This is a genomic window from Methylobacterium aerolatum (genome assembly GCF_022179085.1).
Classification (GTDB): domain Bacteria; phylum Pseudomonadota; class Alphaproteobacteria; order Rhizobiales; family Beijerinckiaceae; genus Methylobacterium; species Methylobacterium aerolatum.
Genome location: NZ_BPQE01000008.1, coordinates 1 through 54,494 on the forward strand (window position 1 = coordinate 1; position 54,494 = coordinate 54,494).

General features: G+C 70.5%; 56 protein-coding genes, 2 tRNA genes and 1 pseudogene (1 of these 59 running past the window's edge). 21 read left to right on the forward strand and 38 right to left on the reverse strand.

From position 1 onward, the window contains the following. Nucleotides 1–134: 134 nt before the first annotated feature. Nucleotides 135–602, forward strand: a complete 468-nt coding sequence (locus MFF06_RS05485; protein ID WP_238202012.1) for a hypothetical protein — start codon at nucleotides 135–137, stop codon at nucleotides 600–602. Nucleotides 603–653: 51 nt separating this feature from the next. Here the strand turns inward: MFF06_RS05485 and MFF06_RS05490 are convergent, their stop codons facing one another. From MFF06_RS05490 to MFF06_RS05540, 11 genes are all read right to left on the reverse strand, one after another. Further along, complete coding sequence (locus tag MFF06_RS05490; RefSeq protein WP_238202013.1) at nucleotides 654–1,055, reverse strand: hypothetical protein; 402 nt, start codon at nucleotides 1,053–1,055, stop codon at nucleotides 654–656. A 242-nt stretch (nucleotides 1,056–1,297) separates the two neighbouring features. After that, a complete protein-coding gene (locus MFF06_RS05495) occupies nucleotides 1,298–1,717 on the reverse strand; it encodes a hypothetical protein (RefSeq protein WP_238202014.1) in 420 nt (139 codons plus the stop codon). 175 nt (nucleotides 1,718–1,892) lie between these two features. Next, complete coding sequence (locus tag MFF06_RS05500) at nucleotides 1,893–2,366, reverse strand: hypothetical protein (RefSeq protein WP_238202015.1); 474 nt, start codon at nucleotides 2,364–2,366, stop codon at nucleotides 1,893–1,895. Nucleotides 2,367–2,391: 25 nt separating this feature from the next. Further along, nucleotides 2,392–2,805 (reverse strand): 3TM-type holin, encoded by a 414-nt coding sequence (locus MFF06_RS05505; RefSeq protein WP_238202016.1) that lies wholly within the window; start codon nucleotides 2,803–2,805, stop codon nucleotides 2,392–2,394. 3 nt (nucleotides 2,806–2,808) lie between these two features. Then, on the reverse strand, nucleotides 2,809–3,504 hold the full coding sequence (locus MFF06_RS05510) for a hypothetical protein (protein ID WP_238202017.1): 696 nt from the start codon (nucleotides 3,502–3,504) through the stop codon (nucleotides 2,809–2,811). Between the two features lie 55 nt (nucleotides 3,505–3,559). Next, the gene (locus MFF06_RS05515) at nucleotides 3,560–5,068 is read right to left on the reverse strand and encodes a DUF2793 domain-containing protein (RefSeq protein WP_238202018.1); all 1,509 of its coding nucleotides are present in this window, start codon (nucleotides 5,066–5,068) and stop codon (nucleotides 3,560–3,562) included. Further along, nucleotides 5,061–8,960 carry a baseplate multidomain protein megatron gene (locus MFF06_RS05520; RefSeq protein ID WP_238202019.1) on the reverse strand — a complete coding sequence of 1,300 codons (3,900 nt, stop codon included), beginning with the start codon at nucleotides 8,958–8,960 and terminating at the stop codon, nucleotides 5,061–5,063. Before MFF06_RS05520 ends, MFF06_RS05515 begins: the two co-directional genes overlap by 8 nt. Further along, entirely contained in the window at nucleotides 8,948–9,460 is a 513-nt protein-coding gene (locus MFF06_RS05525; RefSeq protein WP_370876735.1) for an NlpC/P60 family protein, read from the reverse strand. The genes MFF06_RS05520 and MFF06_RS05525 overlap by 13 nt, the downstream gene beginning before the upstream one ends. Then, a complete protein-coding gene (locus MFF06_RS05530) occupies nucleotides 9,441–10,325 on the reverse strand; it encodes a phage/gene transfer agent baseplate hub protein (RefSeq protein ID WP_238202021.1) in 885 nt (294 codons plus the stop codon). Before MFF06_RS05530 ends, MFF06_RS05525 begins: the two co-directional genes overlap by 20 nt. Beyond that, on the reverse strand, nucleotides 10,322–10,957 hold the full coding sequence (locus MFF06_RS05535; RefSeq protein ID WP_238202022.1) for a DUF2460 domain-containing protein: 636 nt from the start codon (nucleotides 10,955–10,957) through the stop codon (nucleotides 10,322–10,324). Before MFF06_RS05535 ends, MFF06_RS05530 begins: the two co-directional genes overlap by 4 nt. A 4-nt stretch (nucleotides 10,958–10,961) precedes the next feature. Then, complete coding sequence (locus tag MFF06_RS05540) at nucleotides 10,962–13,262, reverse strand: hypothetical protein (RefSeq protein WP_238202023.1); 2,301 nt, start codon at nucleotides 13,260–13,262, stop codon at nucleotides 10,962–10,964. A gap of 125 nt (nucleotides 13,263–13,387) precedes the next feature. Between MFF06_RS05540 and MFF06_RS05545 the strand changes: the two genes are divergently transcribed. The 4 genes from MFF06_RS05545 (at nucleotide 13,388) to MFF06_RS05555 (ending at nucleotide 16,071) form a co-directional block, all read left to right on the forward strand. Then, complete coding sequence (locus MFF06_RS05545) at nucleotides 13,388–13,705, forward strand: BrnT family toxin (protein WP_238202024.1); 318 nt, start codon at nucleotides 13,388–13,390, stop codon at nucleotides 13,703–13,705. After that, the gene (locus tag MFF06_RS05550) at nucleotides 13,647–13,988 is read left to right on the forward strand and encodes a BrnA antitoxin family protein (protein ID WP_238202025.1); all 342 of its coding nucleotides are present in this window, start codon (nucleotides 13,647–13,649) and stop codon (nucleotides 13,986–13,988) included. Before MFF06_RS05545 ends, MFF06_RS05550 begins: the two co-directional genes overlap by 59 nt. Nucleotides 13,989–13,999: 11 nt before the next feature. Further along, nucleotides 14,000–14,287 carry a DUF2442 domain-containing protein gene (locus tag MFF06_RS22775; protein WP_370876736.1) on the forward strand — a complete coding sequence of 96 codons (288 nt, stop codon included), beginning with the start codon at nucleotides 14,000–14,002 and terminating at the stop codon, nucleotides 14,285–14,287. A gap of 293 nt (nucleotides 14,288–14,580) precedes the next feature. Then, nucleotides 14,581–16,071 (forward strand): anti-phage protein, encoded by a 1,491-nt coding sequence (locus MFF06_RS05555; RefSeq protein WP_238202026.1) that lies wholly within the window; start codon nucleotides 14,581–14,583, stop codon nucleotides 16,069–16,071. 148 nt (nucleotides 16,072–16,219) lie between these two features. Here the strand turns inward: MFF06_RS05555 and MFF06_RS05560 are convergent, their stop codons facing one another. From MFF06_RS05560 to MFF06_RS05595, 8 genes are read right to left on the reverse strand one after another with little or no spacing between them, the layout of a single operon-like run. Beyond that, a complete protein-coding gene (locus tag MFF06_RS05560) occupies nucleotides 16,220–16,660 on the reverse strand; it encodes a gene transfer agent family protein (protein WP_238202027.1) in 441 nt (146 codons plus the stop codon). Beyond that, entirely contained in the window at nucleotides 16,657–17,106 is a 450-nt protein-coding gene (locus MFF06_RS05565; RefSeq protein WP_238202028.1) for a phage tail tube protein, read from the reverse strand. Before MFF06_RS05565 ends, MFF06_RS05560 begins: the two co-directional genes overlap by 4 nt. Continuing rightward, the gene (locus MFF06_RS05570) at nucleotides 17,103–17,537 is read right to left on the reverse strand and encodes a DUF3168 domain-containing protein (protein ID WP_238202029.1); all 435 of its coding nucleotides are present in this window, start codon (nucleotides 17,535–17,537) and stop codon (nucleotides 17,103–17,105) included. Before MFF06_RS05570 ends, MFF06_RS05565 begins: the two co-directional genes overlap by 4 nt. Next, on the reverse strand, nucleotides 17,534–17,746 hold the full coding sequence (locus MFF06_RS05575; protein ID WP_238202030.1) for a hypothetical protein: 213 nt from the start codon (nucleotides 17,744–17,746) through the stop codon (nucleotides 17,534–17,536). The genes MFF06_RS05570 and MFF06_RS05575 overlap by 4 nt, the downstream gene beginning before the upstream one ends. Before the next feature lie 2 nt (nucleotides 17,747–17,748). Next, nucleotides 17,749–18,342, reverse strand: a complete 594-nt coding sequence (locus MFF06_RS05580) for an HK97 gp10 family phage protein (RefSeq protein ID WP_238202031.1) — start codon at nucleotides 18,340–18,342, stop codon at nucleotides 17,749–17,751. After that, nucleotides 18,339–18,662 (reverse strand): head-tail adaptor protein, encoded by a 324-nt coding sequence (locus tag MFF06_RS05585; protein WP_238202032.1) that lies wholly within the window; start codon nucleotides 18,660–18,662, stop codon nucleotides 18,339–18,341. The genes MFF06_RS05580 and MFF06_RS05585 overlap by 4 nt, the downstream gene beginning before the upstream one ends. Nucleotides 18,663–18,666: 4 nt before the next feature. After that, nucleotides 18,667–19,254 (reverse strand): head-tail connector protein, encoded by a 588-nt coding sequence (locus MFF06_RS05590; RefSeq protein WP_238202033.1) that lies wholly within the window; start codon nucleotides 19,252–19,254, stop codon nucleotides 18,667–18,669. 15 nt (nucleotides 19,255–19,269) lie between these two features. Then, entirely contained in the window at nucleotides 19,270–19,539 is a 270-nt protein-coding gene (locus tag MFF06_RS05595) for a hypothetical protein (protein ID WP_238202034.1), read from the reverse strand. 92 nt (nucleotides 19,540–19,631) lie between these two features. Here MFF06_RS05595 and MFF06_RS05600 point away from each other — a divergent pair, with 92 nt between their 5' ends. Together MFF06_RS05600 and MFF06_RS05605 are read left to right on the forward strand one after the other, a co-directional pair. Then, nucleotides 19,632–19,916: a BrnT family toxin gene (locus MFF06_RS05600; protein ID WP_238202035.1), complete on the forward strand. Its 285-nt coding sequence runs from the start codon at nucleotides 19,632–19,634 to the stop codon at nucleotides 19,914–19,916. Next, nucleotides 19,898–20,263, forward strand: coding sequence for a helix-turn-helix domain-containing protein (locus tag MFF06_RS05605; RefSeq protein ID WP_238202036.1), 366 nt, complete (start codon nucleotides 19,898–19,900; stop codon nucleotides 20,261–20,263). Before MFF06_RS05600 ends, MFF06_RS05605 begins: the two co-directional genes overlap by 19 nt. A gap of 30 nt (nucleotides 20,264–20,293) precedes the next feature. Here the strand turns inward: MFF06_RS05605 and MFF06_RS05610 are convergent, their stop codons facing one another. Continuing rightward, complete coding sequence (locus MFF06_RS05610; protein ID WP_306421652.1) at nucleotides 20,294–20,884, reverse strand: phage major capsid protein; 591 nt, start codon at nucleotides 20,882–20,884, stop codon at nucleotides 20,294–20,296. Between the two features lie 437 nt (nucleotides 20,885–21,321). Between MFF06_RS05610 and MFF06_RS05615 the strand changes: the two are divergent. Next, nucleotides 21,322–21,822: pseudogene (locus MFF06_RS05615) on the forward strand (tyrosine-type recombinase/integrase); the annotation flags it as partial. A 193-nt stretch (nucleotides 21,823–22,015) separates the two neighbouring features. Here MFF06_RS05615 and MFF06_RS05620 read toward each other — a convergent pair. From MFF06_RS05620 to rocF, 4 genes are all read right to left on the reverse strand, one after another. Next, nucleotides 22,016–22,091, reverse strand: a tRNA-Asn gene (locus MFF06_RS05620). Nucleotides 22,092–22,523: 432 nt separating this feature from the next. After that, nucleotides 22,524–22,597 (reverse strand) — tRNA-Cys (locus MFF06_RS05625). 166 nt (nucleotides 22,598–22,763) lie between these two features. Continuing rightward, entirely contained in the window at nucleotides 22,764–23,639 is an 876-nt protein-coding gene (locus tag MFF06_RS05630) for an urease accessory protein UreD (RefSeq protein ID WP_238202037.1), read from the reverse strand. 6 nt (nucleotides 23,640–23,645) lie between these two features. After that, nucleotides 23,646–24,614, reverse strand: coding sequence for an arginase (rocF, locus tag MFF06_RS05635; RefSeq protein ID WP_238202038.1), 969 nt, complete (start codon nucleotides 24,612–24,614; stop codon nucleotides 23,646–23,648). A 309-nt stretch (nucleotides 24,615–24,923) separates the two neighbouring features. Here rocF and urtA point away from each other — a divergent pair, with 309 nt between their 5' ends. The 5 genes from urtA to urtE all read left to right on the forward strand — a co-directional run bounded on the left by urtA (nucleotide 24,924) and on the right by urtE (nucleotide 30,842). Next, complete coding sequence (gene urtA, locus MFF06_RS05640; protein ID WP_238202039.1) at nucleotides 24,924–26,165, forward strand: urea ABC transporter substrate-binding protein; 1,242 nt, start codon at nucleotides 24,924–24,926, stop codon at nucleotides 26,163–26,165. 170 nt (nucleotides 26,166–26,335) lie between these two features. Beyond that, a complete protein-coding gene (urtB, locus tag MFF06_RS05645; RefSeq protein WP_238202040.1) occupies nucleotides 26,336–27,910 on the forward strand; it encodes an urea ABC transporter permease subunit UrtB in 1,575 nt (524 codons plus the stop codon). Between the two features lie 151 nt (nucleotides 27,911–28,061). Then, nucleotides 28,062–29,207: an urea ABC transporter permease subunit UrtC gene (gene urtC, locus MFF06_RS05650; protein ID WP_238202041.1), complete on the forward strand. Its 1,146-nt coding sequence runs from the start codon at nucleotides 28,062–28,064 to the stop codon at nucleotides 29,205–29,207. Then, the gene (urtD, locus tag MFF06_RS05655; RefSeq protein WP_238202042.1) at nucleotides 29,204–30,004 is read left to right on the forward strand and encodes an urea ABC transporter ATP-binding protein UrtD; all 801 of its coding nucleotides are present in this window, start codon (nucleotides 29,204–29,206) and stop codon (nucleotides 30,002–30,004) included. The genes urtC and urtD overlap by 4 nt, the downstream gene beginning before the upstream one ends. A 142-nt stretch (nucleotides 30,005–30,146) precedes the next feature. After that, nucleotides 30,147–30,842 carry an urea ABC transporter ATP-binding subunit UrtE gene (gene urtE / locus MFF06_RS05660; protein WP_238202043.1) on the forward strand — a complete coding sequence of 232 codons (696 nt, stop codon included), beginning with the start codon at nucleotides 30,147–30,149 and terminating at the stop codon, nucleotides 30,840–30,842. Nucleotides 30,843–30,917: 75 nt separating this feature from the next. Here urtE and MFF06_RS05665 read toward each other — a convergent pair whose 3' ends face one another. Both MFF06_RS05665 and MFF06_RS05670 read right to left on the reverse strand, forming a co-directional pair. Then, complete coding sequence (locus MFF06_RS05665) at nucleotides 30,918–32,309, reverse strand: ATP-binding protein (RefSeq protein ID WP_238202044.1); 1,392 nt, start codon at nucleotides 32,307–32,309, stop codon at nucleotides 30,918–30,920. Further along, the gene (locus MFF06_RS05670) at nucleotides 32,306–33,025 is read right to left on the reverse strand and encodes a response regulator (RefSeq protein WP_238202045.1); all 720 of its coding nucleotides are present in this window, start codon (nucleotides 33,023–33,025) and stop codon (nucleotides 32,306–32,308) included. The genes MFF06_RS05665 and MFF06_RS05670 overlap by 4 nt, the downstream gene beginning before the upstream one ends. A gap of 140 nt (nucleotides 33,026–33,165) precedes the next feature. Here MFF06_RS05670 and MFF06_RS05675 point away from each other — a divergent pair, with 140 nt between their 5' ends. After that, the gene (locus MFF06_RS05675; protein ID WP_238202046.1) at nucleotides 33,166–34,389 is read left to right on the forward strand and encodes an acyl-CoA dehydrogenase family protein; all 1,224 of its coding nucleotides are present in this window, start codon (nucleotides 33,166–33,168) and stop codon (nucleotides 34,387–34,389) included. Nucleotides 34,390–34,525: 136 nt separating this feature from the next. Continuing rightward, nucleotides 34,526–36,430: a glycoside hydrolase family 15 protein gene (locus MFF06_RS05680; RefSeq protein ID WP_238202047.1), complete on the forward strand. Its 1,905-nt coding sequence runs from the start codon at nucleotides 34,526–34,528 to the stop codon at nucleotides 36,428–36,430. A gap of 15 nt (nucleotides 36,431–36,445) precedes the next feature. On the opposite strand, the gene MFF06_RS05685 is transcribed toward MFF06_RS05680, so the two are convergent. Continuing rightward, the gene (locus tag MFF06_RS05685; protein ID WP_238202048.1) at nucleotides 36,446–36,604 is read right to left on the reverse strand and encodes a hypothetical protein; all 159 of its coding nucleotides are present in this window, start codon (nucleotides 36,602–36,604) and stop codon (nucleotides 36,446–36,448) included. 310 nt (nucleotides 36,605–36,914) lie between these two features. Between MFF06_RS05685 and MFF06_RS05690 the strand changes: the two genes are divergently transcribed. Then, nucleotides 36,915–37,124 carry a cold-shock protein gene (locus tag MFF06_RS05690; protein WP_238202049.1) on the forward strand — a complete coding sequence of 70 codons (210 nt, stop codon included), beginning with the start codon at nucleotides 36,915–36,917 and terminating at the stop codon, nucleotides 37,122–37,124. Between the two features lie 75 nt (nucleotides 37,125–37,199). Continuing rightward, nucleotides 37,200–37,577, forward strand: a complete 378-nt coding sequence (locus MFF06_RS05695) for a DUF6481 family protein (RefSeq protein ID WP_238202050.1) — start codon at nucleotides 37,200–37,202, stop codon at nucleotides 37,575–37,577. A gap of 52 nt (nucleotides 37,578–37,629) precedes the next feature. On the opposite strand, the gene MFF06_RS05700 is transcribed toward MFF06_RS05695, so the two are convergent. The 4 genes from MFF06_RS05700 to MFF06_RS05715 form a co-directional block, all read right to left on the reverse strand. After that, nucleotides 37,630–39,129: a DUF2336 domain-containing protein gene (locus MFF06_RS05700; protein WP_238202051.1), complete on the reverse strand. Its 1,500-nt coding sequence runs from the start codon at nucleotides 39,127–39,129 to the stop codon at nucleotides 37,630–37,632. Then, nucleotides 39,126–40,268 (reverse strand): lytic transglycosylase domain-containing protein, encoded by a 1,143-nt coding sequence (locus tag MFF06_RS05705; RefSeq protein ID WP_238202052.1) that lies wholly within the window; start codon nucleotides 40,266–40,268, stop codon nucleotides 39,126–39,128. The genes MFF06_RS05700 and MFF06_RS05705 overlap by 4 nt, the downstream gene beginning before the upstream one ends. Nucleotides 40,269–40,623: 355 nt before the next feature. Beyond that, nucleotides 40,624–41,253, reverse strand: a complete 630-nt coding sequence (locus MFF06_RS05710) for a flavin reductase family protein (protein ID WP_238202053.1) — start codon at nucleotides 41,251–41,253, stop codon at nucleotides 40,624–40,626. A gap of 8 nt (nucleotides 41,254–41,261) precedes the next feature. Continuing rightward, on the reverse strand, nucleotides 41,262–41,825 hold the full coding sequence (locus MFF06_RS05715; protein ID WP_238202054.1) for a nitroreductase family protein: 564 nt from the start codon (nucleotides 41,823–41,825) through the stop codon (nucleotides 41,262–41,264). Nucleotides 41,826–41,961: 136 nt separating this feature from the next. Here MFF06_RS05715 and MFF06_RS05720 point away from each other — a divergent pair, with 136 nt between their 5' ends. Together MFF06_RS05720 and MFF06_RS05725 are read left to right on the forward strand one after the other, a co-directional pair. Beyond that, on the forward strand, nucleotides 41,962–42,912 hold the full coding sequence (locus tag MFF06_RS05720; RefSeq protein ID WP_238202055.1) for an RgsD C-terminal domain-containing protein: 951 nt from the start codon (nucleotides 41,962–41,964) through the stop codon (nucleotides 42,910–42,912). 133 nt (nucleotides 42,913–43,045) lie between these two features. Next, the gene (locus MFF06_RS05725) at nucleotides 43,046–43,450 is read left to right on the forward strand and encodes a PRC-barrel domain-containing protein (RefSeq protein WP_238202056.1); all 405 of its coding nucleotides are present in this window, start codon (nucleotides 43,046–43,048) and stop codon (nucleotides 43,448–43,450) included. Nucleotides 43,451–43,582: 132 nt separating this feature from the next. On the opposite strand, the gene MFF06_RS05730 is transcribed toward MFF06_RS05725, so the two are convergent. From MFF06_RS05730 to MFF06_RS05760, 7 genes are all read right to left on the reverse strand, one after another. Further along, complete coding sequence (locus MFF06_RS05730) at nucleotides 43,583–44,605, reverse strand: YcjF family protein (protein ID WP_238202057.1); 1,023 nt, start codon at nucleotides 44,603–44,605, stop codon at nucleotides 43,583–43,585. A 133-nt stretch (nucleotides 44,606–44,738) separates the two neighbouring features. Then, complete coding sequence (locus MFF06_RS05735; protein ID WP_238202058.1) at nucleotides 44,739–46,187, reverse strand: YcjX family GTP-binding protein; 1,449 nt, start codon at nucleotides 46,185–46,187, stop codon at nucleotides 44,739–44,741. Between the two features lie 98 nt (nucleotides 46,188–46,285). Continuing rightward, entirely contained in the window at nucleotides 46,286–47,431 is a 1,146-nt protein-coding gene (locus tag MFF06_RS05740; RefSeq protein ID WP_238202059.1) for a hypothetical protein, read from the reverse strand. Between the two features lie 175 nt (nucleotides 47,432–47,606). Further along, nucleotides 47,607–48,395 (reverse strand): histidinol-phosphatase, encoded by a 789-nt coding sequence (hisN, locus tag MFF06_RS05745; RefSeq protein ID WP_238202060.1) that lies wholly within the window; start codon nucleotides 48,393–48,395, stop codon nucleotides 47,607–47,609. A gap of 108 nt (nucleotides 48,396–48,503) precedes the next feature. Then, the gene (locus tag MFF06_RS05750) at nucleotides 48,504–50,654 is read right to left on the reverse strand and encodes an AI-2E family transporter (RefSeq protein ID WP_238202061.1); all 2,151 of its coding nucleotides are present in this window, start codon (nucleotides 50,652–50,654) and stop codon (nucleotides 48,504–48,506) included. 104 nt (nucleotides 50,655–50,758) lie between these two features. Beyond that, nucleotides 50,759–52,054, reverse strand: a complete 1,296-nt coding sequence (locus MFF06_RS05755) for a nicotinate phosphoribosyltransferase (RefSeq protein ID WP_238202062.1) — start codon at nucleotides 52,052–52,054, stop codon at nucleotides 50,759–50,761. A gap of 256 nt (nucleotides 52,055–52,310) precedes the next feature. Then, on the reverse strand, nucleotides 52,311–52,811 hold the full coding sequence (locus tag MFF06_RS05760) for a pyridoxamine 5'-phosphate oxidase family protein (protein ID WP_238202063.1): 501 nt from the start codon (nucleotides 52,809–52,811) through the stop codon (nucleotides 52,311–52,313). Nucleotides 52,812–52,970: 159 nt separating this feature from the next. Here MFF06_RS05760 and apbC point away from each other — a divergent pair, with 159 nt between their 5' ends. Together apbC and mobA are read left to right on the forward strand one after the other, a co-directional pair. Further along, entirely contained in the window at nucleotides 52,971–54,119 is a 1,149-nt protein-coding gene (gene apbC, locus MFF06_RS05765) for an iron-sulfur cluster carrier protein ApbC (protein WP_238202064.1), read from the forward strand. Nucleotides 54,120–54,360: 241 nt separating this feature from the next. Then, nucleotides 54,361–54,494: the start of a molybdenum cofactor guanylyltransferase MobA gene (gene mobA / locus MFF06_RS05770; protein WP_238202065.1), read on the forward strand. It continues 475 nt past the right edge of the window; only the first 134 of its 609 coding nucleotides appear in the window; its start codon is at nucleotides 54,361–54,363; its stop codon lies off the right edge, out of view.

A 54,494-nucleotide genomic window follows, 5' to 3' on the forward strand; every position in this document is an offset into this window, starting at 1 on the left:
CCAGTCCGGTAGCGACCCAACCGAGCCGTTGAGACTGCTGTCAGCGCTCCCCAAAAGCGGCCGTTTGTCAGTCGTCCGGCAACTTCGGCCCAGGGTGGTTTGCAGACCCCATTGGCTCCGACATGATTGGCGGCATGAAGGACTGGATCGAGCACTTCCGAGCAGCAGCGAAAGGGTTGGTCGTCGCCCACGTCTGGCGAGGCTACGGCTCGGCCCTCTTCATCGAATTTGGTGTACTCACGCCCACAACCCGTATGCGCAAAAACGGTAGGCCCGCCGCGCCCTCAGGTGAGATCGGTCTGATGATCGAAGCCGACTGGCGTATCGAGGACGCGTGCACCATCGTGTGCGGCAGTGGCAACGATGAGGAAATCTGGGTGCCGACGTTCGCCAGTCTTATCGGCAAGCACGTCGTCAACGTGACGACGTTCGGGCGTTTGCCCGAGATATTGGTCTCACTCTCGGATGGCTTCCACGTTGTGTCGTTCTCGACCCTGAAGGGCGATCCCGAGTGGACATTGTTCGACCGGCGAAGCACCGCGCCGATCGCGGTCCATTGTCGATCTGGCGCGATCATCGAGGAGCAAGCAAGTCCTGCTTAGGGTGTCTTGCAGGTTCAAAGCGCGAATCCGCAATGGGTGGGAACCAGACCCTCACGGGTCCATCCGTATGTCCGCGAAGGTCTCATGGACGCGATCCAGAATGCCTACGTCGTCCGTCTCAACCTCACACCACGAACTGTCGATAGCCCGGAGGATCACCCAAGGCGTGCCCTCTCGGTCGTCGTAGGCAGAGAACTCGCCCCAGATGACCTGTTCCACCTGACCGAAAATCTGGCTCAGCAAGACGCCTGAAACAGGCTTCAGAGATTGGCAGAGCGCCTCAAGATGGGTTGCCCCTTCGCCCGTAGCGAAGAGGGGTTCCTTGAAGCGGGCGACCCCAGCGACCTGCCATGAAGCCCGGATCGCACGCTGGCCGAGGATCGGCAGCACGAGGCGAGGATCGACTACAGCCGCGTGCTGCGGCTCAAGATCATGGATTTGTAAGGTCGGCATCGTCCAGCCCCCGCGTGGGGCCATCCTGGCATGGTGCTGAGCGTCTGCAATGGGTCGTGAGCGGTTCCCGCAACTACGTCGCTTCGATGGACCCGCCGCCCCGAAGCGGCCCGGCAGAAATCCACCCGGAGCAGTCCTCCCACATCCGACCCTCCCGGTACCCAAGGCGCTTCCTGAGCGGGCACTTGCTTACTGCGTTGTCTCACTAATGAACCATGAGTCGGTCCACCCAAGAACCGCTCTTACATCGGCTCGCATTCTACCAAAATGAGCTCAACCTGTTCGATTACTAAGACAACCAATGGATCGTAATTGCACAAAATATGAGTGAGCGGCGTATCTTCGGAGTATTTTTGACCATCCCAACGAATGAATTTTATGAATTTGTGTTGTAGTCCAGACGTCAAATCTCTACATGCAATTTGATGCGTTGGCAGGATCTCGGGTAGCCATACTCTACAGCTAGTACCATTACAATCAGCGCCCTCGCCATAGTGCAATATATACTTTTCGGTACGCGCTTCGACCATTACCTCCCAGTTGGCTTGCAACCAATCATCTAATAAATAATCTTTGCCACCGTCAGCGGCAGCTTCCGCAATTGGTTTTGACGCATTCAGGAACTCTCTGAAGCGCAGCACTGAGGCGTGAATGTCCGACATGCGCTTCCTCTTGCTATGACTCCAGTTTATCGACCGGCGTTCTAAAAATACGTAATGGCAGCGTCTGCTTCTCCAAATTCTGCTTCAGGAGCGGACCGACCGCAAACCACCCTAAGCAGCCCTTCGGCTCCCCACCCCAAGCAGCCGACAGCGAAGCAAATCTACTGCCTCTCAATCACTCCACCACCTCGCGCCCCATGACTCGCCCCTCTCCCCGCCCAATCTCCCGCTCGATCATCCTCAGCCGCACCAGCAACTCCTCCCGTCCCATCGTCGTCCGCTTCAGCTCCTGAATGTCCGCCCGGTCGCGGGCGATGTCGGCCTCGATCGGCGCCTTCAGGGCCGTGGCGCCGGCGCCGACGATGGCGAGCAGGAAGCCGCCGGCGGCGATCAGCGTCTTGAAGGTGCTGGAGAGAGAGAACTGGCCCTTGCGCAGGGCTTCGGCCTGGGCGTGGGCGAAGTCGCGGCCCTGGGCCTCGATCTTGGCGAGGATCGCCTCCGTCTGGCGGCGGTTCTCGCTGCGCAGGTCCTTGAACTCGTCGGCCACGTCGCGGCGGAGCGTGTCGAGATTGGTTTCGAGCTTGGTGACGCGGCCGGGCAGCGCGGCGCGCTCCTCGTCGAGGGTGGCGTAGGGCGGGTTCGGCGACATCGGATCGGCTCCTGGCCTCGCTTCCTCAGCGCTTCGCGTCGGTGACTTTGGCCTCGATGAACTTGTCCGCCGTGCGCGCGGCCATGTAGGCGCCGATCCCGACGGTCAGCAGCGACCATAGAGAGTCCGGCACGCCCGCCAGCGCCCGCACCACCTCGGCCTGGAGGCCGAGCAGCGGCGCCAGCACGCCGACCCAGGTGATCATCGCCAGCGCCCAGAGCACCGTGATCGGCCGCGCGTTGCGGGTCAGCGCGCTCTCGGAGGCGGCGTCGGCCTTCATCACGTCGGCCATGGCGCGGGCGAGGTCGGATTGGCCGTCGAGCAACGCCTTCTGCAGCTCCGCTTGCGCCTGCATCCGCTGCCCCTCGTCGGGGATCGCCTTCTGCAGGATCGGGCCGAGGGCGCCGAGCAGCGCCGGGAGGATCGCGAGGAAGCCCATGGGTCAGGCACCTTTCCGGAGGTTGCCGCGGAGCGTCGCGAGGAGGCGGCCGAGGAGGCCGTCCCGCCCGGGAGGCGGCGAGGAGACAGAGGATGTCGGCGATGGCGCGGCGACCGGTGACGCCGCGGCCGGGGACGCTGCCCGGAGCGCCGCGAGGAAGACGCGGTGATGGGCGGCGACGCGCGGCCCGTTCGCCGTGACGTCGCCGTTGATGATGGCCCGGGCGCCGACCGGATCGTCGGTGGTGGCGTCGAAGTAGCGGGCGAGGGAGTGGCCCTTGCGGAACAGCCCGTCGCGGGCGCCCAGCACGAGGATCGCGGCGCTGGTCTCCGGCACCAGGGCGAGGTCCGGGTGGCCGACGAGGTCGAGGTTCAGGAGGCGGCCGAACCGGCTGTAATTGTCGTGCCAGGTCAGCTGCGCGGCGCCCCGGCCGTAATAGATCTGGCCGTTCACCGGCACGCCGTAGGGCAGGCCGCGGCCCCGGCCGGTCTCGCGGACGGTCAGGTCGAGGCGGCACTCGTGCCAGGCCGTCGCCAGGGTGTAGGCGATGGGGCGGAGATCCGGCGGCCAGCCGAGCCTGTCCCAGGCGTCGAGCAGACCGGTCATGCCGTCGACCTCGGTCTGCGAGAGCGTCGGGCCGCAGAGCCCGCTCGCGCGCATCCGGGCGAAGAAGGTCGCCCGCACGATGGTGGCGGTCATGGTGTCCTCGTGGGTTTGAGGGCAGCGCGGGGAGCCGGCGCCGCTCCGAGACCGATCAATCGCCCTCGGAGACCAAGCAGATCTGCAGGCCGGCGCCGATGATCTTCACGCCCTGGTCGGAGTAGCTGAACATCCGCAGCTGATCGCCGGCGGCCTGGGGGGTCAGGCGGCTGTAGACGTAGGTCGATCGCACGGACGGCGCCGGTCCGACGGAGTGCCAGAGGAACCAGGGGCCGTCCGTCTCGGTGGTGTGGACGGCGACGCCGTACTGCGTGCCGGCGCCGGTCGCGTCGGCGACGCGCAGGCTCCCGGTGATCTGGTACACGCCCCGGCGCGGGCAGGTGTAGAGGGACGAGGACGTGTCCCAGTTGCCGCCGGTGTCGTCGTTCTTCTGCGTCAGGGTGATGCGGGTGAAGGCCGAGCCGACGGTCTGGTTCGTGTTGAGGCCGCTCACGTCGACGAAGGTGCGCCGGTTCATCCCCGTGATGCGGTCCGTGATCGTCCACTTGGCGGCGCCGTTGCTCTGGAGCGAGACGGCGCCGTAGGGCGTGGCGAGCAGCAGCGCCGTGAGCCCGTTGATCGTGTCGGAGCCCGCGCGGGCGATGGTGAGGGCTTTCCCCGGCGAGCAGGCGCCGCTCTCGTCGAGGATCGTCAGCGTGGCGCCCGGCGGGAAGGCCGAGGCCGCCGGCAGCGTCAGGGTGCGCGCCGCCGTCAGGGCGGTCACCGCCACGGTCCGGTCCGTCGGCTGGATCGTATAGGCGGCGTCCGCAACGGGGCTGCGGGCGAAGGCGGCCGCGCCCGCCCGGTCGACATAGGCCGTCGTGGCCAGCCGCGTGGAGCCGTCCCGGTCGGCGGGCGTCGGCGCGGTGGGGCTCGCCGCGAAGGCGACGATGCCGGTCGCGGCGGCGGCGGTAAGCGCCGTCGTGAAGGCCGTGCCGTCCGCCGAGGTCTTCACGACGAAGTCGTCGCTGCCGAAGGTGCCGCACAGGGCCCTTGTCGAATAGCCCGTCTGGAACGCGAAGCCGGCATCGCGGGCGGCTGCCTTCTTGTTGAGGGTCACGCGCAGGTCGCCCGAGCCCGGCGTGACATCGTCCCAGGCGAGCAGCACCGCATCGGATTTCACCGCGAGGCGGTTCGTCGTGTCCGCCTGGGTGTTGATCCCGAACAAGGCCGCGCTGGTCTGCGATGGAGCCGCACCACCGGACCCCGAGGCGCCACTCGTCCCGCCGGTGGCCGCCCAGGCCTGGCCGTCGAAGGCATAGAGCTGCTTCTCGTCCGCGACGTAGGCGAGCCAGCCCGTCTTCGGGGCGAGCGACGTCCACTGGCCGTCCCGGAAGCGGGCGATGCGCCCGGCCCATCCCGCCCAGGCGCCGCTCGGGGAGGAGCCGGCGATCAGGTAGCGGTCGCCCTCCTTCGGGCTCGACGGCGGCGCGGTCAGATCCTTGTCGAGGCAGGCGAGCTGCACGAGGCTGTCGAGGATCAGCAGGGCCTCGTTGTGGGTCACATGCTTCTGCGCCTGGGCGGCCGCCAGGAGCGGCAGGGCGATGTTGGCGGTCTCAGACACGCAGGTCGATCCTCAGGGCGGTGCCCCGGCCGTAGGTCCGGGACTGCTGGGCGATCGCCACGGACAGGGTCTGGACCGCTTGGCCGAAATCCTCCGTCTGCATGGCGCGGGTGTAGGTGATGCGCGGCGCGGTGGCGGTGAGGGTCCGGCGCACGGCGCCCTGCGGGTCGAGGATGTCGATCCCGTAGAGTTCGATCTCCTCGCCGAGCGGCACCTCGGCTTGGTCCCAATCGTCGCCGCCGGTCCGCGTCCGGCGGATCCAGCTCAGCACGAGGTCGTCTCCGTCGCGGGCGAGGCGGGCCCCGGTCGGCGCGTAGGGCCGCAGGGCCGCGCCGGTCATGGACGCCACGATCCGGCGGCCGCTGGGATCGTCGGGGGGAAGCGCCGCGGGCGTGAACCGCCAGACCGACCCCGCGCCCGCCGCCGCCGGGACGAGGCTGTCGTCGAGGACGACGAACTCCGCGCCCGCCGGGGTTGGCGTCCCCATCACCGATTCCGTGCCGAGCTGGCCGCGCAGCAGGCGATCCAGCCGGTAATGCCGGTCGGCCACCAGCGTCGCGCTCTGCCACTGCACGATCTCCCACTGGCCGGAGGGCGTCCGGATCGCGGCGACATTCGCCCCGGCGAGCACCGCGTCCTCCGTCGCCGAGTCGAGCTGCGCGCCGCTGCCGATCTCGACGCACAGGCTGTTCGCCCCGTCCCAGCGCCAGGCCGGCCCCGCCGGGAAGTCCTGGGTCAGGCGTCCGATGATCGTCGGCGCGTCGAGGAGGCCGGCCGGCGCGAAGCTCGTCCCGTCGGCGGAGCGGGCGACCGCCACGGCGGACCACGGGCGGGTATAGGCCGCGAGGAAGGGCCGTCCGTCCGCGGCCTGCTGCCCGGGCAGCGTCGGCAGGTCGAGGACGGTCGCCAGCGCGATGCCGATCGCCGCCGGCGCCCCGCCGTCGCGGGAGGGGGCCGCGCCGTCGCGCCGGTCGTAGATTCCGGCATCGGCCCGCACCGCCTCGATCGGCCGTCCCAGCTCCAGTCCGATCCGGACGATGCGGACATCGACGCTCCGGCCGTCGAGATCGCAGGTGACGACGTCGCCGGGATCGAGGGCGAGGTGGGAGGGCGGCAGGGTGAAGGTGAGGTGTTCGCGCTCGACATAGGCCGCGTAGAGCAGCGACGCCGCGAGGCCCGCCGCCTCGCCCGCATCGAGGACGAGGGCGGCCTGGATGCGGGTGACCGCGTGCGCCGGGCCGTCCGGCCGCCGGACCTCCACCGAGCCCTGGCCGTAGGCGCGCAAGGCATCGACGAAGCCGAGGGAGACGACGCCCGGCAGTTCGAGGACGTCGCCGCGGCGGCGCGTGTAGTCCGCCGTCTCGCCCTGGACGAAGGTCTCCGCCGCGATCCGGGCGACGGGCGCGGCGGCGAGCGGCGCAAAGACGAGGGTGCCCTCGCTCTCGTGGCCCTCGAAGCCGTAGATCCGCGCCAGGGTGGCGATGGCGTCGCGCGGCGTCATCACGTCGTCGATGACGTAGCCCTCGACGAGCCCGTGCAGCCGGGACACGTCCACCGTCACGCCGAGGCCGGCGCAGAGATCCGCCACCACGTCGGCGAGCGGCGCGAGGCCGAGGCGGCCGTTGATCCAGTGCCCGAGGCGGTAATTCCCGGCATCGCGCCAGAGGGCGGTCGCCCGGGGGAAATCGGGATAGGGCCGGGCGTCCCAGGTCCAGACGGTGGAGCGCGCCCAGTCGATCATCGGGCGCCCGTCCCGTGGGGAGGCGGGGTTATGCCCGCTCTCCGGACGCCAGTAGGCGAGCTGCGCCTCCAGAAAGCTCCGCTGGGCCTGGAGGTCGCGGTTGCCCCGGGAATAATAGGGGAGTTCGCTCTCGCTGGATTTCGGGTCGACGAAGACGTTCGGCTGGTTCGCCCCCCGGTCCACCGCCGGGCAGCCGATCTCGGTGAAGCGGATCGGCTTCAGCCCCGGCTGCCACGCGGTGGGTGTCGCGGCGCGGACGCCGCCGGGGCGCGGGTAGTGCGCGTGGCCCCACCAGCCCCGCAGGTCCTTGGGGCGATGGATCCACGGCTCGCCGAGCCCATCGGTGATCGGCGCGCGGGCCTGCGCATCGCGGGCGGCTTGCGTTGGATAATACCAGTCGAAGAGTTCGCCGCCCTCGATGTTGGCCTGAAGAGAGGCGAGATCGTAGGGCGAGGTGGCCCCGGCGAGGGCGTCGCGGTGGGCGAAGCCGTCGCGCCAATCCGCCAGCGGCATGTAGTTGTCGATGCCGACGACATCGATGTTGGAATCCGCCCAGAGATCGTCGAGGGGAAACAGCACGTCGCCCGAGCCGTCGGCGGGCCGGTGGTTGGCATATTCGGTCCAGTCGGCGCCGTAGCTGATCTGGACGCCCGCGCCGAGGATCGCGCGCACGTCGGCGGCGAGCGCCTTGAGCTTCGCGACGGCCGGATAGGTCGTGGCGTCCGAGCGGACCGTCGTGAGGCCGACGAGTTCCGATCCGATCAGGAAGCCTTCGACGCCGCCGGCGGCTTCCGCGAGGCGGGCGCAATGCAGGATGAAGCGGCGGAAGCTCCATTCCGGTACGGTCGAGGTGACCGTGCTCCCGTCCCACCGGAGGGCGGAGGCGGAGATCGATCCGAAGAAGGCTGCGACCTGCGCGGCGGCGGCGGCCGACCGGTCGGGGGAGTTCGGCTGCCCGGGGGCGGGATGGCAGGTGATGCGGCCGCGCCAGGGGAAGGCCGGTTGCTCGCCGCCGCCCCGGGGATCGGGCAGGCCGTTGCCCGAGGGGATGTCCATCATCACCACGGGATAGACGGTCACCCCATAGCCGGAGAGCTTCAGAAGCCGGATCATCTGCACGACGGTGGCGTCCGCCGGCGCGCCGCCGAGGAGCGGCCGGCTCTCGGGATCGAGGCTCACGAGGGTCGCCGCCATCCGGGTCAACCCGCCGGCGAGCCACGGCATCGACGTGTCCTTGTCGTGGCTCTCGCAGCGCGGCTCGATGCGGCAGGAGGCGCAACGCAGATCCGTCCCGTGCCAGGCCACGACGAGGGAGACGTGCCGGCAGGACGGCGCCTGTTGCCTCAGCTGGGCCAGGGCCGAGGGGGCATCGGCCCCGCCGGAGATCCCGTTCTCCAGGGCGAGCATCCCGAAGATCTGTTTCGAGACGCTCTGCGAGGCGTAGACGAACTCGCCCATGCCGGGGATCATGGTCACGGCGGTGATGAGATTCTCGAGGGTGGGGCGCCCCGGCACCGCCGCGGGCGGGCGCCGCATGACCTCGGCGGTCAGGACCGGCACGCGGTTCCCGTACTCGGCGAGCGGCAGATCCTCGAAGACGATGTAGACGATGCCCCGGTAGGCGGGGGCGTGCCCGGTCCCCTCGACGGCCTCGATCTTGGGGTCGGGGGTCTGTGTCTCGGTGCCGAGGTAGATCCGGTGCGGGATGCGGCTGAGGGCCAGCGGCTTCCCGTCGGCGTAGACCGTCGGGATGCCATCCGCGACGCCCTCGCAGAACGCGACTGCGAGGCTCACCGAGTAGGTGTAGGTGACGGTGGTGGTCGAGGGCTGCGCGGGTTGCCCCTTGCCGCCCCTCGGCTTCACCTTCGCGACGCTCTGGCTCTCCTTGATCTTCGTGGCCCAGATGATCTGCCCGCCCATGCGGATGCGGCCGTAGCACCGGTTCACCGGCGCGCCCTCGGCCGAGCCGGTGACGTGCAGATCCGTGAGGCGCGGCCCCTGCGTGATGATGGATTTCGGCCGCCCCGCGATCGAGCGGTCGATGTAGCCGCCGGCCACGGAGCCGATCGCCGCGCCGATCTGGCCGCCGATCGGCCCGAACAGCGTCGTGCCGACGGCCTGGCCGACGATGGACAGCGCTACCGTGGCCACGGCGCGCTCCCCGCATCGCGGCCCGGAGCGCCCGCCGGGTCCTCCGGAAAGCGGAAGGCGTAGGCCGCGCGCCGCCGCCACGCGTCGGGGATCCAGCTCTCGGTCACCGCGTGGCCGTCATAGGCGTGGATCATCCGGCCCGGGCCCGAGAGGATGCCGCAATGCTTGGCCGGCAGGGTCGGCCGCCACCGGAACAGCCACACATCCCCCGGCCCGGATTCCGCCAGGGCGATCTCGGTGAGGTGCCGCCGGGCGGCCTCGCGCAGGGTTTCCTCGCCGCGGTCCTCGGCCCAGGTCGCGGTGTAGGGCGGCGGCGTCTCCGGCTCGGTGCCGTAGAGGAACCGCCAGACGCCCCGGAGCAGGCCGAGGCAGTCGCACCCGACCCCCCGCAGGGAGGCTTGGTGGTGGTAGGGCGTGCCGATCCAGGCCCGCGCCTCCGCCACCACGCGCCGCGCTGTTCGAGCGGCGTCCCGGCGCGGCTCAGTCAAGGCGGCCGCCATCGTTCTGGGCGCCGGGGCGGGCATAGGTCATCGCGTAGTCCGAGCCCGGCAGGTGCGGGAAGCCGCGGAAGTTCGCGGCGTTGCCGAACTTGCCGCGGCAGGATTCGAAGGTGCGGTCGCACCCGGCCACGATGGTGAAGGTGTCCCCCGGCGCCATCGCCAGCGCCGTGGGCTCCCAGAGGTCGAGGAGCGCGCTCTCCCGGCCGAGATGGGTCCGCACCTCCTGAACCGCTCCGGCATTGCGGCCGGTGAGCCAGGTGAGCGTGCCGGCGGAGAACCAGCCGGGGGCGTAGGCCGCGAGGCCCGAGGCCGCGAAGCTCCGGCCGGAGACGAGCCGCGTCACCGTCCCGCCGCTGCGATAGGCGGAAAGGCTCGCATCGACGCCGCAGCGGCCGTCGCCGAAGGCGGCCTCGCAGCTGCGGCCGTAGAGCCGCCCGCGCGGCTGGTTGAGGGCGTTGGTGAGGCTGCGGACCTCGGCCTGGAAGGCGGTGCGCCCGCGCGAGACCTCGCCGATCGTCCCGGCGAAGATCTGCACCCGGTCGGCGGGCGTCTGCCAGTCCACCCGCCAGGCCGAGAGGCGCGCGCCGTCGAAGAGTCCGCGGGCGAGATCGTCCTCGCCCAGCCGGTCGCCGGTGAGCGCGCCCATCAGCGTCATCCCGTCGACGGCGAGCCCGGCGGATTGCTCCAGGGCCGAGGCGGTGACGCCGCTCTCGGCGAGGCAGGCGACGCCCTCGACGACGAGATCCGCATCGTGGTCGGTGAAGCCGAGGACGGTGCCGTCCCGCCGCGTGACGATCCAGCAGGTGCAGAGGGTGGTGACGCCCGCCGCCAGGGAGGCGGAGAGGCCGGGGGACACGGTCTTCACCGGCGCAGCTCGATGATCGGAATGTCGGGGACGAGACCGGCCTCGATGGCGCGGTAGTCGATCTCGATCTTGTCCGTGGCGAAGCGCACGGGCACGTCGAAGAGGAAGCCGGCGCTCACCGCCGCCCCGGCCGCCGGCGCGGTGGCGAGGGTGACGAGGCCGGTGGTGGAATCGACCGTGAAGGCGCCACTCGCGAGTTCGGCGCCGTTCACCGCCACGCGCACGCTGCCGGCGACGGGCTTGCGGATCGGCCGGTCGTAGGGGGCGAAGGCCCCGCCGTAACGCTTGAGGAGCGGGAAGATGCGGGTTGTTCCGTCGCCCGTGCCGAGGCCCTGATCCAGGGGACCGGGCGCTTGACCGGGGGGCGCCGTCGAGTGGTCGAAGAGGTCGTACCAGCGGAAGCCGTAGAGCTGGCCGCGACGCTCCTCGAAGAACGCCAGGAACAGGGCGATGTCGGCCGCGCGGCGCAGGGCCGGGCCGGCATTGTAGCTGCGGCGGGAGTGGCGCCAGAGGGCGTTGCGCTCCTCGTCGCCGGAGCCCAGCGTCACGATGTCGGTCCGGCGCTCCGGACCGCCCCGGGAGCCGTAGGCGAGGGAAAGGGGGAAGCGGACCTCGTGGAACGGCGTCGCCACCGGACTAAAGGCCCCGCGTGCCGCGCTGGACCGCCCGGGCGAGGGCCGCCGTCATCTGCGCCTCCGAGCGGAGGAAGGAACGCGCGTCCGTCGCGTTGACGGCCACATGGATGGCGAGCGGCCGTCGCTCCGGCGAGGGCGCGAGCGACCCGGGCACCGCCCGCTCGATCGGCACCATCCGGCCGCTCTGGTTCGGGATGAACAGCTCCCGTCCCATCTCGCCGACCGTGTAGGCCTGGCCCGCCTCGACGGGGCCGCCATTGGCCCGGAACAGGGAACCGAGGGCGTCGCCGAGCGTGCCGGCGAGGCCGCCGACCGCGTTCGGCCCGGCGCTGGCCGACGGCGAGGTCCCGAGGAGCGAGGCCAGCGGCCCCTGCCCCGAGAAGACCGCCTGCAGGGCGGCGCGGCCGAGCTGGGCCTGGAGGCCGCGCAGGATGTCGGAGAACTTGCGGCCGTTGAAGATCGCGTCGGCGAAGCTGTTGGCGATGGTGTCGCCGAAGAAGCGCGCCGTCTCCGCCGCCTCCCGCTGCGCCTGCTCCAGATCTTGGATCTTGTCCCGGTAGGTCACGACCGCCGTCGCCGCCTTGGTGATGGCGGCGGTCTCCTCCTCGGTCAGCGCGCGCCCGTTCTGGCTGGCGATCTCCTGCGCCCGGGCCAGCTGGATGGCGACCTGCTTCTCGGCGTTGCTCTTGTTGAACGCCTCGGCCTCGGCCTTCGCGGCGGCGGCGGACTTCTCCAGGCCGTTGACGAAGGTGTTCACCGCATCGAGATCGGAGGGGCCGCCGCCGGACCGGCGCGGGGTGAGCGAGGGCAGCGCCTGCGACCGGTCGGGCGCCGTGCGGGGCCGGAAATCGAGGCGGTCGCTCGCCTCGACGGCGGAGGCGACGGCGCCGGGCCGCGTCAGCCCCTCCCGCAACCGGGCTTTGGCCGCGTCCTGGGCGGCGCGGGCGTCGGCCATGGCCTGCGTCTCGCCGGCGCGCGGCACCCCGACGAGATCGCCCGCGCCGACGGAGGTCGCCAGCGAGCCCAGCGCGGTCTTGATCTTCGGGCCGAGGCCGTCGATGCCGAGGGCCTTGCCGAGATCGGCCGCGCCGAGCAGCGTCGCGAGGCGCCCCGCGCTCGGGATCGCCGCGTCGATCGCCCCGGCCATCTGGGACAGCTCGGTGTAGAGATGGCTCGCCACGAGGGCGACGCGGGCCAGCGCCGCCTCGACATCGAGGAAGTGGCTGTAGAGGTCGATCGCCGCGTTCGACGCGTCCTTCTGGATCGGGATCAGCGCGGTGGCGAAGGTGGTGTGGATGTCGGTCAGCTTGGCATCGAGCTGGCGCGCCCGCTCGATCTCCTCCGGATCGACGATCCGCTGACCGCCCGCCGTGGCCGCCGTGCCGTTGAGGTTCTCCCGCAGGCGGCGGGTGAGATCGACGCCCTCGCGCAGCTTGGCCTCGAAATCCGGCCCGAAGACCTTGCCGGCGAGATCGAAGGCGGCGAGGTCGCGGCCCTCGTCGCGCAGCTTGTCGATCAGGTCGAGGATCGCCCGGATGCGGGCCTCCTGCGTCGTCGCCGCATCGTAGGCGGCCTTGTCCCCGGCGGTGAGGTTGCCCGCCCGGACATTCTGCGTCAGGCGGCGGTCGATCTCCGATCCCGACACGCCGTGCTCGCCCTCGCCGAGGCGCGCGGCGGCGGCCTCGCGGGCGCGCTCCAGGGCCGCCACGACCTGGCGGGTCTCCAGGCCGAGCGCCTTGGCGTCGAGGGTCGCCCGCTGGAAGAAGGTGGTGCCGACGCCGAGCCGGTCGGCCTCGCGCCCGATCCGCACGAAGGCCTCCACGTGCTCGCGGGCCTCGTCGATCGAGGCGGCGACGCTCTCGAAGACGAGCTTCACCGCCTCGAAGGCGATGAAGGCGCCGAGCAGCAGCTTGAGCGAGGGGATCTGCGCGACGATTCCCGAGACGGCGCCCTTCGCCGTGGAGAGCCCCGCGCTGGTCGCGGCGGCGGCGGTGTTCGAGGTGGCCGCCGCGCCGCTGAAGGCCCGCGCCACGCCCTCCAGGCTCGCCTTCTCCGCCGCCGCCGCGTTCGCCGTGGCGGTGATGACGTTGGCCACATCCGAGCCGACGGCCGCCGCCGCCCGGACGGCGCTGGCCTTCATGCCCTCCAGCGCGGCGCCGAACCCGTTGGTGTTGGCGGCCCCGCCCGACATGGCGACGCCGATCTGGGTCATGTTGCCGACGATCTGCGCCGCGAGATTGGACATGGCGGCCTGAGCGCGGGACGTATCGGCGACGAACTGGATGACGAGCGGTTCGGCCATCGGGCTGGGCTTCGGCTCCTGGCGAAGGGGCAATCAACCGGCGCGGGAACTCCGGCGCCGATGACACGTTTCGGTAGCTACAGAAAAGGCTTGCGCCGCAGGATTTCGGGAGTTACCGAAATGGCATGCGGATGGTCTGGGACGATCACAAGCGGGCGGCGAACATCCTGAAGCACGGGATGGACTTCGCCGACGCGGCGGATCGGTTCGAGTGGGAGGGGGCGATGATCGCGCCTGCCCATGCCGACCGTTTCGGCGCCCCGCGCTTCATGGCGGTGGGTTGGCTGGAGGGCCGGATGGTGTCTCTGACCTTCGCGCCGCTCGGCACCGAGGCCATCGCTGCGATCAGCTTGCGGACGGCGAGCAACCGGGAGAGGAGAGCCTATGCCGCGCAGTGCGAAGACGACGCGTCCGGCCCGCACGGTGCCGATGCTGACGGATGACGAGGAGGCCGCGCTCCAGGCGGCGATCGCGGACGATCCCGATGCGCGCGAGGCGACGGACGCGGAACTAGCCCAGATGCGCCCCGCCCGCGAGGCGCTGCCTCCTGCTCTCTACGCGGCGCTGACGAAGCGCGGCCGCCCGAAAGCCGAGGCCAAGGCGGTGCAGGTCACTCTGCGCGTGCCCCCGGACGTGCTCGACGCCTTCAAGGCCAGCGGGCCGGGCTGGCAGACGCGCATGAACGAGGCGTTGGCGAAGGCCGCGAAGAAGCTTCGGGCAGCGTGAGGGCGGGGGCTATGACTGAATTGTGGGCCGATTTACCCTGTATCCAAGCAATCCGGGTGGGCTCCGGTCGGAATCTAGTTGTAACGTGGGCGAATGGACTGGAGACGACGGTGGATGTTGGCGCGCATATCAATACATATGCAGTTTTCGTACCGTTGCGCCACGACCCCGATGTGTTTGGGGCGGTTTCGGTGGGAGAAGATGGATGGAACGCTCATTGGGGCGAAGATCTTGAGATTGCAGCCGACACGCTCTGGCGCTTAGCATGGGATCGGGACGCGGACCCTCATTTCACTTAACGGCTGCCTTATCCCGCAAAGAACGCCCAGAGACAGCTGATGCATTTCTGGATTTTCTATTTTAATCGCAATTGGCGCTAATCGAAACGGTGTTGGGGTGCACAGAAATGCTCCCTGGCTCTCCTCAACTATGCTGCAACGCACCAAAAAATTCTGCCTTAGACAGTGGGGAATTGCTTGTCGACGTGTATTGCTTCGCACAACCTAAGGTGATTACTAATTTGCTCGGGGAGTGCCGAGGCAGGACAAAAGCTGCAGATCGGCCGCGTCAGTTAGCTAAGTGAGAATTATTGATGTCCGTAAGCTTCGGAGATTTTTATAAAAGCTTTGGGTTCTCTGAATACCCCTTCTCGGTATATACATCGGAAAATGAACGCAGTCATGGGAAAGACTTATTCGTTGATTTTTCGATGTACAGCCCAATAATAGAAGGGTTCAATAACGGACGTACAATGCTGCTCGCAGGTGACAGGGGGACGGGCAAGACAGCGATAATATATGATTTTTGCAGGAAGGTGGATGAAAATTGTTTGGTTGTGAATATCAGTGATTATTCGGATCTAAAAGTCGGATTTAATTCAGAAGACTTTTATAACTATATTATCTGTCAGCTCAGTGAAAGACTTTTTGCAAAGATGGCGTCTGACAAAAAAACTGGCTCACAGTTGAATAAGTCGGATAAAGTTTTGTTATCTTATTTTTTAGCAAAGCACGTGAAGCAGGCTAGCAAAGATGATTTGCACCGGAAAATTGTCAATCTTCAGGTCGATTGGAAAACAAGATTAGGTGGAACAATTTATAGCATTTTGCGGATACCTTTAAATATCGGCGCTAATGCGACAGTGACATTTCTTTCGGATATCATTGCCCAAGCTGCGGGCGTGGCGAAACATCCGACAGAATTTAGAGAATATTTCCAAGATATGACTAGTGCTGTTGATGATGATTTTTCTGATACGGGGTCCAGCCTTTCCACGCTCAAAAAACTAACAGCACTTGCGAAAAAAGTAGGTTACTCGCGGATAGTAATTGTACTCGATAAAATCGACGAAGATGCTCGCCTGAACAACTCAGCGGAAGAAATAGCCGAATTTATCGAGCCCATTGTTACCGATGTTAGACTGCTTACAACAGAAGAATTTCAAGTCGTCGTTGCGCTTTGGATCATTCCTTATAATATGTTGAAAGATAAGGTCAGGACTCAAAAGATCTATTGCCCATCTGTGAGTTGGGATAATACGGATTTAGTTTCTGCTGCAAATCGAAGAGTCTCGGTTTTTTCGAGCAAAAATGTTAGGGAAGTGTCGTCGATATTCGAAGATGGATCTGATACGGTAGGATTTTTAGAAATATTGGAGCTGGCGAATAAAAATCCTCGAGATCTTTGGCATCTTCTTGATAAAAGCTTCAGGGCTCAATATAAGATAGATCCAAACTCATCTAAGATTTCTGCAAATGCACTTGCCCACGGTATCAATGACTTCGTGTGCCAGTTCAATTTTTATGAGTATTATCCTAGAAAGTCGAATGCGCGCGCAAATTCAATGGATATTTACGCGTATATTAAACATTTGGTAAAACTGCCTGGCCCCGACTTCACAAAAAATCAGCTTAATGACAAGGCTGGGACTGGCGGCTCAACTCATAATTATGTTGTTGCTATGGAAAGCATGGGACTTGTTGAGCGTAGCGGTCAATCAGGTGGTAGTACAACTTTTCGAATTCGCGATCCTAAGGTGGTTCATGCCCTTAAAAATAATCTGGATATCGCACGCAGCAACTGAACAAGAATGAGTGTTCACACCTAAGCCCGCCCCGCCGCCATCTCCTCCGCCAACACCCGAGCAAATTCCTCCGCGCTGACCCCCTCCCCCGCCTCCGCCCCCTGCGCTCGCAAGAACCCCTCGAAGGCCGCGTGGAAGGCCGGCAGCGTCATCCGGTCGATCTGCTCGGGTGTCCATCCCACGGCGCCCCCGGCGGCGTAGAAGGCGGAGAGGTCGCCGGGGGTGTGGGCGCGGTCCCCTCCGCCGCGGGTTTTCCCGCGGTGGCGTTCGTCGGCACGCCGTTCACCGCCGCCGCGACGATCGCGCCGGCCAGCGGCAGGAAGTCGATCAGCGGGGCGTCGCGGTAGCGCAGCACCAGGGCGCTCGCCTCGATGGCCGGGGTGCCGCCGCCCTCCAGGCCGAGGCGGATCGTCTCCCACACGTCCCGCACGGAAAACTGGTGGCTCGCGATCCGCATCAGGATCGCGCCGATGCCGGTGCCGGTCAGGCGCTCCAGCTCGCCGATCTCGCCGAGGCGGAGCTGGAAGCGGCGGCGCTGGCCGGCGAAATCGGCATCGACCACCGTCCGGCCCGTCGTCGCCGCGCTCATGCGGAGGCGGCCGCCCAGGTGAGGGCGTCGTCGCCCCGGAACTGCGCGGTGAAGTTCACGAGGCCGTTGTTCTGGCTCGTCAGCTCCAGGCTCTCGAAGAACACGGCGCCGGTGTAGGTGCCGCCGCCCTGGGCGGCGGTCTTGTCGATCAGGAACTGGTAGCGGCGGGGCGTCTCGGCGTTGGCGTCCGCCTGGAGGTCCTGAAACCGCTTGGCGTCGGCCACGCCCGCGAGGCGCCCGCTCCAGCCCCGCGAGGCCAGGATGCTCTTCCGGTGCGGGATCGCCGTCGGCGTGTCGCAATCGGGCACCGTCGCGTCCTCGAAGGTGTTCGTCTGCGTCAGCGTCTTCGATTGGGCGATGCAGACGAAGGTGAAGGTCTCCGGCGTGCCGCCGTTCGAGCGCAGCACCCGGAACCGGTTGCCGGCGAGGAGATCGGGGGAACTCATGGGGCCGCATCCTTCGCGATGGTGGTGGTGAGGTCGAGGAACAGGGCCTTGGGGGCGAGCGGGTCGATCACGTCGCCCGCCTGGGTCACGTCGAGGCGGCTCTGCAGGCTGAAGGGCGCGGGCAGCGTGAGCGCCGGGGCGTCCTTGCCGTCCAGCGCCTGGACGATCGCCTCGACGAGGCTCCAGCCCCGGGCTCGGCCGAAGGCCGTCGTCACCGCGTAGAGGCGGCAGCGGATCTGCCAGACTTGGGAGCAGTCGAGCGGCACGCGCTGGCGCTGGATCGGGCCGAGGTAGACGTAGGGCGTGCCCGTGCCGGGTTTGCGGTCGTTCGGCACCTCGTCGAAGATCCGCCCTGCCACCAGGGCGGCGACGCCGGGATCGGCCACGAGGATGTCGGTGATGGCGGCGATGAGCGCCGTCTCCGGCGTCACGGGGCCGCCTCGCCCGGGGGCCCGGCCGGGGGCACGGGGCCGGATTCGGGCGCGTCCTCCGCGATCCGCTCGCCCGCGCCGTTCGCGACGATGAGGGCGGCATGGGCCGTCGGCACCCGCTCGTAGGGCGCCTCCCGGGCGGCGTAGAGGATGGTGGCGACGTCGTTCGCCTTCACGACGATGTCGCGGGTGATCTTGACCTTCGGCATGGTCAGGCTCCTCCCTCGTCCCAGGCGCGGGCGGGTGCGTCCACCAGGCCCTCGCGCCATTGCGCCAAGCCCTCGCGGACGGAGTTCCAGAAGAAGGGTTCGGGGGCGGTCTCGCCCGACGATGCCCCGCCCCGCGCATGCAGGGCCGGGTGGGCGTCGTCCGCGAAGGCGTCCCCGGCAAAAAAACCGTCATCGGCGACGGCCGCATTCCGGTGGCCGAACTCGACGAAGCGGGCGTACTCGGCCGCGCCGTGGACGGCGCTCGCCTCCACGGTGAGGCGATGGCCCTCCTGGCTCCAGCCGATCCCGTGGAGCAGGCGCCCGCTATCCACCGGCACCCGGCCGCGCATCCGGTCGACCATCAGCGCCGCCGCCTCCACGGCCGAGCGGTCGCCGCGCAGGGCGAGCTTCACCGCGTATTTGGCGACCTGCCCGGTGAGGCGTTCGAGGCCGATGACCTCGGCGGCCGTGTCGATGAGCTTCAGGCCCGGCACGAGCCCCGGGGCGCGGGCGAAGGCCTGCGCGGCGGGTGTCAGGTCGAGGGTGGCCTGCGCCCGGCTCGCCCCGGCGGCGAGGCCGGTCCAATCGACGCTCATGCGCCACCCAGATGTGAGGACACGCGCAGGCGCAGCAGGCGGCTGCGCCGGTCGGGCAGGCCCACGCCCTCGATGGCGAAGTCGCGGCCCCGGATCACGCAGCGATCCGCGTTGGTGAGCGTGCGCGATTGCGCCGTGTCGCGCACGACGAGGGTGCCGCTCTCGACATCCTGCGCCCGCCCGCCCTCGACGGCCTCGCGGGAGGTCTCGGGGCGGTAATTCGCCCAGAGGGTGAAGGCCTCGGCATAGTCGCCGCGCTGGCGGCCCTCGCCGGGCCGCTGCAGGAAGGCGACGCGCAGATCGAGGCGGCCGGGATCCATCCGGTTAAACCCCTTCCGCCTCGCCCCAGCGCCGGAAGGGCGCGCACAGGGCGGCCACGGCGCGGTTGGCGCCGATGTCGATATCGCCGAGGCGGTTCTCGTAGAGCAGGGCGACGATGATCAGCAGCGCCTGGAGGAGCGGCGGCGGCACGGCATGGGTCGCGGTGGCGCCGGGCGGCGGCGGATGGCCCGCCCGGTAGCGCAGGCGCACCGCGTCGGGCCGGGGGGCGGTGGGCGGCAGGGCCACGCCCGGCGCGGCATACAGCCGGTCCCCGTCGAGGAGGAAGGCGGCGGGCGCGAGGCTCTGGGCCGATCCGTCGGGGGCGGTGAAGCTGAGTGAGACGAGGGCGATCACCGGCCCGCAGGGCAGCGCCAGCCCGTCGAGGGCCGCGAAATCCGCCACCCGCAGCTCCAGGGTCTGCGGGCCGAGCGACCGGCCGAGCCAGCCGCCCGGCCCATCGAGATGGGCCTGCGCCACGGCGATGAGGTCGCGCAGGGTGTCGTCGGCCTCGTCGGTATCGGGCCGGACATGGGCCTTCACCTGGGCCAGGGTGAGCAGCGCCGGGGACGGTTCGACGACGAGGGGCGTCACCGGCGCCGCCTCCGGTCAGGCTGTCTCGGCCGGGGCCGCGCGGCGGCGGCGGCGGTCGGCGTCGAGGTCGCGCTGGGACACCTGATGATGCGGCTCCAGCGGCGGAATCTCCACGCCATCGAGGGCGCCCTCGATCGCCTCGGCATGGCCGAGCCGCTGCAGGTCCCGGGCATGGGCGACGTCCGTCTCGAAGCGGTCGCCCTCCTCGACGAGGCCGTTCTTGTCGTTGCGCACGCGGGGATTGTGGAAGGTGGTCTTGGCGACCATGCGGATAGTGTCGGTCATGATCTCTCCCGGTGGATCGTAGAAGGGCCGGGCGGGCCGACAGGGTCGACCCGCGATCTTGTGGCATGTGCGCGCAAAGCGTACATTGTGGTATGGAGTTGGAGTGGGACGATGCGAAGGACGCGGATTGCCGGGCGCGCCGGGGCTTCGGCTTCGCGGACGCCGCCGGCATCTTCCTCGGCCGGACCGTCGAATGGGTGGATACCCGGCGGGACTATGGCGAGGTCCGCGTCAACGCGATCGGCGAGTGGGACGGCGATTTCTACACCGTGACCTACACGGACCGGCAGCAGGCGGACGGCCACTCCGTCCGCCGGATCATTTCGGCTCATCTCGCACACAGGAAGGAGCGCAGGGCATGGCACGCATCAGCTTGAACGATCTGCGGTCCCGGGCCTCGACGGTGGATCGGGCGCGGGTCGAGGCGGCGTCGGAGGCGGACATCCTCGCCGAGCGTGCCGCCGATCCGGATGCCCCGGGGGACCTGCCCGCCGATGCGCGGATCGTCGAGCCGCCGAGGGCCTTGCGGGTCCGGCTCGGCCTGACCCAGCCCGAAATGGCGGAAGCGCTCAGGATTCCCCTCGGGACATGGAGGAACTGGGAGCAGGGCCGGACGAGCCTCGAACCGGCCGCCCTGTCCCTGCTGCGGATCGTGGCGCGCGAGCCGGCGATGGCCTTCGCGAGCCTTGCCGACGTCCCCGGCAAGGCACCACCGTCGCGCTGACCTCCGTCCCGGATCGCGGCGTGCGAGGGGTCACGGGGTGACGAACGTGCCCTTGATGAGCGCCTGGGGCCGCCGCACGACGAGGGCGAGGCGTTCCTCGGCCAAGAGCGTCACCATGTTCTTCACGAAGTTGTCCCGGTCCTCCGTCGAGATCAGGACGGCGGCATCCTCCCGGTCGAAGATCTGCGCGGCGTAGCGCAGCGCCCCGGTCAGGAAGGTGTTCTGCGGCATCGCCAGGGACACGGCGACGGGCAGGCCCCAGAGCGTCGGGCCGATCAGGCCGGCCGGGTTCGCCCAGATGTAGCGGCCTTGGCCGTCCTTCGTGAGCTCGATCGCCGCCCAGTCGGCCGGGTTCAGGACGTGGCCCGTGGCCGGATACAGCGCCAGCGTCGCCTGGAGCATGGCGAGGCGCAGCCGATCGATCCGCGTTTCGCTCGCAACGGTGACGCCCGACGGCGCGGCGTAGGCGGTGGCCTGCGGCAACAGGCCGAGGAGGTTGGTGCCGGTGCCGTCGCCGAGCAGCAGCTGCTGTTCCTCGGTGAATTCCAGTTCCGCGACGACGGGATCAGCGTCGAGGCCGACGACACACGGCCAGCGGAGAGACGCGGCACGCTTGCGCAGCGCGAAAGGGTCGTCGTTCTATGACCGGCATGCCCCGCCCGCGCCCCAAGCACCTGCATCGCGAAACCACCCGCCACGGCGAGACCGTCTGGTACGTCCGCCGGGGATCCGGGCCGCGCACACGCCTGCGAGCGGCCTACGGCACGCAAGAATTCTGGGCTGCCTATGAAGCGGCTTTGCGCGGCCACCCGATCGCCGACGCGCCGAAGGGCAGCACGGTCGGCACGCTCGGCTGGCTCGTCGCCCGCTACATGACGAGCGCGCACTGGACCGAGGCGCTGTCGGCGGCGACGCGAGCGCAACGCGGGGGCGTGCTGAAGGAGACGGTGCGGATCGCCGGGGCCGAGCCCATCGAGGCGATCACGGCGCGGGCGATTCGCGAGGGCCTGGACCGGCGCGCGGCCCGCCCGCACGGCGCCAACAACTGGCTCAAGACGATGCGCGGCCTCTTCGCCTTCGCCGTCGAGCGGGAGTACCTGCCGGCCGATCCGACGCGGGGCGTGAAGCTGCTCGGCGGCCCGAACGACCGCAACGGCTTCCACACATGGACCGAGGACGAGGTGGCGCGCTTCGAGATCCGCTGGCCGCTGGGCACGCGGGAGCGCCTGGCGCTCGATCTCCTGCTCTACACGGGCCTGCGCCGGGGCGACGCGGCGCGCGTCGGCCGCCCGCACGTCCGCGACGGCAGGATCCGCATTCAGACAGAGAAAACAGGCCAGGAGGTCACGATCCGCATCCTGCCGCCGCTGGCCGCTTCGATCGCGGCGAGCCCGGTGGGCGAACTGACGTTCATCGCAGGCGAGCGCGGCCGACCGATGACGAAGGAGAGCTTCGGCAACTGGTTCCGGGATGCGTGCGCGAAGGCCGGGGTGCCCGGCCGGGCTCACGGCCTCCGCAAGGCGGGCGCGCGCCGAGCGGCCGAGAATGGCGCGACGGAAGCCGAGCTGAACGCGTGGTTCGGATGGGCCGAGGGAAGCTGGGAGAGCGCGACGTACGTGCGCGGCGCCAATCGAAGGAAGCTCGCCGAGCGTATTGCCGACCGCTGGAATGGTGACGCTATTCCCGCACCTCAACACCCGGTGCGGGAGCGAGAGCAAAAAAGCGAGACTTCTGAGATTGTTAGGAAGTTGATGGCTCCCCGAGCAGGACTCGAACCTGCGACAAGGCGATTAACAGTCGCCTGCTCTACCAACTGAGCTATCGGGGATCACGGCGGTGTCTCTACAGTCGCGGACGGATCCGCGCAAGACCCGATTTGCGGAAAGATCCTTGCCGGCTGAGGAGTGGCACGGGGGACACGGTCCGCCCGGCGGGGGGAAGCTGCGTGGCGATGGTCGGGGGGCAGGCGCGGCGCCGGCCGGACCCTGGCGGGGCCCGGCCGGCGAGGCGGGTGGCCGGGCGATGACGCCGGGCGAAGAGGGCGGACCGGAGCCCGTGACGACGTGGTTCGGTTCCGCCATCGTGCGGCCAGCAGGGCAGGCCGTCGCGACGGCACGTCTCTAGCACCGGGTTGGTTAATTCTATCTCTCGGAAGAGTGCCGAGGCCGGTCCGCGACCCTGCGGAGATCTACGGAGACGCGCAGGCGCCCAGGGCAGGGCGAGGGCCGGATCGTCCGACGGAGGTGCTGGGGAAGAAGGGTGGAGGCCTCGGAGGGAATCGAACCCCCGTACAAGGATTTGCAGTCCTCTGCGTAACCACTCCGCCACGAGGCCATCGCGTTCACGGCGCAGGGCGCCGCGCGGGGCCTGGCGGTCGGCCCCGGAGGCCGCGTCTCTAGCAGAGGTCGCCCGGCCGAGGCAACATCGCCGGGGGCGGGATTCGTCGCAAGCCCCGGCGGATTCCCCGGACCGGGTTAGGCCCGACCCGCCACGGCGACGATCAGGTCTGCCAGACGCGTGGCATCGCCTCCCCGCGATAGGCGGCCACGAACCGGGCGAGGCCCTCGCGCAGGGGGCCGATGGCGGGGCCGAGGCAGCGCACCGCGAGGTGCCCGTTCCAGGCGCTGGCGGCGGCCTCGGCGCCCTCCCCCGAAGGTCCCCCTCCGGCGAGGCCCGCGGCCTCGAGGAGGTGGCGTGCCTCCTCCAGCCGCCCCTCGGCCCCCGGCGACGCATCGAGGAACGTCGCCGCCGCCCCGGCCCCGCCGCCGATGGCGCGGCGGGCGAGGCGATCCGAGATCGGGCCGTCGAGGCGCACGGTGTCGGCATAGACGAGGCGGCCCGCCCGCCGCACCTGCCAGCGGTCCACGAACAGTCCCTCCGCGATCCGCTCCCGCCGGGCCGCCCGGCCGAAGGCGACGATCTCCAGGGCGAGGAGCCCGGCCCCCTCGGCGAGATCGACCGCGAAGCTCCGGCGCAGCCGGGCGCGGTCGAACAGGATCGTCTCCTGCGGCACCCAGGCGAGGCGGGCCCCCTCCCCCAGCACGACCCGGTTGTCGATGGTGCTGTCCGGCCCGTCCGAGCGGTAGATCTTCTCCGCCGCCGTCGTCGTGAAGACCAGGGCGCTCCCCGGCGCGAGGTCGAGATCGACGGTGAAGCTGTCGCCGCAGGCGATCCCGCCGGCCGTGTTGACGAGCACCGCCTCCGGTACCGCCCCGGCCTTCGGGAAGCGCAGGCGCGAGGGACCGGATTCGGCGAGGTCGCGCAGGCGCGTCGGGCCGCCCTCCCCGGCCGGACCCACGGTCAGGCGGAGCGTGCCCGTCGAGCGCTGGCGCGGCGGTGCCGTGTCCGGGCCGGGGATTGCCTCTTTCGTGTGCATCGAATCTCAACCGCGCTCTGCCTGTTCCGTGGGCAGCGTCTCGAGTGGGGAGGCCGTCCGGTCGAGGATCCGCCGCCCGAACAGGCTCGCCACCAGTTCCACCAGCACCCGCGCCGAGCGCCCGCGCTCGTCCAGGAACGGGTTCAGCTCCACCACGTCGAGGGAGCGCACCAGGCCGCAATCGTGGAGCATCTCCATGATGAGATGCGCCTCGCGGAAGGTCGCCCCGCCGGGCACCGCCGTGCCCACGGCGGGCGCCACGGAGGGGTCGAGGAAGTCGATGTCGAGGCTCACGTGGAGGTGGGCGCCCGCGGTCGCCGCCTGTTCGAGCACGCGGCGCAACGGGGCCACGACCCCGAACTCGTCGATGGCACGCATGTCCGTGACGCCGACCTGCCGGGCGCGGACCAGGGCGCGCTCGCCCGCATCGACGGAGCGCAGGCCGAACAGATGGACGCGCCGGGGATCGAGGGGCGGCGGCGCGGGCTGCCGGAACAGGCCGGAAAAGCCCGGCTCGCCGCATAGCGCGGCCAGCGGCATGCCGTGGACGTTGCCCGAGGGCGAGGTCTCCGGCGTGTTGAAATCGGCATGGGCGTCGAGCCACAGCACCATCAGGGGCTGGCCGGTGCGGGCGCAATGGCGCATCGCGCCGTCGACGGAGCCGAGCGACAGGCTGTGGTCGCCGCCGGCGGCCAGCGGCACCGTGCCCGCCGCCAGCGCCGCCTCGACCTCGGCCGAGAGCGCCTTCGCCCAGGCCGCCACCGCCGGCAGGCCGGTCGCGCCGGGCGGCAGGGCCTCGGGCGCGACGTCGCCGCGATCCTCGACCGCGTGGCCGAGATCCCTCAGGGTGCGCACCAGGCCGGCGGTGCGCAGGGCGGCGGGGCCCATCAGGGCGCCCGGCTCGCTGGTGCCGACCTCGACGGGCGCGCCGATCAGGGCGATGCACTGCGGGGTCTCGGAGAACTCTGGCGTCATCGGTGTCTCCGGGGATGGCCGGGCCCGGCCTGGGCGCTTCCCACGAAACCCCCGCTGCGCCGTCGCGGCCGGGGAGAGACCTTCGGGGGATCGGCGTGTCGTGGGGAGCCCTTAGCAGAGACCGGGCCGCAGGGTGATGACGCCGTCGCCTCCGCCGCGCGGCCGGGCGCTCATGCAATCGAGGGTTTTGCCCAAAAAACTGGCATGACCGTTGCTTAGGCACCGCCGTCTCGTGCAGACGACAAGGGGAAGACCGTGAAAGCTTGGAAGACCTGGAGTTCGGCCGCCGCCCTGGCCGCCGGATTGACCATGAGCGCGTTCGGCGCCGGCGGCGCACGGGCCGAAGAGACCATCAAGGTCGGGATCCTGCACTCGCTGTCGGGCACGATGGCGATCTCGGAGACCACCCTCAAGGACGCGATGCTGATGCTCATCGCCGAGCAGAACGCCAAGGGCGGCGTGCTCGGCAAGAAGCTGGAGCCGGTGGTGGTCGATCCGGCCTCGAACTGGCCGCTCTTCGCCGAGAAGGCCCGCGAGCTCATCAGCAAGGACAAGGTCTCGGCCGTGTTCGGCTGCTGGACCAGCGTGTCGCGCAAGTCGGTGCTGCCGGTGTTCAAGGAACTCGACAACATCCTGTTCTACCCCGTCCAGTACGAGGGCGAGGAGAGTGAGCGCAACGTGTTCTACACCGGCGCCGCCCCGAACCAGCAGGCGATCCCGGCGGTCGATTACCTGATGTCGGAGGATGGCGGCGGCACCAAGCGGTGGGTGCTGGAGGGGACGGACTACGTCTACCCGCGCACCACCAACAAGATCCTCGAAGCCTACCTCAAGTCCAAGGGGGTCAAGGACGAGGACATCATGATCAACTACACGCCCTTCGGCTTCTCCGACTGGCAGACGGAGGTCTCGAAGATCAAGGCCTTCGGCTCGGCGGGCAAGAAGACGGCCGTGGTCTCCACCGTCAACGGTGACGCCAACGTGCCGTTCTACAAGGAGCTCGGCAACCAGGGCATCAAGGCCACCGACATCCCGGTCATGGCCTTCTCGGTCGGCGAGGAGGAGCTCGCCGGCATCGACACCAAGCCCCTCGTCGGCCACCTCGCCGCCTGGAACTACTTCGAGTCGATCAAGACGCCGGAGAACGAGGAGTTCATCAAGAAGTGGCAGGCCTTCAAGAAGAACCCGAAGGCCGTCACCAACGACCCGATGGAGGCCCACTACATCGGCTTCAACATGTGGGTGAAGGCCGTGGAGAAGGCCGGCACCGCCGACCCCGACAAGGTCATCGCCGCCCTGCCGGGCATCGAGCAGAAGAACCTCACCGGCGGCACCGCCACGATGCTCCCCAACCACCACATCACCAAGCCGGTCTTCATCGGTGAGATCGAGGGCAACGGTCAGTTCGACGTGGTGTGGAAGACCGACAAGCTCATCCCCGGCGAAGCGTGGTCGAAGCAGCTCGAGGGCTCGAAGGACCTGGAGGCCGACTGGGTGAAGCTCAACTGCGGCAACTACAACACCAAGACCAAGAAGTGCGGCGGGGCATAAGGCTGCCGCTTCCCCTCACACCACGACGTGCCCTCCTCCCCCTTGTGGGGAGGAGTTGGAGGTGGGGGTGGTGCCGGAGAGATCTCGGCGGTGCCTTCTGAACCACCCCCACCCCTGACCCCTCCCCACAAGGGGGAGGGGAACGTGCCTCGCGCCACCCAAAAGCCCGCATGATCCGCCTCCTCACCCTCCTCGCCCTGCTGCTCGCCGGCCCGGCCTTGGCCCAGGCGCCGGACCCCTACGCGCAGCTCGCCGGCGACGGCTATGCCGAGATCGAGGCCGGTGTCGCCGGGCTCGCCGCGAGCGGCGATCCGCGCGCCGGCGCGGTGCTCTCCGCCCTGTCGGACGGGCGCCTGCTGGCCCGGCCCTCGGACAAGGCCCTCTTCATGCGCCAGGGCGCCGCCCTCGTCGATGCGAAGACCGGCGCGCCCGCCGCCGACGATCCGTCGCTGAAGGCGGTGCGCACCAACAACCGCGTCCGCCGCGGCATCGAGGCGGCGCAGGGCCAGCTCAACCTCGTGAGCCCCGATCCGGCCAAGCGCCGGGAGGCGGCGGATGCCGTGTTCAAGGCCCGCGACGCCGCCGCCCTGCCCGCCCTCGACACGGCCCTGGCCCGGGAGAAGGACGCGGGCGTCAGGCAGGCGATGACCGAGGCCCGCGCGGCGGTCGTCCTGGCCAAATCGGGAACGTCCGAGGCGGACAAACTCGCGGCCATTCCCGCCATCCAGGCGCGGGGCGACGGCGATGCCATGGGCATCCTGCGCGGGCTCCAGGCCGATCCGAGCGAGGGCGTGCGCGCCGCCGCCGGCCGGGGCATCGCGGCGATCGAGACCCGGCTCGCCCTCCTCAGGGCGCTCCAGAACGTCTGGTACGGGATTTCGCTGGGCTCGGTGCTGCTGCTGGCCGCGATCGGCCTCGCCATCACCTTCGGCGTGATGGGCATCATCAACATGGCCCACGGCGAGATGGTGATGCTCGGGGCCTACACGACCTACCTCGTGCAGGAGGCGATCCGCACCAAGGCCCCGGCCCTGTTCCCGTGGTCGCTCGCCATCAGCATCCCCTGCGCCTTCCTCGTGGCGGGGCTCGTGGGCGTGCTGATCGAGCGGTGCATCATCCGCTTCCTCTACGGGCGCCCCCTGGAGACCCTGCTCGCCACCTTCGGCGTCAGCCTCGCCCTGCAGCAGGGCGTGCGCTCGATCTTCGGGCCGACCAACCGCGAGGTCGGCGCCCCGGCCTTCATGAGCGGCGCCTTCGACCTGTTCGGATTGTCGATCACGTGGGGGCGTCTCTGGATCATCGCCTTCGCGTTCGCCGTGTTCCTCGGCCTGCTGTTCGTGCTGCGAAAGACCTCGTTCGGGCTGAAGACCCGGGCCGTGACCCAGAACCGGCGAATGGCCGCGGCCATGGGCATCCGCACCCCTTACGTCGATGCCCTCACCTTCGGCCTCGGCTCCGGCATCGCGGGCATCGCCGGGGTGGCCCTGTCGCAGATCGACAACGTGTCCCCGAACCTCGGCCAGGGCTACATCATCGATTCGTTCCTGGTGGTGGTGTTCGGCGGCGTCGGGAACCTCTGGGGCACGTTGGTGGCGGCGCTGACGCTGGGCGTCGTGAACAAGCTCGCCGAGCCGTATATCGGCGCGGTGCTCGCCAAGATCGGGCTCCTGATCTTCATCATCCTGTTCATCCAGAAGCGCCCGCGCGGGCTGTTCGCGCTCAAGGGCCGGGCGGTGGAATCGTGAGGGCGGACCGCTCTCCCCTCCCCCTTGCGGGGAGGGGCCGGGGGTGGGGGTGGTGCAGAAGGCACCGTTCCGCTCGATCCGGCACCACCCCCACCCCTATCCCTCCCCGCAAGGGGGAGGTGAGACGCGCGCCGTCTTGCGGAGACGCCCCATGACCCGCCTCATCGACCTCAAGGGCGCGATCTTCCTCGGCCTGCTGGCGGCCTTCTGCCTCGTCGTGCCGGTGCTGAACCTCGCCGTGCCGGCGGGTTCGGGCCTGCACCTGCCGACCTACCTCGTCTCGCTGTTCGGCAAGTACCTCGCCTATGCCCTCCTCGCCGTGAGCCTCGACCTCGTCTGGGGCTATTGCGGCATCCTCTCGCTCGGGCACGGGGCGTTCTTCGCGCTGGGCGGCTACGCCATGGGCATGTACCTCATGCGCCAGATCGGCGCGCGGGGCGTTTACGGCAACCCGGTCCTGCCCGACTTCATGGTGTTCCTGAACTACAAGGAACTGCCCTGGTATTGGCTCGGCTTCGACCATTTCGCCTTCGCGGCGCTGATGGTGCTGCTCGTGCCGGGGCTCCTCGCCTTCCTGTTCGGCTGGCTCGCCTTCCGCTCGCGGGTGACGGGGGTCTACCTGTCGATCATCACCCAGGCGATGACCTACGCCCTGATGCTCGCCTTCTTCCGTAACGACATGGGCCTCGGGGGCAACAACGGCCTCACCGACTTCAAGGATCTGTTGGGGTTCAACGTCCAGTCCCAGAACTTTCGCGTGGGAATTTTCGTGGCGACGGGCGTCGCGCTCGCCCTCGGCTACCTCATCGCCCGGGTGATGACCGTCTCGGCCTACGGGAAGATCCTGATCGCCGTGCGCGATGCCGAGAGCCGCACCCGCTTCCTCGGCTACCGGCCGGAGCACTTCAAGACCCTGGCCTTCACCGTCTCGGCGATGATGGCGGGCGTGGCGGGCGCCCTCTACGTGCCGCAGGTCGGCATCATCAACCCCGGCGAGTTCGCGCCCGGCAACTCCATCGAGGCGGTGATCTGGGTCGCCGTCGGCGGGCGCGGCACGCTGGTCGGGGCGGCGCTCGGCGCCATCGTGGTCAACTACGCCAAGACCGTGCTGACGGGGGCGATGCCCGATGCGTGGCTCTTCGCGCTGGGCGCCCTGTTCGTGGTGGTGACGCTGTTCCTGCCGCGCGGCATCGTCGGCACGCTGGTGGAGAGGTTCGGCGGCCGCCGGGCGGCGGCGAAGCTCCCGCCGGAGCCCGCCATCCCACCGAAGCTCGCGGAAGAGGGGCAGGGCTCGTGAGCACCGCCATCATGGAACGCCCCGCGACGGCGCTCGGCCCCGCCAACAAGACCAAGGTCACCGACGCGCTGCTCTACGTCGATGACCTGCGCGTGACCTTCGACGGCTACAAGGCCCTGCGCGGCCTGTCGCTGACCCTGCTGCCGGGGGAGATGCGGGCGATCATCGGCCCCAACGGCGCCGGCAAGACCACGATGATGGATTGCATCACCGGCAAGACCAAGCCGGACAGCGGCACCGCCCTGTTCGACGGCAAGCACGACCTCTTGGCCCTCGACGAGCCGGCCATCGCCGACCTCGGCATCGGCCGCAAGTTCCAGAAGCCGACCGTGTTCGAGAGCCACACGGTGGCGGACAACGTCCTCCTGGCGCTGAAGGGCCCCCGCGCGGCCGCCGCCTCCCTGTTCGGCTGGCGCAACCGCGTGGCGGGCGAGCGCATCGACGCGATCCTCACCACCGTCGGCCTCATCGCGCACCGCGCCCGCCCGGCGGCCGACCTCAGCCACGGGCAGAAGCAGTGGCTGGAGATCGGGATGCTGCTGGCGCAGGACCCGAAGCTCCTCCTCGTGGACGAGCCGGTGGCCGGCATGACCGATGCCGAGACCGCACAGACGGCCGAACTGCTGCGCCGGATCGCGGGCGAGCACGCGGTGGTGGTGGTGGAGCACGACATGCATTTCGTGCGGGCGCTCCAGTGCCGCGTCACCTGCCTGCACGAGGGTGCGGTGCTGGCCGAGGGCTCCATCGACGCGGTCTCAGCCGACCCGAAGGTGGTCGAAGTGTATCTGGGGCGGTGATGGCGCGCCGCACCGTCATTGCGAGCGCAGCGAAGCAATCCAGGGACGCGCCGCGTCCGGAGGCGTCCCGCCGCCCTGGATTGCTTCGCGCTGCTCGCAATGACGGCATCGTCTTTCACGTGTCGGGCGGGACCATACCATCATGCTGAGCGTCGAGGGCATCGACCTGTATTACGGCGCGGCGCAGGCCCTGCGCGGCGTCTCGCTCAAGGCCGAGGCGGGACGGGTGACGACCGTGCTTGGGCGCAACGGCGTCGGCAAGACCTCGCTGCTCCGGGCCATCGTCGGTCAGCAGCCGGTGAAGGGCGGGGCGATCCGCCTCGACGGGCGCGAGATCCAGGGCCTCGCGCCCTACGACCGGGCGCGGGCGGGCATCGCCTTCGTGCCCCAGGGCCGGGAGATCTTCCCGCTGCTGACGGTGAAGGAGAACCTGGAAACCGGCTTCGCGCCCCTGAAGCGCCGGGACCGGCACGTGCCGGGCGAGATCTACGACCTCTTCCCGGTGCTCAAGGACATGCTGCACCGGCGGGGCGGCGACCTCTCCGGCGGGCAGCAGCAGCAGCTCGCCATCGGCCGGGCGCTGGTGACGCGGCCGAAGCTCCTCGTCCTCGACGAGCCCACGGAGGGCATCCAGCCCTCGATCATCAAGGATATCGGCCGGGCCATCACCTACCTGCGCGGCAAGGGCGAGATGGCGATCGTTCTGGTCGAGCAGTATTTCGAGTGGGCCCGCGACCTTTGCGACAGCTACGCCGTGATGGACCGGGGCCAGGTGGTGCTGTCCGGCGACCGGGCCGGGATGGTCGAGGCCGATGTGCTGAAGTGGATGTCGGTGTAAGGCGCCGTCTTCTGACCCGCGCCGGTCGAGCGCATCCCCTCTCCCCGCAAGCGGGGAGAGGGCTGGTTCCGCCGCTCACACCAGCGCCGCCTCCCGTTGCTCCCCCTGCCCCACCTTGCCCGAAAACTCCCGGGCGGCCAGCGGCAGTTCGATCGCCGCGCTGAGGCCGCCCTCCGGCCGGTTCTCCAGAGTGAGCCGCCCGTCATGGGCCTCCACGATCGCTTGGACGATGGACAGGCCCAGCCCGAAGCCGCTCGCGTCGTTGAGGTTGCGGGCGCGGTCGCCGCGCACGAAGGGCTGGAGCATCGCCTCCCGCTCCGCGTCGGGGATGCCGGGGCCGGAATCGATGACGCAGACGCGCACGCCCCGGCCCGCCCCCTCCATGGCGAGGCGCGCCTGCCCGCCATACTTCACGGCGTTGTCCACGAGGTTGGTGATCGCCCGCTCCAGCTCGTCCGGGTTGCCGCGCACCAGGACGTGGCGGCTCCGCTCCACGCTCACCGGGGCTCCGATGTCGGTGAAGCCGTCGCAGACGGTCTGCACCACCGAGGCGAGGTCCACGAGGCTGTGGCTGCCCGCGTCGCGCACCTGCCCGTCGCGGACGAAGGAGAGCGCCGCCTGCACGAGGCCGTTCATCTGGTCGAGGTCGCGCAGCGTCGCCGCGCGGGCGCCCTCGTCCTCGATGAACTCCGCCCGCAGGCGCAGGCGGGTGATCGGAGTGCGCAGGTCGTGGCTGATGGCGGCGAGCATCTGCGTGCGGTCGTCGATCAGGCGGCGGACGCGGGCGCGCATCCGGTCGAGGGCGCGGGAGACGGCCAGCACCTCCTCCGGCCCGGATTGCGGCAGGGCGACGTGGTCGTCGCGGGTGCCGAAGGCCTCCGCCGCTCCCGCCAGGCGCGCCAGGGGGGCCGTGAGGGCGCGGGCCGCCCAGACGCAGAGCAGCGCCAGGGTGAGGGCCAGGAACACCACGGTGAAGATCAGAGCGCCCTGCCGGGGCGGGCGCAGGGGATCGTCCGTGAGGGTGGCGCGGAACCGCGCCCCGTTGCCGGTGGCGATGCCGACGTAGAGGTTGTCGTTGGTGCTGTCCGGCTTGAGGTTCGTCACCGTCACCGGCCGCCCGGCGGCGCCGCGCAGGCGGCGGATCACCGCCCGGTCGGGGGCGGGCTTGGCGTCCGGCGGCGCCACGCCGTCCCAGGGTTCCACCTCCACCAGGGGCAGGGAATGGGCGCCCGCCGCGATCAGCGCCGGGCGCACGGCGGGGTCGGCGGCATCGAGGAGCCGGGCCAGCACGCCGACGCGGGCGGCGGCGACGCCCGGCAGGGTGTCGGGGTTCTGCGGCTCGTGCAGCAGGAAGAAGGCCGTGGTGGCGACCACGTGGGCCACCGCGATGCCGGCCACCACGAGGAGCGCGATCTGCGCCGCGACGCTGCGCGGGCGGAGCCGGGCGCGGAGGGCCGCGAGGGTCATGACCGCGTGACCTCCGGCGTGAACAGGTAGCCGCCCGAGCGGATGGTGCGGATGTATTCGGGGTTGCGCGTGTCCCGCTCGATTTTCTGGCGAATGCGGGAGACCAGCACGTCGATGCTGCGCTCGAACGGCCCGGCCGCCCGCCCCTGCGTCAGATCGAGGAGCTGGTCGCGGGACAGGACCCGCCCCGGCCGCAGGCAGAGGGCGTGGAGCAGGTCGAACTCCGCGCCCGTGATCGAGACCCGCGCGCCCTCAGGGCTGAGGAGCTGGCGGAGGGAGATGTCGAGCGTCCACCCGGCGAAATGCAGGCGCTTGCGCTCGTCGGTGTCGGGCGCCTCGGCCCCGACCCGGCGCAGGATCGCCCGGATGCGGGCGAGCAGTTCCCGGGGGTTGAAGGGCTTGGCGAGGTAGTCGTCGGCCCCGAGTTCGAGCCCGAGGATGCGATCCACCTCCTCCGACTTCGCCGTGAGGATCAGAATCGGGATCTGCGAGGTCTCGCGCAGCCGCCGGCACAGGGTCAGGCCGTCGTCGCCGGGCAGCATCAGGTCGAGGACGATGAGGTCGATCCGCCCCTCGGACAGCGCCTTGTCCATCTCGCGACCGTCGCCCGCGAGCGTCACCCGGCAGTCGTTGCCGCGCAGGTAGCGGGCGACGAGGGCGGAAATCTCCCGGTCGTCCTCCACGACCAGGATGTGGGGCGTGGCGGGAGCGGTCATCGTGATGTGGTCATGGCGTGGATCGGCGAGCGTCATTGCCCGATTATGGCTGTTCCCGTCGACTATTCGAAGATCGGGGAGGGAACCATTTTGTAAACCGGTGTTTCCAGCCCCGGGACCTGAGCAGGGGGAAGCCGGGGATGACACGCACCCGCATCGCGCCGCAGCCGCCGGAGCTGGCCTCGCCGTGGCGGACCGACGCCCGCGCGGCGCTCCAGGCCGAGGCGCGCAATTTCGCCCGCGACACGGTCCTGCCCCTGGCGGACGAGCTCGACCGGCACAAGGCCGAGATGCCGCGCTCGCTCATCGCGGCGATGGCGGATCGCGGCTGGTTCGGCATCACCATCCCGAAGGAGCATGGCGGGATGGGGCTCGGCGTGTTCGAGTACTGCCTCGTCTCGGAGGAACTCGCCCGGTCCTGGCTGTCCGTGGGGTCGATCCTCGCCCGCGGGCAGGGCCTCGGCACGCAGACCCTCGACCCCGACCGCCGGGCCGACCTCATGCGCCGCTCGGCGATGGGAGAGTGGATCGGTTCGATCTCCCTGTCCGAGCCCACGGCGGGCTCCGACCTCGCGGGCGTCTCGACCCGCGCGGTGCGCGAGGGCGACACCTGGATCCTCACCGGGCGCAAGCGCTGGGCGGGCTTCGCCAAGGGCGCCCACTTCATCGAGGTTCTGGCCCGGACGCGCGACCCGGAGCCCGGCGAATCGCGCTCGGCCGGCCTCGAGCCGTTCCTCGTGGTCAAGGAGCCCGGCACGTTCCCGAAGGGGATGCAGGGACGGGTGATCGACAAGATCGGCTACCACGGCTTCGAGACCTTCGAGCTCGACCTCGACGGCGTCCGCGTGCCGGAGAGCGACCGGCTGACCGGCCTCTACGGCGACCAGGGGGCCGACGCCGATTCCGGCGGCTTCGCGGCGGTCCAGCGCGGCCTCAACATCGCCCGCGTCCACACGGCCGCCCGCGCCGTCGGGGTGGCCCGGGCGGCGGTGGAGGATTGCCAGCTCTACCTGCAGGAGCGCGAGCAGTTCGGCCACCCGATCGGCGATTTCCAGGCCCTGCGCTTCGCGCTGGCCGACATGGCCGCCGAGGTGGCGCAGGGGCGGGCCTTCTGGCAGCAGGTGGCGCACCTCCTCGACCTCGGCGAGCCCGCCGAGGCGGAATCGGCCATGGTCAAGCTCACCACGACCGAGATGGCGGTGCGGGTGACGAACCAAGCGATGCAGCTCCACGGCGGCAACGGCTACACCACCGAGCGCCGGGTGGAGCGGTACTGGCGGGACGCGCGGCTCACCACGATCTTCGAAGGCACCAGCGAGATCCAGCGCCGGATCGTCAGCGACCGGATGCTGCCGCGCCCGTAAGCGCTCCGCCGCCCTGCCCTGCCTCGCCCCGACCCGTGCGGCGAATCGTCGAGCCGGACTCCACGGGGCGCTCCGCCCGGCTAACTCCGCCGTGGTGGATCGCCCGGCCCGTGCCGTGGCCGCAACCGGAAGTCTCGTGTCAAAGCCCATCAGCGACTACGCCATCGTCGGCGATACCCATTCCTGCGCCCTGATCGCCCGCGACGGCTCGATCGACTGGCTGTGCTGGCCGCGCCACGATTCGCCTGCCCTGTTCCTCAAGCTCCTCGACGACGACAAGGGCGGCTCCTGCGCGATCCGGTGCGAGGGCCTGACGGACACGCGCCGCCGCTACCGGCCCGAGACCAACATCCTCGAGACCACCTTCGTCACCCGCACCGGCCGCGCCGTGCTCACCGACGCGATGCCGGTGAACCCGCCCTCCCCCGAGCCCGACGAGGGACCCGACGGCGAGGGTGAGAGCCGCCTCGTCCGCCTGCTGACCTGCGAGGAGGGCCTCGTCGAGGGGCGCTTCACCGTCCGCCCGACCTTCGATTACGCCCGCCGGGCCTGCGTGCCGGTGGCGGCGGCCTGCTCCGTGCTGTTCGAGGCGGGGGATTGGCGGCTGCGGGTCAACGCGGCGACTTGCCCCGAGATCGAGGGGGAGACCGCGACCGTGGCCTTCCGCCTGGAGGCCGGGCAGACCGCCTACCTCGTCCTGACCCACGGCGAGGACACCGAGGGCGCCGCGATCGAGGATCTGGCCGGCGCGGAGCGGCGGATCGCGACCACCGAGGCGTACTGGCGGCGCTGGAGCGGGCGCTGCACCTATCGCGGCCCCTACCGGGATGCGGTGCTGCGCTCGGCGCTGTGCCTGAAGCTCCTCACCTATTCGCCCTCCGGCGGCATCGTCGCGGCGGCCACCGCCGGCCTGCCCGAGGCGGTGCCGGGCAACCGCAACTTCGATTACCGGTTCACCTGGATGCGGGACGCCGCCTTCACGGTGACGGCCTTCGTGATGCTCGGCTACGTCCGCGAGGCGTCCGAATTCCTGCGCTTCCTGCGGGAGCGGGACCCGACCTTCGGCCGCGAGACCCGCCTGATGTACGGCGTCTGCGACGACATCCCCCCCGAGGAGGCCCTCACCCACCTCGCCGGCTGGAGCGGGACTGGCCCGGTTCTGATCGGCAACGCCGCCGAGACCCAGGACCAGCACGACATCTACGGGGAGTTGATGCACGCCCTGTGCGTCTTCCTGGAGGCCGTGGACTACGATCCGCCCGAGAGGGTGAACGACCGCCTGCCGACGGTGCTGCACAACCTCACGGAGCGGGCGCTGCGCCACCGGAACGACGCCGACAACGGCATCTGGGAACTGCGCACCGGGCCGCGCCAGCAGTTCCACACCAAGGCGATGATCTGGGTGGCCCTCACCAACGCCGCGCGCATCGCACGCCGGATCGAGGGGATCTCCGGGGAGACGATCGCCTCGTGGGAGCAGGCTGCCGCCGAAGTCCGCGCCGAGTACCTCGACAAGGGCTGGAGCGAGGAGCACGGCGCCTTCACCGGCGCCTACGGCTCCCACCACCTCGACGCGGCGGTGCTGCGGGCCGCCCTGTTCGGCGCCGTCGATCCCGCCGATCCGCGCCTGCGCTCCACCCTCGCCGCCATCGAGCGCGACCTCGGTGCGGGCGACCTGATCTACCGCTATCGGATGGAAGACGGGTTCGAGGGCGAGGAAGGGGCCTTCACCGCCTGCGCCTTCTGGCGGATCGGCTGCCTCGCCCTCGACGGGCGGACCGCGGAGGCCAAGGCGGCCTTCGAGCGGATGGTCGCCCGGGGCAACGATGTCGGGCTCTTCGCCGAGGAGATCGACCCCGCCACCGGCGAGCAGCGGGGCAACACCCCGCAGGGCTTCTCCCACATGGCCCTCATCAACGCCGCCCTGCGGCTCGATGCGGCCATCGACCGGTTCGGCCTCTGCGGCGGGGCCGGGACGGAGGACCGGGCCGAGGACCGGTCCGGGCTCGGGGCCGAACCGGTGCCGAGGGCGGCGGAGTGAGCGCCGCCCTCTTTCTCACGCCTTGAAGGCGGGCGGCTTGCGGTTCACCCGCGGCGCGGGACGCACCGGCTGGATGGCGGGATCGGGCTTGCGCTCGAAGATGCGCTTCAGCCGCTCCTGGAAATCCTCGGTGGTGACGGTTTTCGAGGAGCCGAAATTCGGGGTGCGGGCCATGGCGTGTCTCTCGGATCTGTGCCGAGAGCGCAAAGGACGCTGCCGGATCATTCTCTTACCGCGCTGCGGCCGCATAATACGAGTATTAAAATTCGAAAGTTTACCGGCGATCGACTTGTTTTTCGGGCGCCCTTGCGAAATTTTCCAGCCGGGACTAAGGTAATGTCATCGGTACGTATCCGGATGTTTTGGGCCGTAACTCCTTCGCAGGGCGGTTCTCTCACTCCCATCGCTATCGGTTGACCCGACGCTTCGCGGTAACGCGGCGGCGTTTTCTCTTTGTATGCCTGCGAAGATCGAGACTTTATCCATGGCGACCGGTACCGTGAAGTGGTTCAACACGACCAAGGGCTTCGGCTTCATTCAGCCTGAGGATGGCGGCCAGGACGTGTTCGTCCACATCTCCGCCGTCGAGCGGGCTGGCCTCGGCACCCTGAACGAGGGCCAGCGCGTGTCCTACGAGCTGGAGACCGACCGCCGCAGCGGCAAGCAGGCCGCCGGGCAGCTGCGCGCCGCCTGATCGGCGCGAGGCCACGACGATGATGGAGCCGCCCCGCTTCGGGGCGGCTTCTGCGTTTCTGAGACCGGAGATCACGTGAGCTTTCACAACAACCAAGGCCTGACCGACCGACTCGATGCCGCGGCGAAGGCCCGGTCCGACATGCTGGCCCGCTTCCGGGCCCGTCCGGCCGCCGACGATCCGGCGGTGATCGCCCGCGAGGCCGAGCGCCGCGCCATCATCGAGGCCCGCGAGGTCCGTGCCGCCGAGCGGGCGGAACAGCAGCGAATCGCCCGGGAGCGGGCGGAGGCCGAGGCGGAGGCCGAACGGAAGGCGACGGAGGAGCGCCTCCTCGCCGAGCGCCTGGCCGCGGAGGAGCAGGCGGTGGCCCGCCAGGCCGAACTGAAGGCCCAGCGCGACGCGCGCTACCTCGCCCGGAAGGACAAGGCAAAGGCGAAGGCCCAGCGCCGCTGATCCGCGGCAGTCCCCGCCGCCGCGCGGGGACTGCCCGGTACCCTGGTCGGCGTCAGGCCGCGATGGCGACGTCTGCGTCGGCGGACTTGCCGGGGCGGCCGCGGCTCGCCCGGAATTCGGCCATGAGCGCCACGTCGAGATCGGCCAGCACCGTCTCCGGCACCGCCGGGGCGGCGGGCTTGCCCCGCTCGGCGCGGAACCAATCGAGGATCTGGCCCGGCAGGACGTCGAGGATCGCGCCGACAGGATCGGTGCGCCGGGCGTCCGCCGCCGTCGGCGCCGTCGTCTCCAGGTCCGGTGCGGTGTCGCGCTGGGCCGCCAGGGCCTCGCGCCACGCCGCATCGTCGGCCAGTCGCTGCCGCTCAGCGGCCTCGCGGGCCGTGGCCTCGGCCAGGATCGCCCGGGCCGCCTCGCGGGCCTCGTCGCGCGCCGCCTCGGTGTCGAAGCGCGTCAGCAGCGCGATCACGGTCCGGATCTCCGGGCTGTCAGAAGCTTCGCAGACGGCGAGGGTCTGCGCGATCATCCGGCGGGACAGGGCGGGCCCCCGGGCCGTTCCGGCGGGCATCCGGCGGCCTGTCTCCCACCACGCGGCCAGCACGGCCTGCACCGCCGGGAGCAGCGCGTCCGGCAGGCCGGACTTGCGGTGCAGGGCGGCGTAGGACCGCGGATCGCGCATCGCCCGGGAGACGCTGGCGTGATCGAGGCCGGACAGGTCCGCGAAGGCGTTGCAGGCGAACTCGATCTGCCCCGACAGGATCGCCCGGAGGATCAATCCCGCATTGAGCTGCCGGGTGGCGCGCAGGTATCTCACGAGGCGCGCCGTCGCCGCCGCGCCCGAATCGGCGCAGACGTCGAGGGTCGCGCGCTCCGCGATCTCCCGGTTCATCCGCTCGCACCGTGCCTCGCCGATCCACCCCCGGTCCAAGGCGAAGCGCGAGAGGGCGCGCGTCAGGGCCAGGGCGATGGCGTGGCGCGCCTCGGGCGGCAGGTCGTGCCGGGCCAGCAGCGCCTCGCGCAGGGACGCCTCGTGCCCGAAGCGCTCGATCATGCGCAGCACGCGGCCCCCTGTCATGCGGGCGGTCGGATTGCCCGCCAGTGCCACCAGGGTGTCGAGGTCGGCGATTTCCGCGAGGGCGCCCGACACGGCGGGGGTGAGGTGGTGCCGCCGGGCGATCACGTGCCGGGCCAGCTCCTCCCCGAGGGCGGCGGCCTCCACGAGGTCGGCCTCGGTGAGGACGGGGGAGCGGGCGAGGATCGGCTCGGCCACCTCGAAGGAATCGCAGGACAGGGCCACCACGAGGGGCCGGGGCGTCCGGGCGGAATCGGCGCAGGCCTCGGCCAGCGCCCGCCGCACCACGGGGGCGGGGTCGTCCAGCAGGGTCAGCAGGGCCGTCTTCGCCTCCCAGGCGGCCTCCTCGTCGAGGGTGCCGTAGAGGTAGGCGCGGGCGAGGGCCGCGGCGGCCTGGGCCCGGCGGTCGGCAGGGGCGTTCACGGTCGAGGCCAGGAACTGGCGGATGATCATGGACGCCTTGATCGTCGGCCTCTCTCTCATGGAGCCCTCCTGAGCGCGTCGGGTCTGGCTGCGGCGAACCGGGGTGCGTCGAACAGCGTGGTCGAAAGGCGCGCCGTCGCGAATTCCACCGGGCGGCGGGGCGGCAGCGGCGCGTGCACGAGGGCCGGCCCGGCGGGTGTCGCGGGGAGGGCGAGGGAGCCCGTCGTCGCGGGGCCGTCGTCGGGATCCGCCGAGGCGACCTGCACGGGCCGCTCCGTCGAGGCGGAGTCGTCCGAGCGGGGGAAATACGAGAGCGCCGGGCGGGCCGGGGCGGAGGCGGTGACCCGGCTCTGCAGGAGGCGCGCGGTGGCGTCGGTGGCGGCGGGGCGCCGCTCCGTCTGGAACAGGCTGCGCAGGTCGCCGCCGCCGCCGAAGGCCGCCGCCGTCACCGGCGCGGCGGGTGTCGCGGTCGCGGAGCCCGACAGGCCGCCGCCGTCCTGGCGCAAGAGGGGCGACGTGATGGCCGGTGGGGCCGCCGCCGTCTGGGACTGCGCCGCGGCCGACAGGCTCGCGTAGAGTTCAGCCGAGGTCTTGGGCCGCCCGCTGCGGTCGTAGAACAGGCCGTGGTTGGCGGCGGCCGCCTCGGGCAGGTCGAGGGCGGCGCTGCGCTCGGGGAAGGTTCTGGCGTTGGCGATCAAGCTCGCGGCACCCTTCGCGCCGAGGACGTGGGCGGCGTAGAGGTCTCCCGCCGTCGGCTCGCGGCCGAGCGCCGCCTCCAGCGCCTGGGCGTTCTTCTGGGTCAGCGCCCCGGCCAGCACCGAGGCGACCTTCGGATCGCGCCGCAGGTCGAGGATCGCCTGTCGCTGGGCGGTGTCGGGGACGGTGTAGCTGCCGTCGGGCTGGCGGGCGATGGCGTTCGCCTCGGCCTGGAGCCCGAGCTGCGGCCCGGCGCTCTTGAGCGTGCCGAGCCACGTCTGCTCGATGAACTGGAACAGCCCCGTGGCAGAGGAGGTCGGGGCCTTGGCCGAGGGGTCGAGGGAGGATTCCCGCCGGGCGGTGGCGAGGAGATAGTCGAACCCGACGCCGGTGGCGCTCGCCCCGTCGCGGATCGCCTGCACGACCGGTGCCGGCGCCTGGCGTACGATCGCCGGCGGTTCGGGAGGCTCCGGCGGGGCGGCCGTCGTGGTGAACAGGAACATTCGGGCACGGGCACGGGTGAACGACCCGGTAACCCTGCCCCGCCCATGGTAAACAAAGTCGTAAGAGTGACGGGGACTTAACCTGCACCGTAGGTTGCAATATTCGGCCTAAATCCCGTTCCGGGAGTGTGGTCCTCAAGGGTATCGGGAAGCCAAGTGACCCGGCCGGCCCCTGCACGCTTGGCCGGACGATATTTCCTCCACCCCTCCCCCTCATCCTGAGGTGCGACGCCGCCGCCTCGAAGGAGGCCTTCATGGATCACGGCGATGTCTGGAGGGCTCCTTCGAGGCCCGCTCACGCGGGCACCTCAGGATGAGGCCGGCGATTGGGACGAACCGGCCTTTGGCCGGCCCCCTACGACCCCGTGAACTCTCCCGCACCCTTCGGCCGCCGCATGGTGAAGCGCTGATCGGGGGTGATGTGGAAGTAGTCGAAGTAGCCGCCGCGCATGATTGGATGCATCGCCGCCGTATCGACCATCCCGTCCGCGACGAACCGCTCGTCCACGTAGATCGAGACGACCTGCCCGATCACGAGGAAGTCCTTCGCCTCGCCGCCGTCGAGGGGGGTGATCGGCACGGTCTGGAGCCACCTGCATTCGAGGGCGGCGGGGGAGGCCGCCACCCGGGGCGGGCGGACCTTGGCGGACGGCGCGGTCTCCAGGTTGGCGAAGGCGAACTCGCTCTCGCCCCGCGGCAGGGGCGCGGACGAGTCATTCATGCCGTCGCGCAGGTCCCAGGTGGCGAGGCTGCACACGAACTCGCCGCCCTCCTCGGCGAAGGTCATCGCGTCCTTGCGGCCCGTGGAGGAGAAGGCCACCATCGTCTCGCCCACCGCGTTGAAGAACGAGTAGGGCGCGAGGTTCAGGCGCCCGGCCTTGTCCATGGCGCTGATCCAGCCGATCGGCCGGGGGGCGACGATGGCCTTCAGGGGGCTGTGGGGCAGGCTGCGCCGGTCCCGGGGGAGATCGAAGTCGTACTGCACGGGGGGCCTCAGAGGTAGGTCACGATGTCGGCGAGCGCCGGGCGCGGCCGGTCGGAGGGCACCTCCCGCGCGCGGCCGATATGGATGTGCCCGGCCATCCGCTCCTGGGGCGCGAGGCCCAGCGCGTCGAGCACCCGGCGGTCGTAGCTGTGCCACTCGGTGAGCCAGGAGGTGGCGTAGCCCATGGCGTTGGCGGCGATGACGAGGTTCATGGCGGCGGCGCCGGCGGAAAGCACCTGCTCCCATTCCGGGATCTTCACATGCGGTCCCGCCCGGGAGACCAGGGCCACCACCACCGGCGCGTGGGCGAGGCGGCGGCGCTCCTGCTCCAGCCGCTCCCCGCTCGCCTCGGGGTTGTCGGCCCTGAAGGTGGCGGCGATGATCTCGCCGACGCGGGCGCGCGCCTCCCCCTGGATGACGAGGAAGCGCCAGGGCGCGAGCTTGCCGTGGTCCGGCACCCGTGAGGCCGCCGCGAGGATGGTCTCCAGTTCCTCGCGCGAGGGCCCCGGCCCGTCGAGGAGCGGCGGCGGCACCGAGCGGCGGGTCCGCAGGAGGTCGAGGGTGGCGGTCATGCATCCCGTCCGCGAGAAAAAGACGTCGCAGGGATGTGGCACGGGCGGTCCCGGCTTGGAAGGGCGCGGGCGCCGCGCCTTGCGGTCGCCACGGTCCGGCGGCACAGGAGGGGCGTCGAGCGAGGATTCGGTGAGGATGAGCGCGGTCTGGCGTTGCAGGATGCGGCGGGTGGCGGGGCTTTGCGGGGCGGCGGCGCTGCTGCCGGGCTTCGCGCTCGCGCAGAACGTCCTCGTTCAGCCCGGCACGGGCACGCCGATGCTCACGCCCTCCGTGACGAGTCCGGTCCTGCCGCCGGCCATGCCCCCCGCCGAGCCCGACGCGCAACTGTCCCTGTCGGCCTTGCTCGCGGGGCCGGGCGTCCCCCTGCAGGACGGCCTGACGTGGCGGATCCTCGACGATCGGGGCGAGGGCGCCCGGCCCTCGATCGTGGCGCGCTCCACCGAGGCGGAACCGCGCTTCACCCTGCCGCCGGGGGCCTACGTCGCCACCGTCACCTACGGCTTCGCCAGCGCGTCCAAGCGGATCGTGCTGGGCGGCCAGTCGGCCACGGATACCCTGCGGGTGGCGGCCGGCGCCCTGCGCCTGTCGGGCGCCGTGGGCGACGTGAAGATCCCGCAGGATCAGGTCACCTTCTCGGTCTTCGTGCCGGTGGGGACCAACTCGGAGGGCCGCCTGGTGCGCTCCAACCTCCACAGCGGCGACCTGCTGCGCCTGCCCGAGGGCACCTACCACGTGGTCTCCACCTATGGGGAATCCAATGCGATCCAGCGCGCCGACCTGAAGGTCGAGAACGGCAAGATCACCGAGGCGACCCTGAACCACCGGGCCGCCACCGTCACCCTGAAGCTCGTCGCCCAGGCGGGGGCGGAAGCCTTCGCGGGCACGGCCTTCTCTGTCCTGACGCCGGGCGGCGACACGATCCGCGAGGCGATCGGCGCCTTCCCGCAGGTGACGCTGGCGGAGGGCGATTATGTCCTCATCGCCCGCCACGACGGACAGGTCTTCAGCCGCGAGTTCAAGGTGGAGAGCGGCCTCGACCGCGACATCGAGGTCGTGGCCAAGGCCGACGCGACCCAGCCCAATTGAGAGGCCGGGAAACCCGCGCCGCAGCGGGCCGTTTGGTTCCATGTTCCGCGAATTAACATTTCACGGAGGGGACGGAACGAACCGCGCGTCTTCCTCATTCCCCGCCGCCTGATTCGGGCGGTTGGAGGTTTTCATGCGTCGTCTCGTCCTCGCCACGCTCGCTGCCGCGATGCTTGCCGGTCCCGCCCTGGCCGCCGAAAAGAACGCGGTTCCGCCGACCTCGGCGCCGAAGTTCGTCAATGTGCCGCAAGACTCGGTGCTGAGCTACAACCTCATCGGCCTCAACATGACCGATGCCGAGAACAACACGGTGGGTGAGATCAAGGATCTCGTGCTCGAGAACCAGAAGCTCACCGGCTACATCGTCTCCGTCGGCGGCTTCCTTGGCATGGGCGAGCGCTACGTCGTCGTCTCGCCGGACTCCGTGGCGCTGGGCTACGACGCCGACGCCAAGAAGTGGAAGGCCATCATCGGTGCCAGCAAGGACCAGCTGAAGTCCGCGCCGGAGTTCAAGTACGAGGGCAAGTTCAAGCGGTAAGGGTCTCGGGGGTTCGACGGGCATCGCCTCGTTGGACCCCCTCGTGAAGTTGGGCGAAAAGGGAGTGGCGAATAGCGAATAGTTTTAAGTTGACGCATGATCGTCACGACACAACGCCATTCGCTCTTCGCCCTACCCTTCCTTCTCCGCCGAGCGCAGCAGTTCGCCCGCCACGTCCGAGAGCTTCGGCGGCTCGATCCGGACGAAGGGGAGCGGGCGGCAAACGGCCAGCGCCGCGAGGCCGAAGCGGGCGGTCATCAGGCCGTTCAGCACGCCCTCCCCCAGCTTGGCCGAGACGCGGGCGGCGAGGCCCAGCCCCAGCACCTGCTGGATCATGCTTTCGCCCACCGCCATGCCCCCCGTCACGGTGAGATGCGCGAGCGCCGAGCGGGCGAGGCGCAGGAAGCCGAGGAAGCCCGGCCGCCCGCCGTAGATCGCCGCGATCCGGCGCAGGAGCCGCACGGCGGCGAACAGCACGAAGGCGACGTCCACGATGGCCCGCGGGCTCAGCGCCGTCACCGCCGAGACCTGCTTGGCCGCCGTCGCGACGGCGTTGCGGGCCTGCCGGTCGAGGTCGGCGAGGAGTTCGCGCTCGGCGAGCCCGATCCGGTCGTCCACATCGAGGATGGCGTCCGCCGTGGCGTCCAGGCGCGCCCGGGCGGAGGCCAGCGCCCCCCGGTCGGCATAGAGGGCCGAGACCTCCCTCACGACGCCCATGGCGGCGCTGTGGTCCCGGGCGGCGATGGCGTCGATGGCCGACTGGCGAAGGCGCTCGATCCGCTTCTCCCGGCGCAGGCCCGCGAGTTCCCGGCCGAGGATCGCCGCCAGCGCCACCAGGGCGACGGCCAGGAGCGCGAGGGCGACCCAGCCGAGCCAGGGCGCGGCCTGGAACAGATCGGTGATCATTCGCTCGATGGACAGGCCGACCCCGAGGGAGACGAGCCCGCCCGCCGCCGACCAGAACAGCGCCCCCCAGGGCGAGCGCCGCCTCGGCGCCACCGGCACGGGCACGCCGTCGGCGGCATCGACGATCTCGAAGGGCTCCTCCACGATCACCGGGGTGGACGTGGCCCGCTCCGGCGGCGGCGCGAAGCCGGCAGCCGCGGGTGGCTCCGGGGAGAGGCGGAAGGCGCGGGGCTTCTGGCCTGAGGTCATGGGTGGGGGTCCATACAAGCGCCATCCGTCATTGCGAGCGCAGCGAAGCAATCCAGGGCAGCGGGACGTCTCGGAGCGTGGCGCATCCCTGGATTGCTTCGCTGCGCTTGCGATGACGGGAGGGAAGTGGCGCTCACAGCCGGTCCCCGATCAGGAACTGCATCGCCCGGTCCAGCCGGATCTGCGGCAGGTGGCCGGGGCGGCCGAGGTGGTCGGGGCGGATCAGCGGCGGCCGGAAGCGGGGGAAGCGCAGCGAGCCGGGCTCCACCGCGCCCTCCAGCACCGCCTCGGGCCGCTCGGGCAACTCGCCGGGGAAGATGGCCGCCTCGCTCGATCCGTCGAAGGTCTCGTCGCCGACGACCTCCCCGGCCTCCGGCGTGCCCGCCACCGCCCGCAGCACCGCCCCGCCGTCGTGGACCGTGGTCTCGCGGGTCGCCCGGACGGAGGCCAGCGCCACCGTCCCGACGCGCGCGCCCGCCGCTTCCGTCCGGCGCATGGCCCGCGAGACGAGGAGGCGCAGGAGGGCGTCGAGCCGGTCGTGGCTGGTCTGGTGCAGGTGGTCGGCCTTGGTGGCGGCGAACATCACCCGGTCGGCCCGGGGGGCGAAGAACCGCGAGAGCAGGGAGTTGCGGCCGATGTTGAGGCTGAGCAGCACCGTGTCGAGGGCCTCCTCCAGCTCGGCCAGCGCCGTCGGCCCGGCATCGACCGCCGAGAGGACGTCCACCAGCACGATCTGCCGGTCCACCCGCTGGAAGTGGTCGCGGAAGAAGGGGGTCACGACCTTCGCCTTGTACGCCTCGAAGCGGCGCTGCATCAGCCCGGCGAGGCTGTCGGGGGCGATGGTCTCGGGCAGGCGGTCGAGGGGGGCGAAGGTGAGCGCCGGGGAGCCCGCGAGGTCGCCGGGCATCAGGAAGCGCCCCGGCGGCGTCGTGGCCACCGATTCGGGTCCCGCCCGGAGGGCCGCGAGATAGGTCTTGAAGGCGTCGCTCGCCCGCTCGGCCACCACCTCGTCGAGGGGCCCCGCCGGATCGAAGCCCTGGAGGGCGGCGAGCCAGGGCGCCGCGACGGCGGCCCGGCCGGGCCGCCTCGTGCCCGCGATGGTCGAGCGCGACCACGCGACGTAGTCCGTCTCGATGAGGGCGAGGTCGAGGAGCCACTCGCCGGGATAGTCCACCACGTCGAGCATCAGGGTGGCCGGGCCCGAGCGCCAGCCGGCGGCGCGCTCGTAGGCGATCTCCAGGCGGAACTGGCTGATCCGGTCGGTGGAGCGCGGCCACGCCCGGGCCTGCGTCAGCGTCGCGAAATGCTCCTCGAAGGGGAAGCGAGGCACGTCGTCGTCGGGCTGGGGCACGAGGCGCGCCCGGCGCAGCCGCCCCTCCTGCGCGACGGAGAAGGCCGGCAGGGCATGGGTCTCCACGAGGTGGTGGATCAGCGCCGTGGTGAACACGGTCTTGCCGGAGCGGGCGAGGCCCGTCACCCCGAGGCGGAGCGTCGGCTGGACGATCAGGTCCTGGGACGCCTCGGCGAAGGCACGCAGGGCCGAGCCGGCGCGGGAGGTGAAATCGGTCAGGGGTGGGGGCACGGGCCGGGATCGTCCGGAAGGGAGGGGCGGGCGTGAGGTGGCGCGGGGGAGGCGCGGGCGCAAGGGGCCGATACGCCCGCCATGGGCCGGCGGGAATGTCAGGGGGCGCTCGCAGCCTGCCCCGATCCCTCCTGCGCCAGCCGGCCGATCGCCCCCGCCACGAGGTCGGGCGAGGCCCGGAGCGTCCCGAGTTCCACCGCCGACATCGCCAGCATGACGGAAGCGAGGTTCGGCAGCGGCGCGCCGTCCGGGCCGAACAGGTGGAGGTCGTCGTCGGGCTTCACGCCGACGCTGGCGGCGATCCGCCCCGCATAGGCGCGGATGCGGGTCTCGTCCCCGGCACAGAGGGGGGCGGGCAGGCGCAGGTCGAGGACGGGCAGCCCCGCCGCGATGGCCGGCAGGAGGGCCGATTCGGCGACCATGTGGTCCGGGCTCGGCACCCGGCGGCGGTCGAGCAGGGCCGCCGGGTCGTCGGCGCCGCGCAGGGGCCTGGCTGCGGGTTGCGTGGTGGACGGCGTGAGGCCCGCCGCGATGTCGCCCACCGGGCGCGGGGCGCTCACGGTCGGAATCGCCCGCGCGCCGGGCCGTGCGCGCGGGCGCCCGGCCAAGCGGGCGAGGGGCGACCAGGGCTGGATCCGCAGGGCTCCGGCCCGGCCGCTCCGGGCCGCGGCGACGCGGGGCACGCCGCCGGGCCGGTGCCGGGCGAGGAAGCGGGCGCGCAGGGTCCGGCCGATGCCCCTCGGCGCGAGCCCCGCCGGAACAGCCGCCGCGGCGGTCCCGCCGCCACCCGGCGAGGCGACCCGGCATTCGGAGGGCGCCCAGCGCCGGACGATGGCCAGCGCGCTGCGGCGTCCGTAATCGCGGTAGTAGCGCCGCAGCAGATGTGCGGCGGCATCCGCCCCGTCGGCCAGCGTCGCGAAGGCGGTGTGCCCCTCCCCGTCCGCGCCGATCTCCCCCGGCCACTTGGCCGACTTGATGCACCAGCCGTTGTTCAGCCGCACGCAGCGGGCGACGTAGGGCGGATCCTTCGCGAGGCTCGCGGTGAGGGCCAGCGCCCGGGGCCGCAGCCCGGCGGCGGTCTCCCCATGCCAGTTCGACACCGCCCGGCCCGGGGCGTCGAAGCGCGGCGGCTCGGCGGGGGCGGTGGCGGCCGGGAGCGGAGGCAGGGCACGCAGGAGGGCGGCGGCGCGCTGCTCGGCCGCCGTGGTCAGGGTCATCACAAGCGCGAGGGCGCTCAGCAGCACGGGGGGCGGCCTTCGCGGACGGCGCAGCGATCTCCCCCCTCCTCCCTGCGGGGAGGGATAGGGGTGGGGGTCGTGCAGAGGGCACCGGAGAGCCTCATCCGGCACCACCCCCACCCCTGGCCCCTCCCCACGAGGGAGAGGGGGATGCGTCGCGGTTCCTCCGCGTTGCGGTCGTTCACGGATTCAGCAAACGCAGCGCCGCCTCGTGCAGCCGCGGATCCCCGGCGGCGACGATCCGCCCTCCCCCGGCGGCGGACCCGCCGTCCCAGGTCGTGACCCGGCCCCCCGCCCCCTCGATGATCGGGATCAGGGCGCAGATGTCGTAGGGCTTCAGCCCCGCCTCGATCACGAGGTCGATCTGCCCGGCGGCGAGCATGCAGTAGGCGTAGCAATCCGCCCCGTAGCGGGAGAGGCGCACGCGCTCCTCGACGGCGCGGAAGCGCTCCGCCTCCTCGCCGGCCGCGAACAGGCGGGGATCGGTGGTGGCGAGGAGCGCCTGGGAGAGGTCGGCGCAGCGGCGCGTGCGCAGGGTGCGCTCGCCCGCCGGGCCGCGCAGGCGGGCGGTGCGTCCGTCGCCGGTGAAGACCTCGCCGAGATAGGGCTGGTGCATCAGCCCGCGCACCGGCACGCCGTGGCGGGTGAGCCCGATGAGGGTGCCCCAGGTGGGCAGGCCGGCGATGAAGGCGCGGGTGCCGTCGATCGGATCGAGCACCCAGACGCATTCCGCATCCCCGCGCTCCGTGCCGAACTCCTCGCCGAGGATGCCGTGGCCGGGGAACGCCTTGGCGATCATCGCCCGCAGCACCACCTCCGCCGCCCGGTCGGCCTCGGTGACGGGATCGAAGGGCGAGCCGCCCCGCGCCTTGTCCTCCAGGGAGAACTGGGCCCGGAAGAAGGGCATGATCGCCTTGCCCGACCCCTCCGCGAGATCGTCCATGAACCGGCCGAGTTCGACGACGCTCATGGCACTTCCCTCCGTCCGGCCTCGAGCCGACGGGGAGACGAAGGCAATCCGGTGGGCGCCGCGTCAAGTCCCCTCCCGTCGATGGGGCGGGCGCGAGGGCTGTCTTCCTCACGCGCCCTGTCCGAGGGCAGCGGGAAGGGGCGGTCCCGCCGCGGCGGGCGCGGACGCGGCCTCCTGGGCGGACGCGGCCTCTTGGGCGGGCGCTGGCTCCGCCGCGGCCCGGTCGAGGACCGCCTCCACCGCCTCGCGCAGGGAGTCGGCCCGCAGGTCGGCGTCGAGGATGAGGCTCGGGCGGCGCTCGTCCAGCAGCCACAGGCCCGCCAGGATCGGCACCTGCGGCCGGTGCTGCCGCAGGCGGCCGATCAGGCGGTTCAGGTGCTCGGGCTCGCCGCCATAGGCGACGGAGACGACGCAGACGAGGCGCGTCTCCCCCGGCTCGAACCGGGCAAGCCGGCTCGAGGCGGTGTCCGCGAAGGGCACGATCCGCGTGCCGAGCCCGCGCTTGGCCAGGATCTGCGCCAGGATCGCGGCGGCGGCGGCATCGAGGAAGCCCCGCCCCGAGACGCAGAGCACCGCCCCCTCCTGCGTCCACGCCCCGGGCAGGGACGAGGGCGCGGGCACGAGGGGGAAGGGGCTGCACGCCTCCTCGCCCTCGCAGCCGTCGCGGCGCGCCGCGTCCGTGGCCGCACCCTTGCCGGCACCCTTGCCGGCGTCCTTGCCGGCGTCCTTGCCCGCCTCTCCCGTCGGCGCGTCGCCCCGGTCGGCGAGATCCTCGATCAGTTCCGCCAGGGTGCCGCGGATGGCCCCCTTCTGGGTCGGGGTGAGAACGCCCCGCGCGGCGTCCCGGGCGGCGAGTTCCAGCGCCTTGAGGACCACGTCCTCGTAGTACGAGGACAGGGAGCAGTGCTGGAGGATCAGCTCGGCGTGGCCGAGCACCTCCTCCGAGTCGCCCGCCAGGATGCGCTGGTAGAAGTTCTGCACCGGCGTGAGGGCGGGCCTGTCGCCGAACAGCACGTCGAGGAACTCCAGGTGCTCGACATGGCGCCCGAGCACGACGAGGCAGGCGGTGAGCGGCGTCGAGAGCAGGAGCCCGACGGGCCCCCAGAGCCACGTCCAGAACAGGGCCGAGACCAGGACGGCGGTGGGTGAGAGGCCGGTCGACTGGCCGTAGAAGATCGGCTCGATCACCTGCCCCGTCAGGGGTTCGAGGATCAGGAACAGGATCGCCGTGGCGATGGTCATGTTCCAGCCGGGCTCGATCGCCGCCGCGAGCATCATCGGCAGCAGGGCCGAGAGGAAGGCACCGAGATAGGGCACGAAGCGCATGAGCGCCGAGACGATCCCGCACAGGACGGGGTTGGGCACGCCGATCAGGTAGAGGCCGATCCCGATCACCACGCCGAAGGCCGTGTTGAGGGCGACCTGCGCGACGAAGTAGCGGGACAGGCGCCGGGCCGCGTCGTCCATGGCCACGGTGGTCCGGTGCAGGTCTCGGGAACCCGCGAGGCGGATCAGCCGGTCGCGCAGATCCTCCCGCTGCATCAGGACGAAGAGCAGCACGATGAAGACGATGCCGGCGGTGGTCAGCGGCTGGATCACCGGCGAGAGCAGAGTGCTCGCCGTCTCCACCGGGCTCGGCGGGCTCGCCGCCATCTCCACCAGCATCGGCTTGCGGTCTTCGGACGGACCGGCGGACTTCGTTTCGGGCTTGATGTCGGGCTTGGCCTTCGCGTCCGGCTTCGCGGCGGGGGGCGGCGCGGGCTTGGCCGCCGGATCCGCCTCCTTCTGTCCCTCCGTGCCGCCGTTGCCGGCGCCGTGGATCACGCGGCCGATATTGGCGACGTAGTCGGTCATCCGCCCGACGGGGCTCTCGCGCAGGTTCTCGAGCTTGCGCTCGATGGTGGCGCGGTAGCGCGGCACGTCGTTCATCAGGTCCGCGGCCTGGACGCCGATCAGGGTCGCCAGCGCCCCGACGATGCCGAGGGTCAGCAGCACGGTGAGGCCGACCGCCACGAGGCGCGGCAGGCGCCAGCGGCGCAGGTAGTTCACGAGCGGCCCGAGCACGAAGGACAGGAGCAGCGCGATGGCGATCGGGATGAAGATCTCCCGGCCGAAATACAGCCCCGCCACGAGGATCGCGGCGACGACGAGGGGCGAGGCGAGTGCCGCGCGTGGTGTCTCGGCGGCGGCGACGCGGGTCGGCCGTGGGATGATCGAGGGCCTTCCCGTGCCGGGAACCCCGGTGCTCCGCCTGACCATGCCCGCCTGATACCCCTCCGCGAGGCGGCGTGTGGCGCCAACCTCGGCCGCCCGGTGCGACGGACGGGGAACGGACCGGGAAGGAGATTCGATCCCGTCGCGACTCACACCATCACGGGCATCGCCCCCTGCTCGCCCACGCCGAAGACCCGACGGTAGCGGGCGATCTCCTCGGCGGGGCCCTGTGCCTTGGTCGGGTTGTCGGAGAGCTTCACGGTGGGGTGGCCGTCCGCGTCCATGACCTTGCAGACGATGGAGATCGGATCGAGCCGCCCGTCCGGGATCAGGCCGCGGAAGTCGTTGGTCAGCAGCGTGCCCCAGCCGTAGCCGAGGCGCATCCGCCCGTGGAAACGGGCGTGGATGCGCTCGATCTCCGCGATGTCGAGCCCGTCGGAGAAGATCGCGAGCTTGTCGCGCGGGTCGCGCCCGTGCTCCTGCCAGAAGCGGATCGCCTCCTCGCCCCCCTCGATCGGGTCCTTCGAGTCGATGCGGATGCCCGTCCAGTCGGCCACCCAATCGGGCGCGTTCGCGAGGAAGCCTGTGGTGCCGTAGGTGTCGGGCAGGACGACCCGGAGGTTGCCGCCGTAATCCTCCTGCCAGTCGGCGAGCACCGCGTAGGGCGCCGCCGCCAGGCCCGCGTCGTCGGGGGCGAGGGCCGCGTAGACCATGGGCAACTCGTGGGCGTTGGTCCCCACCGGCTCGACCTCGCGCTTGGCGGCGATGAGGCAGTTCGAGGTGCCGAGGAAGCGCGGCTCGCCCAGGCCCTCGGCCATGGCCTGCACGCACCAGTCCTGCCACAGGAAGCCGTGGCGCCGCCGCGTGCCGAAATCGGCGATGGAGAGGTCCGGCAGGCGCTGGAGCCGCTCGATCTTCTCCCAGACCCGCGTCATGGCGCGGGCGTAGAGCACCTGCAGCGCCAGCTTGCCCATGCCCCGCAGCACCGCCCGCGCCCGCAACTCGTTGAGGATCGCGAGCGCCGGCACCTCCCACAGCGTGGTCTCGACCCAGGGGCCGTGGAAGGTCAGCTCGTACTGCCCGTCCCGCGTGGCGAGTTCGTACTCCGGCAACTGGAAGGTTTCGAACCACGAGACGAATTCGGGGCCGAGGATCCGCCCCTGGCCCCGGAAGACGTTGCCCCGCAGCCACGTCACCTCGCCCTTCGAGAGGCGCAGCGAGCGGGCATGGTCGAGCTGTTCCCGCAGCAGCCCCGCATCGACCTCCTCCGCGATCCGCACCCGCGCCGAGCGGTTCGTGATCCCGAAGGTTGTCTCCACCCGCGGATGCCGCCGCAGGATCGTCTGCGCCATCAGCAGCTTGTAGAAATCCGTGTCGAGCAGCGACCGGATCACCGGATCGATGCGGAAGCTGTGGTCGTAAACCCGCCTCGCCAGATCGAGCATTTTATTGGGACTTCGGGTCGCGCCGGGGGAAAGGGAGGGCGCATCGTTTCCGCCGTCGCGTCAACGGGGGCGGAGGCTTATCCTCAGTCCTCACCGTCATTGCGAGCGGAGCGAAGCGATCCAGGGATGCGATGCGTTCGGCGGCGGCCCGCTGCCATGGATCGCTTCGCTCCGCTCGCAATGACGCAGGAGACACGACGAAAAAGGGCGGCGGCCGTGCCCGGCGCGCCGCCCCCTCGTCATCCGTCTCGAAAACTCAGCTGAGCTTGACCTTCTCGGTCTCGGTTTTCGGGCTCTCGCCGGTGAGCGCGGCCTTCACGGTGCCGTAGAGGTGCAGCATCGTAGCATTGGGGCTGTCCCAATACTCGCCCTTCTCGGGGCAGACGCGGATCAGGGCGACCTCGGGGTCGTCCTTGCCGTTGGGGAACCACGTCTTGAGGCTGGTATTCCACTTCTGGTCGATGAGCGCCTGATCGCGGATCACCTCGGCCTTGCCGGCGACCGACACGTAGTTCTGGCTCGACGGATCGGAGTAGGCGAGGTTCACCTGGTTGTCCCGGCTGATCTCGGCGGTCTTGGGCGAGTGCAGCTTGGTGAAGAACCACAGGTCGCCGTTCTGGTCGATGTCGTTGTTCCACATCGGGCGGCTGTTGAGCGTGCCGTCGGAATCGACGGTGGTCATCATCGCGACCTTCACGTCCTTGATCAGGTCGAACAGCTTCTCGGCGCCCTCGTGGTCGCGGTGGTTCTGGTGCACGGCGCAACTCCTGCCTCTGCGCCGGGCCGCCATGGAGCGGCCCGGCTCGGATTCGCCTCGACAACGGGCGAAGCTCCGGTTGGTTCAGGCTGCGCGCGAGGGTGGTGTTTCGCGGGCGCACGTATAGATGGAGGCGGAACGAACTCGGAGCCTGCGACCTTGGCCATCACCCGCGACGACGTGCTGCGCGCCCTGCAATCCGTGACGATCGACGCCGCCGGCACCACCCTGCCCGGCTCCGGCCGCCTGTCCCAGGTGGTGGTCGATCCGAACAACCGGGTGATGTTCTCGATCCTGGTCGATGCCTCCGAGGCCGAGCGCTTCGAGCCTGTGCGGCGGCAGGCGGAGGGCCGCGTGCTGCAGATGCCCGGCGTCTCCGGCGTCTTCGCGAGCCTCACCTCGGAGCGCGACACCAGCCATCCGGCCCAGAGCAGCGCCGCGCCGCGCCCTGTCTCCCCGCCCCCCGTCGCCCCGCCCCGGCCCGGCGCCCCGCCGCAGCAGGGTCCGAAGCTGCCGGGCGTGCGGCACATCGTGGCGGTGGCCTCCGGCAAGGGCGGCGTCGGCAAGTCCACCACCGCCTGCAACCTTGCGCTGGCCCTCCAGGCGCAGGGGCTGAAGGTCGGCCTCCTCGACGCCGACATCTACGGCCCCTCGGTGCCGAAGCTGTTCGGCCTCACGGGCAAGCCCACCGTGGTCGATAACAAGGCCATGGAGCCGATGGTCGGCTACGGCCTCAAGGTCATGTCCATCGGCTTCCTGATCGAGCCCGAGGCGGCGATGATCTGGCGCGGGCCGATGGTCCAGTCCGCCATCACCCAGATGCTGCGCGACGTGCTCTGGGGCGAACTCGACGTGCTCCTCGTGGACATGCCCCCCGGCACCGGCGACGCCCAGCTCACCATGGCCCAGGCGACCCCGCTCTCCGGGGCTGTGATCGTCTCGACCCCGCAGGATCTGGCCCTGATCGACGCCAGGCGCGGCGTGACGATGTTCAAGAAGGTCGCGGTGCCGATCCTCGGCATCGTCGAGAACATGGCGACCTTCGTCTGCCCCCAATGCGGCCATGCCTCGCACATCTTCGGCCATGGCGGAGCTCGGAACGAGGCGCAGCGCCTCGGCGTGCCCTTCCTCGGCGAGGTGCCCCTGAACATGACGATCCGCGAGACCTCCGACGCCGGCCGGCCCGTGGTGGCCACCGACCCGGAGGGCCCGCAGGCCAAGGTCTACCGCGAGATCGCCGCGGCGCTCTGGGCGAACCTGTCGGGCGCGCCGGCGGGCCGGGCGGCGCCGAAGATCGTGATCGAGTAATCGTATCGTGACACGGCGCGCCTTCCCCTCTCCCCGCCTGCGGGGAGAGGCCTGCATGGACCTCGCCGTCCATGCAGGAGGCGTAGGCGAAGCCGTAGCGTTGGTGAGGGGGCTCACGGGATGAGGCCTCTTCGGCTGCCCCCCTCACCCCCGGCTGCCGCCGCGCTTCGCCCCCGACAAGGGGGGCTCAGCCCTCTCCCCGCACGCGGGGCGAGGGCATGACGCGCGCCGAGTGGCCGGGATGGCACTGATCCTCGGCCTGATTCTCGCCGGCGGCCTCGGGCGGCGAATGGGCGGGGTGGACAAGCCCCTGTTGCCGCTCGGCGGCGCGCCCATCCTGTCCCGGATCGCGGCACGTCTGCGCCCGCAATGCCC

Excerpts from the sequence above, each read along its gene's own strand:
- MFF06_RS05485 (WP_238202012.1), top strand. The coding sequence starts at position 135 with ATGAAGGACTGGATCGAGCACTTCCGAGCAGCAGCGAAAGGGTTGGTC.
- MFF06_RS05490 (WP_238202013.1), bottom strand. The coding sequence starts at position 1,055 with ATGCCGACCTTACAAATCCATGATCTTGAGCCGCAGCACGCGGCTGTA.
- MFF06_RS05495 (WP_238202014.1), bottom strand. The coding sequence starts at position 1,717 with ATGTCGGACATTCACGCCTCAGTGCTGCGCTTCAGAGAGTTCCTGAAT.
- MFF06_RS05500 (WP_238202015.1), bottom strand. The coding sequence starts at position 2,366 with ATGTCGCCGAACCCGCCCTACGCCACCCTCGACGAGGAGCGCGCCGCG.
- MFF06_RS05505 (WP_238202016.1), bottom strand. The coding sequence starts at position 2,805 with ATGGGCTTCCTCGCGATCCTCCCGGCGCTGCTCGGCGCCCTCGGCCCG.
- MFF06_RS05510 (WP_238202017.1), bottom strand. The coding sequence starts at position 3,504 with ATGACCGCCACCATCGTGCGGGCGACCTTCTTCGCCCGGATGCGCGCG.
- MFF06_RS05525 (WP_370876735.1), bottom strand. The coding sequence starts at position 9,460 with ATGGCGGCCGCCTTGACTGAGCCGCGCCGGGACGCCGCTCGAACAGCG.
- MFF06_RS05540 (WP_238202023.1), bottom strand. The coding sequence starts at position 13,262 with ATGGCCGAACCGCTCGTCATCCAGTTCGTCGCCGATACGTCCCGCGCT.
- MFF06_RS05545 (WP_238202024.1), top strand. The coding sequence starts at position 13,388 with ATGCGGATGGTCTGGGACGATCACAAGCGGGCGGCGAACATCCTGAAG.
- MFF06_RS05550 (WP_238202025.1), top strand. The coding sequence starts at position 13,647 with ATGCCGCGCAGTGCGAAGACGACGCGTCCGGCCCGCACGGTGCCGATG.
- MFF06_RS22775 (WP_370876736.1), top strand. The coding sequence starts at position 14,000 with ATGACTGAATTGTGGGCCGATTTACCCTGTATCCAAGCAATCCGGGTG.
- MFF06_RS05555 (WP_238202026.1), top strand. The coding sequence starts at position 14,581 with ATGTCCGTAAGCTTCGGAGATTTTTATAAAAGCTTTGGGTTCTCTGAA.
- MFF06_RS05560 (WP_238202027.1), bottom strand. The coding sequence starts at position 16,660 with ATGAGCGCGGCGACGACGGGCCGGACGGTGGTCGATGCCGATTTCGCC.
- MFF06_RS05565 (WP_238202028.1), bottom strand. The coding sequence starts at position 17,106 with ATGAGTTCCCCCGATCTCCTCGCCGGCAACCGGTTCCGGGTGCTGCGC.
- MFF06_RS05575 (WP_238202030.1), bottom strand. The coding sequence starts at position 17,746 with ATGCCGAAGGTCAAGATCACCCGCGACATCGTCGTGAAGGCGAACGAC.
- MFF06_RS05580 (WP_238202031.1), bottom strand. The coding sequence starts at position 18,342 with ATGAGCGTCGATTGGACCGGCCTCGCCGCCGGGGCGAGCCGGGCGCAG.
- MFF06_RS05585 (WP_238202032.1), bottom strand. The coding sequence starts at position 18,662 with ATGGATCCCGGCCGCCTCGATCTGCGCGTCGCCTTCCTGCAGCGGCCC.
- MFF06_RS05595 (WP_238202034.1), bottom strand. The coding sequence starts at position 19,539 with ATGACCGACACTATCCGCATGGTCGCCAAGACCACCTTCCACAATCCC.
- MFF06_RS05600 (WP_238202035.1), top strand. The coding sequence starts at position 19,632 with ATGGAGTTGGAGTGGGACGATGCGAAGGACGCGGATTGCCGGGCGCGC.
- MFF06_RS05605 (WP_238202036.1), top strand. The coding sequence starts at position 19,898 with ATGGCACGCATCAGCTTGAACGATCTGCGGTCCCGGGCCTCGACGGTG.
- MFF06_RS05630 (WP_238202037.1), bottom strand. The coding sequence starts at position 23,639 with ATGCACACGAAAGAGGCAATCCCCGGCCCGGACACGGCACCGCCGCGC.
- rocF (WP_238202038.1), bottom strand. The coding sequence starts at position 24,614 with ATGACGCCAGAGTTCTCCGAGACCCCGCAGTGCATCGCCCTGATCGGC.
- urtA (WP_238202039.1), top strand. The coding sequence starts at position 24,924 with ATGAGCGCGTTCGGCGCCGGCGGCGCACGGGCCGAAGAGACCATCAAG.
- urtB (WP_238202040.1), top strand. The coding sequence starts at position 26,336 with ATGATCCGCCTCCTCACCCTCCTCGCCCTGCTGCTCGCCGGCCCGGCC.
- urtC (WP_238202041.1), top strand. The coding sequence starts at position 28,062 with ATGACCCGCCTCATCGACCTCAAGGGCGCGATCTTCCTCGGCCTGCTG.
- urtE (WP_238202043.1), top strand. The coding sequence starts at position 30,147 with ATGCTGAGCGTCGAGGGCATCGACCTGTATTACGGCGCGGCGCAGGCC.
- MFF06_RS05665 (WP_238202044.1), bottom strand. The coding sequence starts at position 32,309 with ATGACCCTCGCGGCCCTCCGCGCCCGGCTCCGCCCGCGCAGCGTCGCG.
- MFF06_RS05670 (WP_238202045.1), bottom strand. The coding sequence starts at position 33,025 with ATGACCGCTCCCGCCACGCCCCACATCCTGGTCGTGGAGGACGACCGG.
- MFF06_RS05675 (WP_238202046.1), top strand. The coding sequence starts at position 33,166 with ATGACACGCACCCGCATCGCGCCGCAGCCGCCGGAGCTGGCCTCGCCG.
- MFF06_RS05685 (WP_238202048.1), bottom strand. The coding sequence starts at position 36,604 with ATGGCCCGCACCCCGAATTTCGGCTCCTCGAAAACCGTCACCACCGAG.
- MFF06_RS05690 (WP_238202049.1), top strand. The coding sequence starts at position 36,915 with ATGGCGACCGGTACCGTGAAGTGGTTCAACACGACCAAGGGCTTCGGC.
- MFF06_RS05700 (WP_238202051.1), bottom strand. The coding sequence starts at position 39,129 with ATGAGAGAGAGGCCGACGATCAAGGCGTCCATGATCATCCGCCAGTTC.
- MFF06_RS05705 (WP_238202052.1), bottom strand. The coding sequence starts at position 40,268 with ATGTTCCTGTTCACCACGACGGCCGCCCCGCCGGAGCCTCCCGAACCG.
- MFF06_RS05715 (WP_238202054.1), bottom strand. The coding sequence starts at position 41,825 with ATGACCGCCACCCTCGACCTCCTGCGGACCCGCCGCTCGGTGCCGCCG.
- MFF06_RS05720 (WP_238202055.1), top strand. The coding sequence starts at position 41,962 with ATGAGCGCGGTCTGGCGTTGCAGGATGCGGCGGGTGGCGGGGCTTTGC.
- MFF06_RS05725 (WP_238202056.1), top strand. The coding sequence starts at position 43,046 with ATGCGTCGTCTCGTCCTCGCCACGCTCGCTGCCGCGATGCTTGCCGGT.
- MFF06_RS05730 (WP_238202057.1), bottom strand. The coding sequence starts at position 44,605 with ATGACCTCAGGCCAGAAGCCCCGCGCCTTCCGCCTCTCCCCGGAGCCA.
- hisN (WP_238202060.1), bottom strand. The coding sequence starts at position 48,395 with ATGAGCGTCGTCGAACTCGGCCGGTTCATGGACGATCTCGCGGAGGGG.
- MFF06_RS05750 (WP_238202061.1), bottom strand. The coding sequence starts at position 50,654 with ATGGTCAGGCGGAGCACCGGGGTTCCCGGCACGGGAAGGCCCTCGATC.
- MFF06_RS05755 (WP_238202062.1), bottom strand. The coding sequence starts at position 52,054 with ATGCTCGATCTGGCGAGGCGGGTTTACGACCACAGCTTCCGCATCGAT.